Source organism: Streptomyces sp. NPDC111516 (assembly GCF_055635345.1).
In genome coordinates, this window is the sequence record NZ_JBVKBV010000001.1 from 458,132 (window position 1) to 515,802 (window position 57,671).

Sequence of the window (57,671 nt, forward strand, 5' to 3'; positions counted from 1 at the left end):
ACTCCGCGGGCACCACATCGCTCATCGACCGCCTGGAACGTCTGGGCCACCTCGACCGCGCCCGTGACCCGCGGGACCGGCGAAGGGTCCTGCTGAGCGTGACGCCCCGTGCCGTGGAGCTGGGCCGGTCCTTCTTCGGGCCGCTGATCGACGACACGGTGGCAGTGCTGCGCACATTCGACGAGAGCGAGACGGCCGCGGTCCGACGCTTCCTGCACACCGCTCACCGGGCCGTCGCACCACCTCCCCCGTCCGGGCGGGGTACTGACGGGGCGGCCGGAACGGATGGATCAGTCCCTCGTGCGTAGGGACACGCGCGCCGCCGCCCCATGCACCGCTCCCGCTACTCCGCCGCCTGCTTCTCCGCCTCGGCCAGCAGCTCCGTCATGCGCAGGCCGAACCGCACGTCGCAGTCGTGCGGCTCACCCGTGCGTACCGAGTCGATCAGTGCGTCCACCGCTGCCCGGAAGGAGCCGACCGCGTCGCTCCACCGCGGCAGTGCGGCGGTTCCTTCTTCGCCCCTGAGCTCGATCTCCGTACCGACCGCCCCGACCGGGGCGCCCAGTGCGAGCGTCACCGTGCTGGAGGCGCCGGAGGTGTGGCGGAGGATCAGGTGGACGGTGTCGGACGGGCCGTGGGCCGCGGTCAGTTGTGTGACGTCGCCCAGTACCGGGATCAGGACCGACAGGACGTGCGGGCCGACGTCCCACAGGCCGCCCTTCTCCCGGCGCCAGGGCGAGGCGGCGTACTCGCTGGTCGCGCCGGGGGCGAACAGCGCCCCGATCCACTCCGCGCGAGCGGTGAACCAGCCGTCCACGGCGGCCTGTTCGGCGATCCAGGCGGATGTCTCGGCCGCGAAGCGCAGGGTGCAGAAGACGATGGACGCGGCCCCCGTCTGCTCCGCGGCCCGGGCGACCTCACAGGCTGCCGCCACGGTGGTCGCGACCGGCTTGTCCAGCAGCAGATGACGGCCGGTGGCGGCGGCGCGGGCGGCGAGCGGCGCCTGGACGTCCGGCGGCACCGCGAACGCGATCGCGTCGCTGGCCGCGAAGAGCTCGTCAATGCCTGCCTCGCCGGTGTACGCCGTGGTGCCGTGAGCGGCGGCCAGCGCGTTCGCGGCCTCGGGACGGCGGCCCCACACGCCGCTCAGTGCGACGCCGGGGTGAGCGGCGAGGGCCGGGGCCTGGGTGTTCCGGGCCCAGGGGCCCGCACCGACGAGGCCGATACGCAGGGAGGTCGGGGGAAGTGTCGTCATGGCCCAAGTCTGCCGGGTTCACCGGGCCGCTCCCGTATTGAGCCGACGCCCAGTGAGCCTCCTGGCTGCGTTCCGGTGCCGGCCGCGGGACTCCGGCACGACTTCCGGGACCTGCCTGTGAAGACCTTCCGGCTGCCCGAGGCCCGGATCAGGCGCGGACATCTGCTGCACCGGCTCTTTGACGCCGGCTGGCGGCTCGCGCGGGCGGCCGAGGCGCTGGGCACCAGCAAGGAGGAATTGGTGCGCCGGATCCGCGCCGCCGGTTTCGAGAGCCTGCTCAGAACCCACGTACAGCGTAGGAATCCTCGGTAACACGGGGTTCACATTCGGGCAACGGAAGGGAAATCGCGTCTTGCGAAGCTGCGCTGCAGAGACCGGACCGCAGCACCCGCAAAGGATGGCTTCCGTGACGTTCAAGGCTGAGTACATCTGGATCGACGGCACCGAGCCGACCGCCAAGCTCCGTTCGAAGACGAAGATCATGGCCGGGAGCCCGTCGCAGGATGTGACGGAGCTGCCGAGCTGGGGCTTCGACGGTTCGAGCACCAACCAGGCCGCGGGCCGTGCCTCCGACCGGGTGCTGAAGCCGGTCTTCACGTGTCCGGACCCGATCCGCGGCGGCGACGACATCCTCGTCCTGTGCGAGGTCTTCGACATCGACATGACCCCGCACGAGTCCAACACCCGTGCCGAACTGCGTCCGCTGGCCGAGCGGTTCGCCGGCCAGGAGCCGATCTTCGGCATCGAGCAGGAATACACCTTCTTCGACGGCCACCGCCCGCTCGGCTTCCCCGCGGGCGGCTTCCCGGCCGCGCAGGGCGGCTACTACTGCGGTGTCGGCGCCGACGAGATCTTCGGCCGCGACATCGTCGAGAAGCACCTCGACAACTGCCTGAAGGCTGGCCTCGGCATCTCCGGCATCAACGCCGAAGTCATGCCCGGCCAGTGGGAGTTCCAGGTCGGCCCGCTGTCCCCGCTGGAGGTCTCCGACCAGCTGTGGATCGCCCGCTGGCTGCTGTACCGCACCGCCGAGGACTTCAACGTCTCCGCGACCCTCGACCCGAAGCCGGTCAAGGGCGACTGGAACGGTGCGGGCGCGCACACCAACTTCTCCACCAAGGCGATGCGCGAAGGACCTGAGGGCTATGCCGCGATCATCACCGCGTGCGAGTCGCTGGGCGAGGGCTCGAAGCCGATGGAACACGTCAAGAACTACGGCGCGGGCATCGACGACCGTCTGACCGGGCTGCACGAGACCGCCCCGTGGAACGAGTACAGCTACGGCGTCTCCGACCGCGGCGCCTCGGTCCGCATCCCGTGGCAGGTCGAGCGGGACCGGAAGGGCTACATCGAGGACCGTCGCCCGAACGCCAACGTCGACCCGTACGTCGTCACCCGGCTGATCGTCGACACCTGCTGCACCGCGCTGGAGAAGGCCGACCAGGTCTGATCCTCGACCGCTGTCAGCACGAGGGGGCGTCCACCCGGCCGGGTGGGCGCCCCCTCGGCGCCTGCGCCGCCGCCCCCGCGGGCCACCTCCCGGGCAGGTGAGGAACGTAACGCCGAGGGTCCGTATCGACGGGTGAGAGAGGCCTGCTGCACCGTCACGTTCTCTGGTTCAATGGGGGCATGGTCGGCATCCAGTACACCTCGACAGGTCGCAGCGACCTCGAACCGTTCTGGCCGTCCCGTCAGCATCACGACTTCGACCGGGTGTGTTGCCGCGCGTTGAACGCGCAGGCCCTCTAAAGCCGCTCACCCCGGCCTTCGGCCCGCGCGCCGGCAAGTCCGTCCCTCGACGACTCCTTCGCGCGAAAGAGCTGACCCTCATGGCGAACACTCGTACCTTCTCCGCCGCAGCCGCTGCCACCGCGGCGCCTCCGGCGACCGCTGCGGCCACCACCTCCGCCCGCCCGCTCTCCCCCAACCGCCACCGGCTGCGCGCCGTCGCCCCCGACGAGGTCGTCCAGTTGGCCGATGTGGCCGATTTCCTGCCGCCGGGTGCCACCTGGCTGCCCGCACCCCAGCACACCCTTCCGGCACTGCCCGGCCGACCGCCCATGATCGGCTACCTGGTGCTCGTACCGGCCGACCAGCAGTCGGCCGTCACCGCGGCCACCGCCGCGGCCGCGCAGTACGTGGTGCCGTCGCCGGTGGAGGACCCGGCCGCGGGTCCGGTGCGCATCGACCCCGTACAGCGCATCGCCGCGGTCGACGGGAACACGCTCGAGCTCACCTTCCTGGAGTTCGAACTGCTCGCCCACCTCGTCGCGCACCCGCACCGGGTGCACACCCGCGATCAGTTGGTGACCACGGTCTGGGGCTACGGGCATGTGGGCGACGGACGCACCGTGGACGTCCATGTCGCCCGGCTGCGCCGCAAGCTGGGCGCCGAGCACCGCCGGACGATCCAGACGGTGCGGCGCGTCGGCTACAAGTACGCCCCCTGAGGCCTGTTGCCGTACGCGGGCGAGCGGCCCCGGTCCGGTACGTACCGGACCGGGGCCGCTGCCACGTGCCCGGCCGGTCAGCCCCGCACCCCGGACCCCACCGGGGCCCCGGCCGCCCCCGTGCCCGGCTCCGGCTCCGGTTCGCCGTGCTCCAGGCTCGGCAGTCGGCTCAGTCCGCGCGGTGTCCGCCAGTTCCGCTCGCCCAGCAGCGCCATCACGGAGGGCAGCAGGACCATCCGTACGACCGTGGCGTCCAGCAGCACCGCGACGGCGAGGCCGACGCCCATCTGCTGCATGTCCTGCATCGACAGCGTCCCGAAGACCGCGAACACCGCGACCATGATCACGGCCGCTCCGGTCACCGCGCCCGCCGTCCGCCGGATGCCCTCGTCGATCGCGGCCCGGGTGGACAGACCGCGGTCGTGGGCCTCACGGATCCGGGAGACCACGAACACGTGGTAGTCCATGGAGAGTCCGAACAGGACGACCAGGACGAACAGCGGAATCCACGCCTCGATGGCACCGACGCCCTCCGAGCCGATCAGCGAGGCCCCCCAGCCGTGCTGGAAGACGGCGACCATCACCCCGTACGCGGCGGCCACGGAGAGCAGGTTGAGCAGGATCGACGTCACCGCGATGACGTACGAGCGGAAGCAGGACAGCATCAGCAGGAACGTCACCGCCGTGATGAAGGCGAAGACGGGGACGATGCCGCGCTTCAGCTGGTCGTTGAAGTCGACGGACCCGGCGATCTCCCCGGTCACGTACACCTGGGCTCCCGTTCCGTCGAACGCGGCGGGCAGCCGCTTCTCGCGCAGCTCGGCAAGGCCGGCCCGGCCACCGGGGAGCGGCACCTCGATCTCCGCGACGTTCTGCGTCCGGTGGACGGTCACCTTGTCGAAGCCGGCGAACGCCTTGCGCAGTGCGGGTGCCTCGATGTTGTCGGCCTTGACCACGACCCGTGCCGGAGCGGGGCCGCCGGGGAAACTCTCGTCGATCTGCCGGTAGGCGACCGAGAGCTGCGAGTCGGCGCCGAACTGCTTCTCCAGGCCGAGCTGTTCGGTCTTCATGCCGAGGGCGGGCGCGGCCAGCGCGAGCAGTACGGCGACCGAGGCGACCGCGAAGATCTTCGGCCTGGCCAGGACCGGCTCGAGCACCGTCCCGGCGGCCGGGCCACCGGTGCGTGCGCGTCGGCCTCCTCGACGGTTGAGGAAGGGGACACGTCCCGCGTCGATCCGGTCGCCCAGCCAGGACAGCAGCGCGGGCAGCACCGTCACCGAGCCCAGCATCGCGATGAAGACCACGGTGATCGTGGCGAGCGCGAAGCCCTTGAACAGCATCAGTCCGGACAGGAACATGCCGGCCATCGCGACCATCACCGTGAGCCCGGAGACGAGCACGGCCCGGCCGCTGGTCGCCGCCGCGATCCGCAGCGCCGTCTCGGCGTCGCGTCCCGCCGCCCGCTCGTCGCGTTCGCGCCGCAGATAGAAGAGGCAGTAGTCGACGCCGACGGCGAAGCCCATCAGGAACATCACGGAGTACGTCGTCTGGAACAGATGCAGCTGGTGGCTGGCGAGCGAGAGCAGTCCGAAGGCGGCCATGCACGCGGTCAGTGCGAGACCGACCGGGAGCAGCGCCGCGACGACGGCCCCGAAAGCGACCAGCAGAATGCCGAGGGCCAGGGGCACGGCGGTGAACTCGGCCTTCTTGAAGTCCTCGGAGAGCAGGTCGCCGAGCCACTTTCCGGCGCTGGCCTCGCCGAACTGATGGATGGTGACGTCGGGGTGGTCCGCCCGTGCGGCGGCCACGGCGTCGAGGACGGGCTGCACCCGGTCCGGAGCCGTCGCCGCGTCACCCTTCAGGTCAAAGGTGATCAGCGCGTCCTTGCCGTCCTCGGAGGGGACCGGTGCCGCGAGGTTCGTCACCTCGCCGGTCCGCCCGATGGCCGCGGCGACGTCGCGGGCAGGACCCCGCCAGTCCCCCGCCTTCGTGGCGGAGACCATGACCAGTTCGCCGGCGGGCTGCCCGAGTCCGGCGTCGTCGAGGATCTGCTCGGCCCGCGCCGAATCACCCGCGGCGTTCTCCGAGTCGGTCATCTCGACCAGACCGGATGCGCCGCCGATGCCCGTGGCGAGCACGACGAAGAGCAGCCAGCCGAGAATGGCGGTTTTGCGGTGGTGTGCGCTCCATACACCGATGCGTGCCGCGAGGTTGCGCCTCATGGCGTGTTCGCCCCCAGAAGATTCAGACGGAAGTGGAAGAAGTGCGTCGCCGATGAATCTAGGAACGGGGCACCGGCCGTCCCAGCCGTCGAAACCCCCACTCGCGGAGCCGTAGGGCGAGGTCGGCGGGGTGGTGCTGGATACACCCCGCCCGGGTGGCGAAACGGCTGACATCGGGGGCGCCCGGCGGGTGAGACTGTCCCGGACGGGCCTGCCATGGGGCCCGGCAAGGGGAGGACGGGACCGGGATGAACGCGATACGGACACGGATACGGGGCGCGCTGAAGGCCGCCGGGCGCGGATTCGTGCTGTCGCTCGCCGCTCTGGCCGGGTCGCTCACCCTCTTCGTGTGGGCCGTGCTCTCGATCGCCTTCATCCCGCTGGGCGTCGGCCTGTTCACCACTCCCTACGTGCTGGAGCTGGTGCGCAAGCACGCCAACCGGCGCAGGCTGCTCGCGGTCACCTGGTCCGGCGTCCGCATCCCGGTCCCGTACCGACCCTTCCCGCGGGATCTGCGCACCGGCTTCACGGGTCAGGTGGAGCGGACCACGCTGATGCTGAAGGATCCGGCGACCTGGCGGGACCTACGCTGGCTGCTGGTCGACATGACCGCGGGCTATGTCGTGGCGACCCTGGCGACGGGGCTGATGATCTACCCGCTGGAGGGTTTCGTCCTGGCGGCGGGCCTGTGGCGGGTCTTCACCGACGACCGGTACTGGTACGGGTTCGTGCCGGTCGACAGCCAGGCGTCGGGTCTTGCCGCCGCGGCGCTCGGCATGGCGCTCCTCGCGACCGGTGTGCTGGTCGGTGACCGGCTGGTGCGGCTGCACTTCGTGATCACCAGGGCGATGCTGGCCCCCACCCAGGCGCAGGAGCTGGCCCGGCGCGTCGACCGGCTGACCGAGACCCGGCACGAGGCCGTGGACACCGCCGCCTCCGAACTGCGGCGCATCGAGCGCGATCTGCACGACGGTGCGCAGGCCAGGCTGGTCGCCATGGGCATGAACCTGGGCGCCGTGGAGGCGCTCATCGAGAAGGATCCGGCGCAGGCGAAAAAGCTCCTCGCCATGGCCCGCGAGTCCTCTGCGGAGGCCCTCACGGAGCTGCGCGATCTGGTCCGGGGCATCCACCCGCCGGTCCTCGCCGAACGCGGACTCGGGGACGCGGTCCGGGCGTTGGCGTTGCGGCTGCCCATCGAGTCGGAGGTCCGGGTGGAGCTGGACGGCCGGGCGGACGCGGCGGTCGAGTCGGCCGCGTACTTCGCGGTGAGCGAGACGCTGACGAACGCCGCCAAGCACTCGGGCGCCGACCGCGTCTGGGTGGACGTCCACCACGCGGATGCGATGCTGCGGGTCTCCGTCACGGACAACGGCAGGGGCGGTGCCGCGGTCGGATCCGGCTCGGGACTGAGCGGAATCGAACGCCGACTCGGTACATTCGACGGCATCATGGCCGTCAGCAGCCCCGCGGGCGGTCCCACCATGGTGACCATGGAGATCCCTTGCGAGTTGTCCTAGCCGAAGATCTCTTTCTGCTGCGTGACGGCCTGGTCAGGCTGCTGGAGGCGTACGACTTCGAGATCGCGGCGGCCGTCGAGACCGGACCCGAACTGACCCGTGCGCTGGCCGAGTTGGCGCCGGATGTCGCGGTGGTCGACGTCCGGCTGCCGCCGTCCCACACGGACGAGGGCCTGCAGTGCGCGCTGGCGGCCCGGCAGGCCAGGCCGGGGCTTCCGGTGCTGGTGCTCTCGCAGCATGTGGAGCAGTTGTACGCACGCGAGTTGCTGGCGGACGGCAACGGCGGCATCGGCTATCTGCTGAAGGACCGGGTCTTCGACGCCGAGCAGTTCATCGACGCGGTGCGCAGGGTCGCCGCGGGCGGCACGGCGATGGACCCGCAGGTGATCTCGCAGTTGCTGTCGCGGCGCTCGCAGGACCAGCCGATGGGCGGGCTGACGCCGCGGGAGCGGGAGGTCATGGAGCTGATGGCACAGGGCCGTTCGAACGCGGCGATCGCCTCGCAGATGGTGATCACGGAGCGGGCGGTGGCCAAGCACACCTCGAACATCTTCGGGAAGCTCGGCCTGCCGCCGTCCGACGACGACAACCGCCGCGTTCTCGCGGTCCTCGCCTACCTGGACCGCGGCTGAGCCGGGGCTTCGCCGCGGCCGCGCGACCCCGGCGGGTTGCGCGGCCACGGGGCCTCGCATGCCCTGCACGCGAGGCCGGCTCAGTCGTTGAACCACCCCGCCGCATCGAGCCGGAAGGCACTCGCGGGCACCATCACGCGCAGGTCCTCCTCCATGGCGCGCACCCGATCCGCGCCGAGGACCCGGACCCACTCGGCGCGCAGCCGGTCGAACCCCTCGGCCGACCTGGCCAGGAGGTCGAAGCCCCGCACGGTCAGCCGCACGAGCTTGCGCCGGCCGTCCTCGGGGTCGTCGACGCGCTCCACGTATCCGAGGCCCTCCAGCTTCTCGACGGTCTTCCCGGCTGCCTGCTTGGAGACCCCGAGCCGACGGCCGATCTCGCTGGCGGTCGCGCCGTCACGGCCGACGGCCTGGAGCGCGTAGCCGTACGCGGGACGCGTGTCGGGGAAGCCGCGCTCGGCCAGCTCACGGTGCAACTCGTCGATGATCGAACGGAATCCGGCGAACAGCAGCATGGGCAGCTCAAAGCCCGCCGCGGCACTCCCGGACGACTCCGCTCCCGGCTCAGCCATTGCGGAACTCGACAACCTTGTTTACCTTTTCGTCAATCACATTGTCGAGTTTAGCGTGAGCATCCTTCACGAGAGGTCACCCATGTCCGCGTCCGCGTTCCCCGGCCACACCCTCGAAACCGCCCCTCCTGCCGCCCGCCGCACCATGGAGGCGGTGACGAAGAAGCAGGGACATCTGCCCGCGGCCGTCGCCCGGCTCGCCTCGTCGCCGGAGCTGCTCGACGGCTTCCTGAAGATCAGCGCGATTTTCGAGTCGACCACCCTGGCCCCGCTCTCCCGCGAGGTCCTGATCATGACGATGGCGACCCGCAACGAGTGCCACATCTGCGTCGCGATGCACACCGCCAGGCTCACCGCACTCGGCGCAGACCCCGAGCTGATCGCCGCCCTGCGCGAGCAAAGGACCGTTCCGGACGAACGGCTGGAGGCGGTACGGCAGTTCACCCTGTCCGCGATCGCGACGTCGGGAGCCGTGGACGACGCGACACTCCAGGCGTTCCTGGCCCACGGGTACACCCCGCGCAACGCGCTCGAAGTGGTCCTGGGCATCGGTGCGTACACGATGTCGACGCTGGGCAACCGGATGACCGGGGCGCCGATGGACCCCCAAATGGCCGCCTTCGCCTGACACTTGACCCCCCTCCCCCGACATGAACGTGCGCACCGCACGCACCTGTTGTCATATGGCGCATCGCACGACACGGACACGCCGGAGTGACCATCGCACCATTCGTTCGTTCTGCTGAACGTGCGACCACTGCCAGAGGTACCTTCCGCATCCACCCCGGCCGATGGGGAGCAGGCCGGGGCCGCGCTCGTCGAGCACTATCCGCGCCTGGTCCGGCTCGGCTATCTCGTCCTGCCGCCGTCCCTCGGCAGCCACCGCCGCGTTGTGGCGGCGCACGCCCTGGCCCAGCGGTCCCTGCTGCCGGGGCGCCGGGCAGGGTATGCGTACGTCCGCGAGCGGTTGCTGCGTGCGGCGCTGGAGACGGGCCGTCCACGGCTTCGCCGGCTGCCGCCGCTCCTCCCGCTGGTGTGGGGAATGCGGCTGTTCCCGCACTCCGGCGGAGCGGAGGAACTCGCCCTGGAGCAAGCCCTGTCGGCACTCTCCGGTCCCGGACGCGCCGCATACGTCCTGCGCGGTCTGGAGCGGCTGGCCGATGCGGAGGTACGGCGGGTGCTCGCCGCCGCCGGTGTGGCGGATCCGCATGCGGCGCTCGCGTCGGCGGACGGCGTGTCGGCACCGTACGAGCTGCTCGGATCCCCGGAGTTCGATCCCTGTTCGCTCCAGGCCCGGCCGCCGGATCTGCTGCGCCGCCGTCAGTACGCGAAGGCGGCGGTGGCGGCCGTCGCGGCGCTGCTGGTGTGCGGGGCGCTGCTGGGGCTGCCGGGCCACGGCCGGGGGCGCGGCGCTCCGGCCGTGGCGCCGTACGCCCGGCACACCGTCGCCGAACAGGCGCTGGATCCGGTCGGATTGACCCACGTTCCGGCGACGTTCTGGCGGCGCTCGCCCCGTACCGACTTCACCTCCTGGCCCACCCGTGGCGACCGCGCCGGGGACCTCCGGCTGCTGCACCGCGCGCTCACCGTGTGGGCACACCCGGACGGTGCGGTGAGCTTGTCGGCGACGCCCGGGACGCCGGCCGGGCCGCCGATGGGGGCGCCGCAGCTGCTGTATGCGGGCGGGGTGGACCGGGCGACGGTGGTGCTGTTCTACGACGGGCTGCGCGTCGTGCGGTACGCGGAGCCCCGGGACGCCGCGCAGGACCGGGGCGTGGCGCTCGACTTCGCCCGGGTCGACAGTGCCGACAGGGCCTCGTCCGGCGCCCTGATCGTGGGCCGCACGGGCGGCCGGGTCCGCTATCTCACCGCGCCCTGGGTGCGTGCCGTGTCCGCACGGGATCTGCTCGCCCCGGGCGACGCCCCGCGGCCGTTGCACCGCACCGACGACGGGGTGACCGCCGCACTGAACAGCCCGGCGACGGCCCGGAGTTGTCGTTCCTGGAACGCGATCGAGCTGCGCGACGGCCCGGCGGCCCGGCTGATGACGGACCTCGGCGAGCTGACCCCCGCCCGGCTGACGTCGGGCCCGCCGGCCGCGCCGCACGACGTCCGGGGGCGGGCGGAGCGGGACAGTTGGGCGCGGACCGCCTGCCTGCTGCCCGCGGTCCGTTCGCACGGCGTGCGGTCGGTGAACTCCTGGCAGTACGCCGAGCAGTCGCTGCCCGAGGACAACGGCTCGGCGCGCTGGCTCTGCACCCGGGCGGAGACCTGGCGGGGCACCGGAAGCCGGGTCCTCGCCCAGTTCCAGGCCCCGTCGGCTCCGTCCGTGACGACCGGCGGCCCGCCGGGGGCGGTCGCGGCCCGGGCCGAGGACTCACCGGCCTGCGGGATGCGCGATCCGCGAGTGCTGGCCGGGGTGCTGTGGAAGTCGCAGGGCGGGCGCTGGTACGTACTGGCCGCGGGCAGCGAGCAGTTCGCCTCGCTGGCCACGTCGGGCGGGGTGGAGGGCCGGTCCGACAGTCGTCTCCTCGCTGTACCGGCCAGGGCGGGCGACCGGGCACGGCTGAACGGGACGCTGACGGACGGCAGTCGGATGGGCGCCCTGCGCTGACCTTGCGATCCATGTTCCGCCCGGGTACGAGGAGCGTCCGGGCGTCCGGGCAGCAGCGACCGCTCGGTCGTCATCAGGTACCTCGGTGGAGGACTGGCAGGTGGGGCGGGGCGCCGGGGGGTGGGCGGCGGCAGTCGCGGGATGGCACGGAAGGCTGGGCAAGGTCCACGGTCTGCCTACACGGGTTGGTTCCACGATCAACGGCATTCCAGCAGATCGGGTGTCCTGGCGAGCGCGGCGCAGTCATCGGCGGCGGTCGAGGGGCGACGGTTGCCATGACCAATCCGAGCAGGCGCTTCGGCGCCTGCTGCGACAGGAGATCGTTATGCATGTTTCCCGCTTGGCTGCCGCAGTCTGTGTGGCCGCCGTCGTCGGGCTGGGCGGAGCCGGCGCGGCCCAGGCCGCCGCCCCCGTCGCCGCTGTCGGTACCCACTCCGTGCAGGTCCAAGACGACCGGCACGGGGATCGCGACCACCGCGACCACGGACGCCGGGACCACGACGAAGACCACTACCGCGACCACGGACGCCGGCACCACGACAAGGACCGCTACCGCGACCACAGGCGCTGGGACCACGACGAAGACCGCTACCGCGACCACAGGCGCTGGGACCACGACGAAGACCGCTACCGCGACCACGGACGCCGGCACCACGACGAAGACCGCTACCGGGAGCACCGTTCCCACTGATCCGGCCCGAACCGCTGTATGACGCGGGCCCGTGGCGCCCTCACCGAGAGGGACCGCCACGGGCCCGACGCCGCTCCACCACCAACCCACTCGGTACCCTGTCCACCATGACGACCGGGGTGCGGCGCAGGATGGGCGTCGAGGAGCGCAGACAGCAGTTGATCGGTGTCGCGCTGGAATTGTTCAGTCACCGTGCCCCGGACGAGGTGTCGATCGACGAGATCGCGGCTGCGGCCGGGATCTCCCGGCCGTTGGTCTATCACTACTTCCCGGGGAAGCAGAGCCTGTACGAGGCGGCGCTCCGGCGGGCGGCCGACGAGCTGGCGGCGCGGTTCGTGGAGCCGCGTGAAGGGCCGCTCGGAGCACGCTTGTCGAGGGTGATGGGGCGGTTCTTCGACTTCGTCGACGAGCACGGTTTGGGGTTCTCGGCGCTGATGCGGGGCGGGCCGGCGGTCGGCTCGTCGACGACGAACGCGTTGATCGACGGGGTCCGGCAGGCGGCGTACGAGCAGATCCTGGCCCATCTGGGCGTCGAAGACCCCCCGGCGCGGCTGGAGTTGGTCGTGCGTTCGTGGGTCTCGCTGGCCGAGTCGACGGCGCTGATCTGGCTGGACGGGCGGCGGATTCCGCGCGAGGAGCTGGAGACGCAGCTGGTGCACGACTTCGCGGCGCTGGCCGCGGTGAGTGCCGCGTACAGCACGGAAATGGCGGGCATCGTGCTGCGGGTCCTCTCGCAGGAGCCGGCGGACGGGCCGTTCGGGGAGCTGTTGAACCGGCTCTCCGCTCTGGCGCCCGCCGTTCCGGCCGTTCCCGCTCAGCGGCTGCCGTGAGCGGCGGTACGGGTCAGCTGAGCAGTTCGCCCTGGAGCGCGGCCGCCAGGCCCACTTCCGCGCTGTCGGCCCGGCCCCGTTCGAAGGCACGCTGGTAGGCGGCGTCGCCGACGGCTGCGCGGGCCCGGCGTTCGCAGGCCTCGCGCAGCGGGCCCAGTTCCGGGAAGGTGCCACGTTGCGGGTGGCCGACCATGCGCCAGTAGACCTGCCCCGTGCCGTAGACCCGGGCGGCTTGGGCCCCGGCGCCCTGGGCGGCGATCGCCGCGGCCAGGATGTCCAGGCCGAGCGCGATGCCGAAACTGTCGCGCATGCGGTGCTTGCCCGCGAGCATCGAGCGGGCGTGGGCGGCGGAGGATTCGGCGTCGTCCCGGAGCAGTGCGATCAGGGCGAGTTGGTAGTCGACGTAGCTACGGGTCCAGCACTCGTCCTGGGCTTCGCAGACCGCGCGCAGGGCTTCGGCGGCCTCCGCCGCCTCGTCCAGCCGCCCCAGGCCGGTCAGGGCGAAGAGCGTGATGAGGTGGCAGCGCAGCCGGTAGGCCGACTCCAGCGGGGTGGCGGCGCCGGTGGAGCGCAGCACCCGGTCGACCAGGCGGAGGCTCGCGTCCGGGCGGCCGGTCATCAGATGGGTGAGGCCGCACAGATAGGCGGCGGCGAGGATGCCTTCGTCGGCGCCGTCGCGGGCCGCGGCCCTGGTGCACTCCCTGCCCAGGCGCCGGGCGGCCGGGTAGTCGCCCTGGAGCATGACGGTGATGCCCAGCACCCACAGGGCGCGGGTGCGGTGGGGGCCCTCGGCCGGTCCGGCGTCCAGGGCGCGCTGCGCGTACTGGCGGGTCTGCGGCAGATGACCGCAGCAGCACCAGAAGAAGCCGATCCGGCCCGCCATCTCCTGGGCGGCCGCGGTGTCATGGGCCAGCAGGTGGTCGAGGGCGGCGCACAGGTCGGCGTGCGACTCGGCGATGCGGTGGTACCAGAGGATCTGGTCGTCCCCGGTCCAGCCCGCGTGGGCGTGGCGGGCCAGGCCGAGAAAGCAGGCGGCGTGCCGGTCGGCAGCGGACCGTTCCTCGCCGAGTTCGGCGAGCCACATCCGTCCGTACTCGCGGATGGTGTCGAGCATGCGGTGCCGTACGCCGTCCCGTCCGACGACGGACTTGGCGACCAGGCCGTGCAGCGCCTCGGTCACACCCGCCTCGGTGAGCGGCCCCTCGGCGCAGACCTGGCGGGCCGCGGCCTCGTCGAAGTTGCCGCGCAGGACGGTCAGCCGCGCCCAGAGCAGCCGTTCCAGCGGGGTGCACAGCTCGTGGCTCCAGCCGATGGCAGTGCGCAGGGTGCGGTGGCGCCGCGGCGAGAGCGAGCCGTCGGCCGGTACGTCGAAGCGGGAGCCGATCCGCAGGGCGACCTGCTCGACGGTGTCCCGGCCGAGGGCTCCCGCCGCCAGTTCGATGGCGAGCGGAATGCCTTCGAGGCGGCGGCAGATGTCGGCGGCGGACTCGGCGTTGCCCGGCGCGTCGAGGGCGAGTTCCGGTGCCGCCGCGGCTGCCCGGTCCCGGAACAGGGTCAGTGCGTCCCCCGCGCCCGCGACGGGCAGCGGAGGTACTACGACGAGATGCTCGCCCCTGATACCCAGCGGCTGCCGGCTGGTGGCGAGCACGGTGAGGCCGGGTGAGGTGGTGAGGATCTCGCCGAGCAGGTGCGCGCACGCGGAGCGCAGATGCTCGCACGAGTCGAGGACGAGCAGCATCTCCTTGTCGACGAGCCATTCGCACAGTGCGTCGATGGGCATGCGCAGGGTGCGGTCACAGAGCCCGACCGCGTCGGAGACGGTCGCGGTGAGCAGTCCGTCGTCGTGGAGCGGTGACAGGTCCGCCCACCAGGTTCCGTCGCGGTGCCCGGGCGCCGCCTGCCGGGCCGCGCGGACGGCGAGCCGGGTCTTGCCGACACCGCCGCTACCGGTGAGGGTGGTCAGCCGGTGCGTGGCGAGGGTGTGTTCGAGCCGGGCAAGTTCCGCTTTCCGTCCGACAAAACTCGTTGTCTCCTCGGGAATGTTGCTCGCCATCGTCACCGTCGCCGAAACAGGTGGACCGGCTGGTCCCGGCCCGTGGAAGGGCACGCCGGGGGTGCCGTGCTGCGGCGCCCCCGGCGGCTTGCTGCCTCTCAACGTAGTCCTGTCGGCTCTCAGTTCAGGGAAAACACCGCCACCGTGCGTCCCGGGACGGTGAAGCTTCCCGAACTCCTCTCGTACGTCGCCTTCTTGACGGTAGGATCCGCGCCCGCGGCCTGGACGGGATGCAGGGCGTACCGTTGCCCCGCCAGTCCGGCGATCTGCTGGGTCGTGGCGGCGGGGGTAGCGTTGAGGACGACCACCAGCTTTCCGAGCCGCATGGTGATCACCCCCGGTGTCTCGTCCTTCCCGGAGAGCGGGAAGGACAGGGCGGACTGCACCTGCCCGGTGGTGGCGAGGTCGAAATCCTTCTCGGTGGACCGGATGGTGAGCAGGTCCCGGTACGCGGCCCGGGCGCCGTCGATCTCGGCGCAGCCGGGGCTGAGCGCGGCGTCGGCCAGCAACGGCTTCGCGTAGGACCACTTGGACCGGTTGTCGGCGGCCGGGGGCAGTCCGCGGCCGAAGCCGTTGCCGTCGCGGCAGTCCCAGTGCAGCGCGTTGAACCAGTCGCCGCTGTCGTACGAGTTGCGGTCCAGGGACTTGGAGCGCAGCAGGTCGCTGCCGGCCTGGGACAACGAGGGGCCCTGCGAGAGGGTGGCCGTCGCCATCGCCAGCACCTGCATGCGGGCCCGGTCCGCCGCCGATGTGCGCGCCGGGAGTTTGAAGGCGAGCGCGTCGTACAGCGACTCGTTGTCGTGGGCGTCCGCGTAGGCGAGGGCGTCGCCGGGGACCGCGGCGTATCCGGCCGGGGCGCCGTTGTAGTCGACGGCGGAGCCCTTGACCGTGGTGCCGGAGGAGTCGGTGAAGGTGTAGTCGGCGAGGTTGCCGGTGAGGCCGACCTTGATCAGGTCCTGGTAGTGGAGCAGCCGGGCCTTCTGTTCGGCCTTCGTACCGTTGGCGGTCGAGGTGTTGGGGTCGGTGTAGAGGCCGGTGGCGAAGCCCTGCACGCCCGGGTCCTCGTCGAAGGGGCTGCCGCCGCGGACGGCGTCGCGGGACCGGTCGGAGAAGGTGGCGATGCCGGTGCCGGCCATGTTCTTCTGGGTGGCCTGGACGAAGCGGGCGTCGTCGGCGATCTCGCCGAAGTCCCAGCCCTCCCCGTACAGGATGATCTTCTTCCCGTCGACGCCGTCCTTGGCCGGGGTCAGCGCGTCGAGCGCCTTGCGGACGGCCAGGATGTTGGCCTTCGGGTGGTGGCCCATCAGGTCGAAGCGGAAGCCGTCGACCTTGTACTCCTTGGCCCAGGTGACGACCGAGTCCACGACGAGCTTGCCCATCATGGTGTTCTCGGGCGCGGTGTTGGCGCAGCAGGTGGAGGTGGCGACAGTGCCGTCGTCCAGCAGCCGCTGGTAGTAGCCGGGCACGATCCGGTCGAGGACGGACTTGTCGTCCTGGCCGGAGGCGACGGTGTGGTTGTAGACGACGTCCATGACGGTCCGCAGTCCGGCGCCGTTCAGCCCCTGGACCATCTGACGGAACTCGACGGTGCGCTTGGTGCCGTTCGGGTCGGAGGCGTAGCTGCCTTCCGGGACGGTGTAGTGCAGCGGGTCGTAGCCCCAGTTGAAGCCGTCCTTGGCGGCGGCCTTCGCAACGCAGGCCTGCTGCTCCTCGGAGTCGGGGGCGTACACGGACAGATCACAGGCCGGCTTCTGCTGTGCGGACTTCTTCTCGGGGATGGTGCCGATGTCGAAGGCGGGCAGCAGATGGACGTAGTTGGTACCGGAGTCGGCGAGCTGCTTGAGGTGTTTCATCCCGTCGGAGCGGGTGTCGGTGAAGGCAAGGTATTCGCCGGGGTGCTTCGAGGTGCGGTCCGCGATCGAGAAGTCGCGGATGTGCAGCTCCTGGATCTGCGCGTCACGCAGCGGGACGGCGGCGGGCTTGCGCAGGCCGGACCAGCCGCCCGGCGCCAGCTTCGGGTCCTCGAGGTCGACGACGAGGCTGCGGGCGGAGTCGGTGGTCAGTGCGGTCGAGTACGGGTCCGTGACCTTGTTGGTGACCATCTTCCGGACGGTGGGCGCCCAGACGTTCACGGCGTACCGGTAGGGCTTGCCGTTCCAGCTCTTCTGTCCCGTGACCGACCAGACGCCCGTACGGTCGTCGCGGCGCATGGAGACGGTCCTGCCGTCGAGTTCGAGGGCGACGGTACGGGCGGTGGGCGCCCAGACGGACAGCGTGGGGCGGCCGTGGTCGAAGACCGGGCCGAGCGAGGCGGTGGCCGCGTTCTTCCCGTAGAGGTCGTCGAGCACCCCCGCGCTCTGTACGCCGGTGGCGGCGAGCAGCGCACCGTTGACGGCGCGCTGGGTGGCGATCAGCTGGCCGCGCAGCGCCTCGCGCACCCTGTCCCGGTCCCGGACGTCGACGGTGAACGCCGGGTAGTCCTTGAGGTGCGGGTACTTCGCCTTCTGTGCGTCGCTCAGCGCGGACGGTGCGAGCCGCAGCCACTGCCCCTCGTCGGAGAGCGCCCCGTCGACGACGGAGATGCCGCCGCCCGATGCGTAGACGAGTTGCTGGCTGGTGGCCGCGGTGGCCTTCACCTTCCATACGACGGTGTCGGCGTCGATCCACTGCGCCTCGGCCTCCGTGAGGTCGGGAGTGGGGACACCGCCGGTCTGCGGCAGCAGGTAGCCGGGCGTGGAGCCGAGCATCCAGACCTCGTGCCCGTAGGTGGCGAGGTCGAGCGACTGGTCGCTGGGCAGGTCCTTCTCGTCGCCGCGGTGCAGGATGTAGCCGAGTGCGGTCGCGCCGTCGGTGAGCGGGACCTCGAAGGTGAGACCGGAGGCGTCCTTCTTCACCGGCTGGAGCGGCTTGGCCCAGTCGGTGGGGTTCTTGGCGCCGGTCCAGGTGTGCAGCCCCCAGCCGTCGTAGTCGCCGTCGGCCCGGTAGTAGTGCAGGACGGCCTTGGTGGTGTCCTGCGGCGGGTAGGCGCCGTCGGGGGCCGCTTCGGCCTGGCCGTCCTTGCCCTGCTCGATCCAGACCTGCCCGGTCCTCCCGAGCTCGACGGTGCGCCGCGGGCCGTCGGCGGCGCCGTCCTTCTCGACGGTGTACGGGACGGCGGCGGTGCCTGCGGCGGGCTTGATCCAGGCGAAGGCGCCGTAGGCGTCCCGTCCGGTGAAGCCGGCTGTCGTGTCTCCGGATGTGAGCTGCCAGCCGTCGTATTCGCCGTCGGCACGCTTGTAGTGGACGACGGCGTAGTCGCGCTCGACGGCTACGGGTTTCTCGGCGGCGGGTGGCTGTCCCGCGGTCGTCGAGGCGAGGGCACTCGCGGTGCGTCCGGTGCGGTCGACGACAACCGCCTTGTACTGCAAGGGCGTTCCGGCTGGCACCGTATCGCCCACGGTCTGGGTCACCCGGTACGGTGCGTGGTCGGCGGAACCGAGCGTGACCCACTTCCCGTTGCCGGTCCGGGCGGCGAACACGACGCGGTTGAGCTGTCCGCCGTCGACGTCCGCGGAGATCTCGACGGTGCCGGTGGCTCCGGCGGCGGGCGCCTTCAGGGTGATCGAGGGCTTGGCGGCGGGGGCGCCCAGGGGCCTTTCGGCGCGCAGCACGACGGTGGAGAGGGCGGGCACGGTGACGGTGATCTTCTTGTCGGTGCCGCTACGGACGTCGGTCGAACCGCCGTACAGCGTACGGAAGTTCATGTCGGCGGTCGCGGTGGGCAGCGCGACGGTCCTCGGCCCGGTGCCGTTGTTGGTGGCGACGACGTACTCGGTCGGCTGCTCGGGGTCCGTACGGGAGAAGGCGTACACGGACCCTTGCGCGTACCGCTCGGTCTGGATGCCGTCGCGCAGGGCCGGGTTCTTCCGGGTGAGCTCGGAGAGCGCGGCGATGTCCCGGTACAGGGGGTGGCTCGTGTCGTACGCATCCGAGGCGTGGGTGCGGTCGGTGCCCAGTTCGTCGTCGTCGAGGTAGTCGGCGGTCTTGGACGCGAACATGGTCTGGCGGGCGTCCTTGTCGCCGCCCGCGCCGGTGAAGCCCTGTTCGTCGCCGTAGTAGACGACGGGATTGCCCCGGCTGAGGAACATCACCTCGTTGGCGAGCCGGGCGCGTTGGACGAGTTCCGGGTCATCGGCCTTCGGGTTGTCCTGCTTGATGAACGACCCGATGCGTCCCATGTCGTGATTGCCGAGGAAGGTGACCTGCTCGTAGGCGTTGGCCTTGTCGGTGGTGTAGCGGTAGTCGTCGGCGAACACCGCCGCGAGTTTCGCGGCCGGGGCGCCCTGCGAGGCGTACTGGCGTGCCGCTTCCTGGAAGGGGAAGTCGAGTGTCGCGTCGAGCCGGCCCCGGGTGACGTAGGGCGAGGTGATGGCGGTGTCGGCGGAATAGACCTCGCCGAACATGAAGAAGTCCTTGCGCCCGTGCCTGGCCGCGTAGGTGTCCAGCGCTGTCGCCCATTGGGTCCAGAAGTCCAGGTCGACGTGTTTGACGGTGTCGATCCGGAAGCCGTCGATGTCGAAGTCGCGGACCCACTTCTCGTAGATGGCCGCCATGCCGGAGACGACCTCGGGCCGCTCGGTCCACAGGTCGTCGAGCCCGGAGAAGTCGCCGTACGTGGTGGACTCGCCGGAGTAGGTCGAGTCGCCGCGGTTGTGGTACATCGTCGGATCGTTGAGCCAGGCGGGGACCTTGTTGCCGGTGTTCTTCGGGGTGTACGGGAACGAGTCCGCGTCGACCTTCGCCAGACCCTTGCTGTCGTCGAACGGGCGGCCGTCCCTGTCGAGGTACGGGTAGGCGCCCTTGGGGCGGTAGCCGTACTGCTTCTCGGCGTAGTCGACGGTGTCCGCGGTGTGGTTGGTGATGACGTCGAAGAAGACCTTCATGCCCTTGTCGTGGGCCTTGTCGATCAGCTTCGACAGGTCGGCGTTGCTGCCGAAGTGCGGGTCGACCTGGGTGAAGTCGGTGATCCAGTAGCCGTGGTAGCCGGCCGATGCGTCTTTGCCGGTGCCCTGGACGGGGCGGTTCTTGAAGATCGGGGCGAGCCAGATGGCGGTGGTGCCGAGGCCCTTGATGTAGTCGAGCCGCCGGGTCAGGCCCTTGAGGTCACCGCCCTGGTAGAAGCCCTTGTCCGTGGGGTCGTAGCCGGTCTCCAGGCGTGAACCGGTGAGTCCGCCACGGTCGTTGGAGGTGTCGCCGTTGGCGAACCGGTCGGGCATGACGAAGTAGAACTGTTCACGCGTCAGGTCGTGGCGTGCGGGTTCGGCGGCCAGCCGGGCGTCCGAGGGCGGGCCCGGCGGTCTCGGCGCGGCGGACGCGGATGCAGCCGGGACGACGGGGAGGAGCGCCGTGCAGAGTGCTGCTACGGCTCCCCGTCTGAGGGTGGGACGGGACACGGGCGGGGTCTCCTTGTGTGCGGGGTGTGGTTCTCGGGGCGGGCGGACTTGTCGGGTGGCGGGGTGGGGCGGGCAGCGAGGCCCACGGCGCGCCGGGAGGGGGCGTTTCGGGGTACGTCCCCGGCCCCCGGGTCACCTGCCGGTCCGGGGCGCCGCGGTCGGCCCCGGACCGGTCATCGGGGTTCAGCCGCGCCCGACCGAGCAGGTACGGGCGCCCACCTGGAGCGCCAGGGCCGTGTTCGCGCCCAGTGTCGCGGTGAACCGGCCGGAGCCGTCGACGGTGACGCCGTTGCCGGACTGGACGTCGCAGTAGTCACCGGCGGGCAGCGACGTCCGGAACGTTCGGGTGAGCGGGGAGCCCTCGTGGTTGATCGCGACATACGCCTTCGACCCGCGGCCGAACGCGATCTGGTCGCCTCCGTTGTCCCACCAGTCGGTGACCGACTCACCGCGTGCCGTGTTGCGGAAGCCGACCATGGAGGAGATCTCGCGCCAGGCGTGCTGGCACTTCCAGCCGTCGCTGTAACAGGCGTTCACCGTACCGCCGTTGGGTGGGCCCGCATCCTTGTCGGTCCACTCGTAGCCGGAGTGGACGTCGGGCGAGCCGTACGGCCAGGCCAGCATGAAGACACTGGCAAGGGTGTAGTCGGCGCCGTCCTTGTAGTTGAGTGTGTCGCCGCCGCGCTCGGTGTCGTGGTTGTCGACGAAGACCGCGGCCTTCGACGACGGCATGAAGCCCCAGCCCTCGCCGAAGTTCTTCAGGTGGGCGAGGTTCTCGTTGTTGAAGACCTGCTTGAGGCTGCGGGCGTAGCGGAATTCCTGGACGTCCCCGGTCCCGGTGTACTCGTCGGGCTGGACCGCCTCGCCCGCGCCGTAGATCGCCTCCTGCTTCCAGTGGACGCCGGGGTTGCTCAGCCGCGACTTGATGTCGGCGAGGTCGGCCGCGGGCATGTGCTTGGCGGCGTCGATGCGGAAGCCGTCGACACCGAGGGAGAGCAGGTCGTCGAGGTAGGCGGCGATCCTGCCGCGGACGTAGTCCCCACCGGTGTCCAGGTCGGCGAGGCCGACCAGTTCGCAGTTCTGGACGTTGGCGCGATCCTGGTAGTTGGTGATCGGCGCGGTGCAGTCGTCCATGTCGGACGCGGAGTACACGCCGGGGTAGTCGTACTTGGTGTACGAGGAGCCGCCGGTGCCGGTGCCCGATCCCGCCGACATGTGGTTGATGACGGAGTCGGCGACGACCTTGACTCCCGCTCCGTGACAGGTGCTGACCATGGCGGCGAAGGAGGCGCGGTCGCCGAGTCGTCCGGCGATCCGGTAGCTGACCGGCTGGTACGAGGTCCACCACTGGCTGCCCTGGATGTGTTCCTGGGGCGGCGAGACCTGTACGTAGCCGTAGCCGGCCGGGCCGAGGGAGTCCGTGCAGGCCTTGGCCACGGAGTCGAACTTCCACTCGAAGAGGACGGCGGTGACGTCCTTGTCGCCCGGCGTGGAGGCCTGGGCGGTCGTGGTGGGGGCGACGAGAGCGGCGGCGCCTGCTATCAGGGCGAGCGCTGCAGACAGTGGTCTGCGTGCCATGTTTCCTCCTGCTGTGGGGGGAAATGCGGGTGACGGTGCAGCCTCACGTGGCAACGCGCCCTGCCCTCAAGGCTCCTGAAGGTTCTTGCTGCAAGAATGCAAACCTTGCCGCGGTGGAGACCGTACGATTCTGTCCGGCCTCGGTCAACCCTTTGGACATGGCCCGCTCGCATCCACGAAATCCAGCAGATTTCCTTCCGCAAGCCCTTACGCAAAACATTGCAGCGCTGTTACGTTTCTCCCGACTCCGGTCCGGTCCGGTCGGGGGTTCCGGTGATCCCGGGCCCCACGCGCCCGGCCGGCCGGGCCGGTCACGGACACGAGAGGCACCTGGAGCCGTTCACTCCCCGCGGGCAGATCAGGGCCGGCTCCCGGGTGCCTCTCCTGTGCGCCCGGCCGGCCCGGCCTCAGCTCAGAGACCGCGGACCGCGGCCGTGGAGCCCCGTACCACCAGCTCCGGCTGGAAGACGTACTCCGTACGCTGCACCGGGCTGCCGCCGATCTCCTCCAGCAGGGCGCTCACCGCGGCGGCCGCCATCGCCTGCACGGGCTGACGCACCGTCGTCAGCGGCGGGTCGGTGAACGCGATCAGCTGTGAGTCGTCGAAGCCCACCACCGACACGTCGCGCGGCACGTCGAGTCCGCGGCCCCGGGCCGCGCGCACGACGCCGAGCGCCATCTGGTCGCTGCCGCAGACGATGCCCGTGCACCTCTGGTCGAGCAGCGCACCAGCAGCGACCTGGCCGCCCTCGACGCCGAACAGTGCGGAGCAGACCAGGAGTTCGGCCTCGGTCCGGTCCATACCGAGGAGCTTCACGGCGGCGTCGAGAAAACTCTCGCGTTTGCGGCGGGACGGCACGTAGCGCTGCGGTCCGATGGCCAGGCCGACCCTGCGGTGGCCGAGTTCGGCGAGGTGGCCGACGGCCATCCGTACGGCGGCGGAGTCGTCGGGCGAGACGAACGGGGCGTTGATCCGTTCGTTGTAGCCGTTGATCAGGACGAAGGGCACACCGCGCTCGGTGAGTGCGGCGTACCGGGCCGGGTCGGCCGACAGGTCGGCGTGCAGCCCGGAGAGGAAGACGATCCCGCCGACGCCCCGTTCGACGAGCTGCTCGACGAGTTCGTCCTCGGTGGCGCCGCCGGGTGTCTGGGTGCAGAGCACCGGGGTGTAGCCGTGCCCGGCCAGCGCCTGTTCGACGGACTGCGCGAACGCCGGGAAGATCGGGTTGGTGAGCTCGGGCGTCACCAGTCCGATCAGCCCGGCGCTGCGCTGCCGCAGCCGTACGGGGCGTTCGTAGCCCAGGATGTCCAGCGCCGCGAGCACCCGCTGACGCGTGGTGTCCGCGACGCCCGGTTTCCCGTTGAGCACCCGGCTGACGGTCGCCTCGCTGACCGCTGCCTGGCCGGCGATGTCCGAGAGCCTCGGCGCACCACCGGTCCCGGGGCCCTTCTTCCGGATGTTGCCGGGCTCGGCCTGATCCGGAAGAGAGGCCCTGGGCGGGGGAACCGTCACACCGTCCACCACACCGTGGTGTCCGCGGGGAGCTCGATCTCGGCGCCGTCGGTGACGACCGGCGTGCTGGACAGCAGGACGGTGCCGCGCACAGGGACGCGCACCGGACGGCCCGTCGTGTTGACGGTGCAGATGAAGCCGGGGCGGGCGAAGACCAGCAGACCCTCGGGGGCCCGGAGCCACTCCACCGCGGTCCCGGCGCCGAGCCCCGGGTGCACCCGCCGGGCGGCGATCGCGGCCCGGTACAGCTCCAGCGTGGAGTCGGCGTCGCCGGTCTGCGCCTCGACGCTCAGAGCACCCCAGCTGTCGGGCTGCGGCAGCCAGCTGCCACCGCTGCCGAAGCCGTACGAGCTGCCCTCGCGGGTCCACGGAATCGGTACCCGGCAGCCGTCGCGGAATCCGTCCTGGCCCTCCGCGCGGAAGAATGACGGGTCCTGGCGGGCCTCGTCGGGCAGGTCGGTGACGTCGGGCAGGCCGAGCTCCTCGCCCTGGTAGACATACGCGGAACCGGGCAGCGCCAGCATCAACAGGGTGGCGGCGCGGGCCCGGCGCAGGCCCAGCGCGGGGTCTCCGGCCGTGCGGATCTGGGTGCCGAGGCCGGGCGGATTGGCGAACCGGGTGGTGTGCCTGGTCACGTCGTGGTTGGAGAGCACCCAGGTCGCGGGGGCGCCGACCGGGCGCATCGCGTCGAGCGAGGTGTCGATGACCTTGCGCAGCTCGGCGGCGTCCCAGGCGGTGGACAGGTACTGGAAGTTGAACGCCTGGTGCATCTCGTCGGGGCGCACGTAGTTGGCGGTGCGCTCGACGGTCGGGGTCCAGGCCTCGGCGACGGCGATGCGGTCGCCGGGGTATTCGTCGAGGATGGTGCGCCAGGAGCGGTAGATCGCGTGGACCCCGTCCTGGTCGAAGAACGGCATGACGTCGTTGCCGAGCAGCTTGAGCTGGTCGTGGGTGCCGAGGTCGGGCAGGCCGGCGGCCTTGACGAGGCCGTGGGCGACGTCGACGCGGAAGCCGTCGACGCCCATGTCGAGCCAGAAGCGCAGGATCGAGCGGAACTCGTCGGCGACGGCCGGGTGTTCCCAGTTGAAGTCGGGCTGCTCGGGTGCGAAGAGGTGGAGGTACCAGTCGCCGGGGGTGCCGTCCGGGTCGGTGGTCCGGGTCCAGGCGGGGCCGCCGAAGATGGACTCCCAGTCGTTGGGCGGGAGTTCGCCGTCCGTGCCCTTGCCGGGACGGAAGTGGTAGCGCTCGCGCAGCGCGGAGCCGGGGCCGTCCGCGATGGCACGCTTGAACCACTCGTGCTGGTCGGAGGAGTGGTTGGGCACCAGGTCCACAATGATCCGCAGGCCCAGCTCGTGGGCGTCCCGGATCAGCGCGTCGGCGTCCAGCAGGGTGCCGAACATGGGGTCGATGGCGCGGTAGTCGGCGACGTCGTAGCCCGCGTCGGCCTGCGGAGACGCGTAGAACGGACTGAGCCAGACCGCGTCGACACCGAGGCCCTTGAGGTACGGGAGTCTGCCGCGTACGCCTGCGAGATCGCCCATGCCGTCGCCGTTGCCGTCGGCGAAGCTCCGTGGATAGACCTGGTAGATCACCGCGTCCTGCCACCAGCCGGTCTGGTGGGCCGGAGCGTCGGCGGACGTGCCGGTGGAGGGGGCAGCGAGGTGCTGGGTCATGTCGTCCCTGGGGTGTCTGGGGTGGGGAGCGTCGCCGGACCGGGTCGGGATACCGGCGACGCCGTGACTTGGTGCGTGCGGGTCGTACGGGGCGGGCCGCGTCAGAGCCTGTCGGGTGAGCCCGGTCAGAGGTCGCCCGGCAGGCTCTCAGCCCTTGACGGCTCCGGCGGACATGCCGGTGACCAGGTGGCGCTGGGCGAAGAGGAAGACCAGGGCCGCGGGTATCGCGATCAGCACGGACGCGGCGGTCATCGCTCCCCACTGGGCTCCGTACTGGTTGACGAAGAGCTGCAGTCCGCCCGCGAGGGTGAGGTTGTCCTCGCCGACCATGAAAGCGGAGGCGTACGCCACTTCGCCCCACGCGGTGATGAAGGAGTAGAACGCGGTGACGGCGAGGCCGGGCTTGGCGAGCGGCAGGATGAGCCGCCAGAACGTGCCGAACGGGGTGAGGCCGTCGACCTGGCCCGACTCGTCGATCTCGCGCGGGATGGTGTCGAAGAAGCCCTTCATCATCCAGGCGCAGAACGGCACCGAGATGGTGAGGTAGGTGATGACGAGGCCGGCGGGCTGATTCAGCAGCCCCATGCCGGCCATGATGTTGTAGATCGGCACGATGAGGACGGCGACCGGGAACATCTGAGTGATCAGCAGCGTCCACATCAGCCCACGCTTGCCGGGGAAGCGGAAGCGGCTGACGGCGTAGCCGGTGGAGGCGGAGACGATGACGCCGAGAAGTGTGGTGAGCCCCGCGATGAGCAGGGAGTTGCCGAACCAGGTCAGGAACTTCGTGTTCTGGATCAGGTTCGTGTAGTTCTCGAACGTCGTCTCTTTGAAGAAGTCCGTGGTGGTCGCGTACGCGGCGGGCTTCAGCGAGGTGAGCAGGACCCACAGCACGGGGAAGACGGCGATCACGGACGCGACGACGAGCGTGAGGTGCAGCCCGACGGAGGCGATCGGCGAACGCTCGCCGCGCAGCCGGACCTTGCGCGCGGAGTGCCGCGCGGGGGTTGCGGGGGCGGCGGTTGCGGGGGCGGTGGTCACCAGTCGTCTCCCTGGGTGCGCAGGACTCGCCGGTAGACGGCGGCGAAGATCAGCAGGAGTACGAGGATCAGTACGCCCCAGGTGGAGGACTGCGCGAAGTCGCGCGGGCTGATCTCGAAGGAGAACTTGTACGCCTGGGTGACCAGGATCTGGGTGGCCTCACCGGGTCCGCCGCGGGTCAGCAGGAAGATCACCGGGAACATGTTGAAGGTCCAGATGGTGGAGAGCAGGATCACCGTGGTGGAGACCGGCCGCAGTCCGGGCAACGTGATGTGGCGGAACCGCTGCCAGGCGGTGGCGCCGTCCATCTCCGCGGCCTCGTACTGCTCACTGGGGATCGACTGCAGTCCGCCGAGCAGCGCGACCATCATGAACGGCACACCGAGCCAGACGTTGACGGTGATGACGGAGAACTTCGCCCAGGTGGGGTCGTTCAGCCAGGGTATGGCGTCGATTCCGCCGCCGGAGAGGATCTTGTTGAGCAGCCCGCGGTCCTTGTTGTAGAGGAACCGCCAGGCGAAGACGGAGACGAAGCCGGGGATGGCCCAGGGCAGGATGAGTGCCATCCGGTACACGGAGCGGCCGGCGATCCGGCGGTTGAGGATGTTGGCGAGGGCCATGCCGAGGGAGAAGGTGATGGCCACACAGGAGACCGTCCACACCAGGGTCCAGCCGAGCGTGCCGAGGAACTGGTCGCCGGTGATCGCCTCGGTGTAGTTGTCCAGGCCCACGAACTTGTACGTGGCGGGCATGTGGTTGACACCGATGGACCGGGCGACGTTGCGCTCGTTGGCGTCGGTCATCGACAGGTAGATGCCGCGGACCAGCGGATAGCCGATGATCACGCCGATCACGACGACGACCGGGGCGACCATGGTCCACGCGTACCAGTGGGTCGACAGGGCCCGCCGGAGCCTGCTCGGCGGCGGGGGGTTGCCAGTACCGCGGCTCCGGCCGCGGGCGACGTCGTCGCCCGCGGCCTTCGCCACCGACTGGCTGGTGTGGACAGCCATCAGCCGGCCTGCCTTCCTGTTACTTCCAGCCCTCGAGGAGCTTGCGGTAGGAGTCGCCGGTCGTCTTGACGGCCTTCTCCGGCGTCGTCTGGCCGGTGAGGACCTTGGTGTACTCGGTGACGAGCGGCGCGAAGAGGCTGCCGGTCTCCGGGATCCAGGGGCGCTCGACGGCGGTCTCGACGACGGGCTTGAAGAAGCCGACGATCTCGTTGTCGATGACGTCCTGCTTGGCGTAGGCGGAGGTACGGGTCGGCAGGAGGCTCAGCTCCTTGGTGACCTTGGCCTGGGTGTCCGCGGACGTCATGTAGTCGACGAACGCGTAGGAGGCGTCGAGGTTCTTGGAGCCCGCGTAGACGGCCAGGTTGTGACCGCCCTGCGGGGCGCCCTGCGCGGCGGAGCCGGCCGGGACCGGGGCGATGCCCAGGTTGGCCTTGTCCTTGAACTCCTTGCCGGCGTAGGTGTCGGCGACGGCCCACGGGCCGTTGATGATCATGGCGACCTTGCCGTCCTTGAAGGACGACTGCATGTTCTCCCAGCCGTCCGTGGCATCGGTCTTGGCCGCACCGGAGTCGACGAGGTCCTTGACGACCTTCATCGCCTTGACGCCCTCGGGGTTGTCGATGGTGACGGACTTGGTGGAGGCGTCGACCATGTCGCCGCCCTCGCCGTAGAGGAAGGAGAGGAACCAGTACGCGTCGTCGCCGCGCAGGTACATGCCGGTCTTGCCGGTCTTGTCCTTGATCTTCTTGGAGACGGTCTTCAGCTCGTCGACGGTCTTGGGGACCTCGACGCCGGCCTCCTTGAAGATCTTCTTGTTGTAGAAGATGCCCATGGAGTCGATGACCTGCGGCACCGCGTACGTCTTGCCGTTGTACTTGGTGGACGCGGCGGCCTGCTTCAGGAAGTCGTCCTGGTTCTTCAGCGCGGGGGTGCCGTCGAGCGGGGCCAGGTAGCCGAGATTCGCGAAATCGGGGGTCCAGGCGACCTCGGAGCGGATGACGTCGGGCGCGTCGGAGCCGGACTGCGCGGCGTTCTTGAACTTGTTCTGCGCGTCGCCGAAGGGCACGTTGACGTACTTGATGTGGACCTTCGGGTGCTGCTTGGTGAAGTCCTCGGCGATCTTCTTGAAGACCTTGTCCTCGCTGCCCACGGTAGAGGTGTCCCACCACGTCACCGTGCCGGAGAGCTCGCCCGAGCCCTTGCTGGTGCCGTCGGACTTGTCGTCACTGCCGCAGGCGGTCGCCGCGAGCGCCAGGGCCGCGACCAGGGCGGTGGCCGTTATGCCACGTCGCATCTGAACTCCTTCAACTGCCGTACCGCTCCGTCGCGGCGCCGGGTCGACGTGAACGTAACAAGGATGAAAGAACGCCGAAAGAGTTTGCGGAAGATTTCTGCAAGCCCCGACGATCGTTACATTCGCGTGTCCTCACGGTTGCCGTCAAGCCTCTTGACGGGAGGTGTCGATCCCTGGCAGTGGCAGGCCACAGCCCGTAATCCCGTAGTGCGACGATCTGACCGCGGTCCGCGAACCGGGCTCGCAAGTCTTTGCAAGATGTTGCCGCGACGGAGCCCCGGACCACTCCACAGGCGTGGTCGCCCGATTCCTGCGGATGGTGGGCAATCCGACATACGCCCGGTACAGTCCACTTCCATGACCGCACGGCTTGCCGATATCGCAACTCAGGCGGGGGTCAGCGAAGCGACGGTCAGCCGTGTACTGAACGGCAAGCCCGGTGTTGCAGCGGCCACCCGTGAATCAGTCCTCGCCGCGCTCGACGTTCTGGGCTACGAACGTCCCGTACGGCTGCGCAGGCGCAGCGCGGGACTGGTCGGGCTGATCACGCCCGAGCTGGAGAACCCCATCTTCCCGGCGCTGGCGCAGGTGATCGGCCAGGCGCTGACCCGGCAGGGCTACACCCCGGTGCTGGCGACCCAGACCCCCGGCGGCTCCACCGAGGACGAACTGACCGAGATGCTGGTCGACCGCGGCGTCTCGGGCATCATCTTCGTCTCCGGGCTGCACGCCGACACCTCTGCCGATATGCAGCGCTACGAGCAACTGCGCGCCCAGGGCGTCCCGTTCGTCCTGGTCAACGGCTTCTCGCCCAAGGTCCAGGCGCCGTTCATCTCGCCGGACGACCGGGCCGCGATGCGGCTCGCCGTGACGCACCTGGTGTCACTGGGCCATCAGCGGATCGGCCTGGCGGTCGGGCCGAAGCGGTTCGTGCCGGTCCTGCGCAAGATCGAGGGCTTCCGGTCCACCGTGCAGGAGCAGTTGAACCTCACCGCGGACGAGGTGGAGGAGCTGATCCAGCACTCACTGTTCACGCTGGAGGGCGGGCAGGCCGCGGCGTCGGCACTGATGGAGCGGGGTTGCACGGCGGTGGTGTGCGCGAGCGACATGATGGCGCTCGGTGCGATCAGGGCCGCCCGCCGGCTGTCGCTGGAGGTGCCGCGCGATCTGTCGGTGGTGGGCTTCGACGACTCGCCGCTCATAGCGTTCACCGATCCGCCGCTGACGACGATCCGTCAGCCGGTCACGGCGATGGGCCAGGCCGCCGTGCGCACCCTCCTTGAGGAGATCGGCGGCACACCCGCCCCGCACAGCGAGTTCGTCTTCATGCCCGAGCTGGTCGTTCGCGGTTCAACGGCCGCGGGCCCCGGCCCCGCTCCCGCCGCCCCCGGACCTCCTCCAGGTTCGCACGCCCGCCCCTAGGCCCTGTCCTGCACACAGATGTACGGCCCGGATCCGACCGGAGAATGATCGGGCGGGAAGGACATTTCTGGCAGACTCTGTCCCTATGGGTGAATTGAGCGTGACGTCACAGGAAGCCCGGTTGGAGGCCACCCCGTCACGCATCGTGGACGAGGCGGCCCCGGCGGCGGACGCGGAGCAGAACGCCGGACGGCGCGACAGCGGCCTGGTGAGACTTCGTTCCCCGCGTTCCCTGCGCTCCTTGCGGTCGCCGCGCCGGCCACGCGTCTGGTTCGAAATCCTGCTGATCGCGGCCAGTTACTGGGTGTACTCCCTGGTGCGCAACGCCGTCCCGGAACAGCGGGCCGACGCGCTGCGCAACGCCGACCGGATCTGGTCGGTCGAGACCTACCTGGGCATCGCCGTCGAGCAGACGGTCAACCACGCGGTGGATTCCGTGACATGGCTGATCGTGTCGATGAACTACTACTACGCGACGCTGCACTTCGTCGTCACCGGCTGCGTGCTGGTGTGGCTGTTCCACCGTCACCCCGGCCGTTACGCGGCGGCCCGTCTGGCCCTGTTCGCCACCACGGCCGTGGCGCTGCTCGGCTACTACCTGTATCCGCTCGCACCGCCCCGGCTGATGAGCGGCGGCCACTTCATCGACACCGTACTGGTCCATCAGACCTGGGGTTCGATGGCCTCGGGCAACTTCAAGAACATGTCGAACCAGTACGCGGCCATGCCCTCGATGCACATCGGCTGGTCGCTCTGGTGCGGCCTGACCCTCTTCGCACTGGCCTCCGCGCCCTGGGCCCGCGTCCTGGGCCTTCTCTACCCGGCGGTCACCCTGCTCGTGATCGTGTCGACCGCCAACCACTTCTGGCTGGACGCGCTGGGCGGCCTGCTGTGTCTGGCCACCGGTTACGCGGTCTCCTACGGCTGGTACGGCTCGCTGCCGCACCACCTCGCGAAGCGGGTGCCGCTGCCGCTGGAGAGGCCGCGGCCGGCCGCCCTGCCCGCGGGCGCGGCGGGACACAACTGAGCGGACCGGGGTCCGGGGCGGCGCCCCGGAAGGCCCGCGCGGCGCAGCCCCTCACGCCCCGTAGAACCGCTCCTCCACCACCGCCCGCGCCCGCCGTGTAATCCGCCGGTAGTCGTCCAGCATGTCCCCGACATGCCCCGGCTCGTACCCCAGGTACCGCCCCACCGCGGTGAGTTCACGCGGCCCCGACGGGAATGTGTCGCCCGGTCGCCCCCGTACCAGCATCACCGCGTTGCGGACCCGTGTCGCCAGCACCCACGCCTCGTCCAGGGTCTGCGCGTCCTCGCCCGGGATCAGCTCGGCGGCACATGCCGCGGCCAGCGCCTCGCGGGTACGGGTCGTCCGCAGCCCCGGCTCCGCCCAGCCGTGCTGCATCTGCATCAGCTGGACCGTCCACTCGACATCGCTCAGCCCGCCGCGCCCCAGCTTGGTGTGGAGGGTCGGATCCGCGCCGCGCGGCAGCCGTTCGGACTCCATCCGGGCCTTCAGACGGCGGATCTCACGGACCGCGTCCTCCCCGAGCCCCTCCATCGGGTACCGCAGCGGATCGATCAACTCGATGAATTCACGGCCGAGTTCCCCGTCGCCCGCCATCGGCTCGGCGCGCAGCAGCGCCTGGCTCTCCCAGACCAGCGACCAGCGCCGGTAGTAGGCCTTGTACGACATCAGCGTACGCACCAGCGGCCCGCTCTTGCCCTCCGGCCGCAGATCCGCGTCGATCATCAACGGCGGGTCGGCGGAGGGTAGTTGCAGCAGTTTCCGCATCTCGGAGACCACTTGGTTCGCGGCCTGCGCCGCCTCGTGGTCGTCGACGCCCTCGCGTGGTGAGTGGACGAACAGCACATCGGCGTCGGAGCCGTATCCGAGCTCGTGTCCGCCGAACCGGCCCATGCCGATGACCGCGAACCGGGTGGGCAGGGTGTCCCCCCATTGTTCGCGTACGACGGCGCGCAGGGCGCCCGCGATCGTGACGGCGTTCAGATCGGTGACCGCGTTGCCGACCCGGTCGACGAGGGCCCCTGGGTCCTGCTCGGCTGGGCGCTCCTCCGTACCGTACGAGCCGATGAGGTCCGCGGCCGTGGTCCGGAACAGCTCGCGCCGCCGCACCCCGCGCACCGCGGCGACGGCGGATTCGGCGCCCTTCGCCCGCCCCACCGCGGCCAGCACCTCCTGCTCCAGGTGCTCCCTGCCGCGCGGCTTCAGGCCCTGCGGGTCGCCGAGTATCGCCACCGCCTCGGGCGCTCGGAGCAGCAGGTCGGGGGCGAGCCGGCCGGCCGAGAGCACCCGGGCGAGGTTCTCCGCGGCGGCGCCCTCGTCCCGCAGCAGCCGCAGGTACCAGGGGGTCTTGCCGAGTGCGTCGGACACCTTGCGGAAGCCGAGCAGCCCGGCGTCGGGGTCGGCGGAGTCCGCGAACCAGCCGAGCAGCACCGGCAGCAGGGTGCGCTGGATGGCGGCCTTGCGGGTCACCCCGGACGACAGCGCCTCCAGGTGCCGCAGCGCGGCGGCCGGGTCGGCGTAACCGAGGGCTTCGAGCCGGTGCTCGGCCGCCTTCGCGCTGAGCCGGGACTCACCGGGCGCGAGCTGGGCGACGGCGCCCAGCAGCGGCCGGTAGAACAGCTTCTCGTGCAGTCGTCGCACCACGGAGGCGTGCCGCTTCCACGCCTGGTTGAGTTCGGTGATCGGGTCCATGCGCATCCCGAGGGAGCGTCCGATCCGCCGCAGATCCGCCTCACCCTCGGGGACCAGATGGGTGCGGCGCAGCCGGTAGAGCTGGATGCGGTGCTCCATGGCACGCAGGAAGCGGTACGCGTCGTCCAGCTGGGCGGCGTCCACCCGTCCCACGTAGCCGCCCGCGGCGAGCGCCCGCAGGGCGTCCAGCGTGGAGCCGCTGTGCAGGGTCGTGTCGTTGCGGCCGTGCACCAGCTGGAGCAGTTGTACGGCGAATTCCACGTCCCGCAGCCCGCCGGGGCCGAGCTTGATCTCACGGTCGACGCGGTCGGCGGGGATGTTGTCGACGACGCGGCGGCGCATCTTCTGCACGTCGGCGACGAAGTTCTCGCGGTCCGCGGCCTGCCACACGAGCGGCGAGACGGCCTCGACGTACTCCGCACCCAGCTCGGGATCGCCGGCCACCGGCCGGGCCTTGAGGAGCGCCTGGAACTCCCAGGTCTTGGCCCAGCGCTGGTAGTACGCGAGATGCGAGGACAGCGTCCGTACGAGGGGTCCGTTGCGGCCCTCGGGACGGAGGTTGGCGTCGACGGGCCAGATGGTGCCCTCGACGGTCGTGTCGGAGCAGATCCGCATCATGTGCGCGGCCAGCCGGGTGGCGGCCTGTACGCCCGCGCTCTCCTCGACGCCGTCGGCCGGTTCGGCGACGAAGATGACGTCGACGTCGGAGACGTAGTTCAGCTCGTGGCCGCCGCACTTGCCCATCGCGATGACGGCGAGCCGGCACTGCGCGGCGTCGGCGGGTGCGGCCGTACGGGCGATGGCGAGCGCCGCGCGCAGGGTCGCCGTGGCCAGGTCGGCCAGTTCCGCAGCGGTCTCGGCGACGTTCGTCGTACCGCACACGTCGCGGGCCGCTATGGCCAGCAGGCACCGGCGGTAGGCGACGCGCAGCGAGTCGGGGTCGTCGGCCCCGGCGAGCCCCTGCTCGAATTCGGGCACCCCGGGGTGCAGATCCGCGGCCTCGTAGGTGACGAGCGCCTGCCAGTCGCGGGGGTGGCGGCCCAGATGGTCGCCGAGTGCCTCGGACGCCCCGAGCACGCCGAGCAGCCGGTCCCGCAGCGGTTTGGCGGTGACGAGGGTGTCCAGCAGGATCTGCCGCTCGTCCGGCTCCTCGGCCTCCACGAGGCGAACGACCCCGCGCAGTGCCAGATCGGGGTCGGCGGTGGCCCCGAGGGCGTCGAGCAGCACCGGATCGGAGCGTACGGAGGACAGCTCGGGCAGGTCGAGGAGCCGCTCCGCGGCGGACGGGTCGGTGAAACCGTGCCGCAGCAGTCGGGTGAACGTGCTGCTCCTGCGCCCCGGCACCGTCGTCATTCCGTGCTCTCCTGCTCGCCGCCCACACACCATCCAGCGTTCCGAGCCTAGCCCCGCACCGATGAATTCGGCGCAGGTGCGCGGTCCACACTTCGCAGGCAGGATCGCTTCGAGGACCCGACCGGGAGGCCCGCATGTCAGGATTCGAACCCGTCGCCGAGCTGGATGCCCGTTACAGCGCCGAGGGCGCGACAGCGAGCCCGTGGCCCGCGGCCGAGGAACTGCTGACCAGGGCGGAGATCTACTGGCTGAGCACGGTTCGGCCGGACGGCCGCCCGCATGTCACCCCGCTGATCGGGGTGTGGTCGCAGGGCGCGCTGCACTTCAGCACGGGGGCGTCGGAGCGCAAGGGCCTGAATCTGGCCGCCAACCCGGAGGTGGTGCTGACGACCGGCCACAACACCCTTTCGGAGGGGCTCGACGTGGTGGTCGAGGGCCGGGCGGAAAGGGTGACGGACGAGGACCGGCTGCACCGGCTGGCCGCGGCCTGGGAGTCGAAGTACGGCCCGCAGTGGCACTTCGACGTCCAGGACGGCACGTTCCGGCACGCGGGCCATGTGGCGCTGGTGTTCGAGGTGCCGCCGCGTACGGCCTTCGGCTTCGGCAAGGGCACCCGGTTCAGCCAGACGCGGTGGCGGTTCGGCTGAGCGGCGGGGCCGCGCGTGCCCGGCTCGCCGTACGCCGGTGCTCTCCCGCGGGCATCGAACAGACGTCGAGCGGGCGACACGGTCCCCGGCCGCCGCGCGACCGAGGACGGTCCGGTCCGGTCGATCCGGTCGAACGTTTCCGCTCGATCCGGTCGATCCGGTCGATCCGGTCCGGTTGATCCGATCCGGTCGGTCAGCGGGAAGAGGGACGCGAGCGCACCGACAGCAGCCAACCCCGTCCGGGTGCGACCGGGACCGGCTCGCCCGCCGCGAAGACGCGCTCCGGCTGGAACGCCTCGATTGCGGGCGCATACGCAGCCACCGGACCGTCGGCGTCCGTCAGCACGCACTCCACCGGCTCCGCCGCCCACGACGCGACCGCGGTCACGGTCCCGCCGGGCCCCTCCCAGGTGGAGGCGAGCACATCGTCCCGGCCGGTGGCCACAGGCGTCTCATCGGCCCACCAACCCGTCAGCTCCGCCTCGGTCATCCGTAGTTCGTCGAAGGCCCGCCACAGAGGACGTACATCGGTCATCGGGGCGCGTGCCGTCATCCCGAAGACCAGGCCCCGCCACGGATTGCCGCCGCCCTCCAGCATCTCGCCCATCAGCCCGAAGGGGATCCCGGACAGCTCGACCAACCAGTACGCCGGGTCGGTGCCCTTGTAGTCGAACAGCTCTCCCAGCCAGAGCCGATCGGTGTACGGCATCAGCTCCGCGTACAGATTGGCGCTGGACGCGAAGCCGTCCGGCTCCCGGTACTGGTTGCAGGAATGCAGATCTACCAGGGGCGCCGTGTCACCCGCGCGGGCGAGCGTCTTGCGTACCCGCTTCATGGTGGTCCTGTCGTACGCCACGTCGTCGAGATAGAGGCCGTCGACCCCGATCCGACGGCGGAGCCGGTCGATGCCGCACACATAGGAGTTGTGCCAGCGCGAGTCGCCCGAGGTCACCACGGCCACGTCGGCGACATCGGGGGCCACCCAGCCGGGGACGTAGTCCGTGCCCAGATGCTCGTGCAGCCAGGCGTGTCCGCCGCCGGGCCCCGGCGCCAGGACTTCGCTGCCGAGGGAGGCCAGGACGGGCAACTCCGGATTGTGCCTGGTCAGCTCGCGGACCGTGTCGTACACCTTGACACGGATTCCGAGCCGGTGTGCCTCGGTGGTGTAGTCCCGCAGTACGTCGGCGGCGAGCAGCGGGTCGTTGATGTACGGGTTGGGAGGCGTGGCGTGATGGATGTTGACGACATTCGCACCGTACGCGGCGACCTCGGCAGGTGTGGCGTACCCGTGGAAGTAGCGCTCGGCGAGCTGGAGCCCGGGCCGGATCGGCTTGAACGGGGTGAGCAGCAGCCGCAGTTCGAAGCAGCGGCGCTCCCCGACCGCCATCCGGAACGGGCCGCTGTACGCGGTCACCGTCCGCACCCCGTCCTCGGTGCGCAGCCGGACCCCGCCGCTGCCGTCGCCGGCCCAGGAGCGCGGCGTGACCAGAGGCTTCTCGCGGTAGTAGTTGGTGTTCAGGGGCCGCGCGTATCGCTCGTCGCGCAGCGACACCTGCACACCGGCCGAGGGGGCGCCGATCCAGAGGGCGTCCTGGTTGCGGGTGGCGGTGTCCCACTGCCAGTCGTACGTCTCGGGGCAGACCTGTCCCGGCAGTCCCAGGCCCATCGCATACCGCGCGATCCCGCCCCGGACCGGCACGTCGAGCCGTACATCGAGGGACAGGTCGTCGACCGCCTCGACGGTGGTACGTACGACGAGGAAGCCGTCTGCCTCCAGCGCGCCCTCGGTGCACAGCCGGAGCCCGGGACCGGTGGCCCCGGTGGACCAGCTCACGCGCGCCGGCCCGGTCCGGTCGAGCTCCAGCGGACCGTGGTCGAGCGGGTGGCCGACCGTGAGGGCGACCGGCCCGGCCAGCAGATCGCGCTCCGGCCCGTCGGCGCCCGTCACCCGTGAGGTGAACGACGAGGTGAGCCGCTGCGGCAGCCCGGCGGGGCCGATCTCCACCGCCCGGCCGAGGATCTCCAGCCGGTGCCCGGCCACCTTCACCGGGGTGAACGGCGGGACGACCTCGTCGTCCTGGCCGAGCGTCGAGTCCAGCCAGCGCAGCCGGGCCAACCGTGCGGGCTCCCCGGCGCCGTGGTCGGTGACGGCCTCCGGCCCGACGGTGATCCGCAGCGGCAGCATCCGCTCCGCGGTGCCGTGGGCGCGTACGGCGATCTCACCCTCGTACGTGCCGGGTTCGGCATCCCGCGGGATGTCCAGGCCGAACCAGAGCGCGTGGACGTGCCCCACGGGGACATCGATCCGGTTCTCGAACGGCTCCCCGCGTGCGTCGGTGCCGCCCGCGCTGAGAGACCGGACGGGGAACGGCAGCCCGCGGACCTCGGTGCGGACCTCCGTCAGTGTCCGCACCGCGTACACCCCGGCCTGCAGCACATAGAACTCGCCGAGCGCCGCCGCACCCGCGAACGGGGCGAACGGCACGGCACCGGCCCAGCGGGCGGGCAGCCGGTCGTAGCGGCCCAGTGGACGGCCGCGGTCCTCGCCGAACAGCAGGAAGGGCTCGTCCGGGCGGTCCGCGGTCAGCGCCGCGCACTCATCAGCGGTGGCCGCGAAGCCCAGCGGGGCGAAGGAGTCGACGGCGCTCGCGGCCTCGTATCGGAACGCTTCCGCACGCGGCAGCCTCGCCCAGACGTCGTCGTCCGGCCGGTGCAGACCGCAGCGGTGCACCCAGCCGGGGTCGGCGGTCGCTGCCGGATTCCGGTAGGCGGCCTGCGGATAGTGCGGTCGGCCCGTGTGTGCGTACGGCAGATAGTGCACGGCATAGTCGCCCGGACCTTCCACCGGCTCGAAGGCGATCCGGCCGCGCTCGGCGGTCACCTCGATCCGCACCGTGTTCCGGACCCGTCGGCCGGACGGCGCGAGGACCACGACGTCCACCGCCTCGGGGTCCGGGTCCCTGCGCCGCCACGGCAGTTCGGCCCCGAACACGGGGCCGCCCGAGGGTGCACGTACCAGGATCCGGTGGTTGCCGTACACGTCGCTGTCCCATGAACCGAGCCCGCACTCCAGCTCGGGATGACCCTGCTCACCCATGCCGCACTCCCTCAAGGGCGCTATTTATTAGATAAGTTGCTCAATCGCCATGGGCCACCATGGAGAGCCGTCGATCATGCTGTCAAGGGAGACGTCATGGACCGGGGTGGGGACGCCTCGCTGCTGCGTCGGCTGAACACGGCCGCCGCACTGCGGGTGATGCGGGAACGTGACGACGTCACCGTGCCGGAACTCGCCGGGCTGATCGGGGTGTCCCGGCCGACCGCCCAGGACCTCACGGCGCAACTGCTGCGTGAGGGCAGGCTGGTGGAGCTCGGGGCCAACAGCGGCGCAGTGGGGCGCCCGGCCCGCCGGTTCCGGTTCCGGGCCGAGGCCGGACATGTCATCGGCGTGGACATCGGGGCGCACAAGGTGCTGGTCCACGCCGTTGACCTGCTCGGCCGCACGGTCGCCGCGGAACGGGTCGCCGTCACCCCCGCCATGACCGCCCGAAGACGGCTGAAGGCCGTCCGAGAGGCGATCGAGGCGTGTCTGTCCAGGCCGGAGACCGCCGAGGTGCGGCCGCTGGCCACCGGAATCGGCACCAGCGGCATGGTGGATCTCGCCGGCCGGGTGGTGCGGAGCACCGCGCTGCCCGGCTGGACCGGACTCGACCTGGGGCGCGAGCTCGCCGAATGCGCCCCGGAGCCGGTGCTGGTGGGCAACGACATCCAGCTGGCGACGCTCGCCGAATGCGCCGGCGGGGTGGCCGTCGGCGTACGGGACGCCATCTACCTGTACGTGGGCAACCGCCCCGGCATCGGCCTCTGGCTGCACGGCCGGCTCCACCGGGGTCACGGCGGCGCCGCGGGCGAACTGCTGCCCCCCGACGGCTGGTCGGCCGCCTACCGACGGCTTCTGGACTGGGCCGCCGGGCACCAGGGCGCCGAGCTGCCCACCCGGGACAGCGCCGCCCGCGCCGTGGTCGAGGCCGCGGCGGCCGGGGACGGCGGCGCACGGTATGCCCTGCGCGCCTTCGCCGAGTCGCTCGCCGCGTGCCTGGCGCCCCACGTCGCCGCGCTCGATCCGGAACTGGTGGTGCTCGGCGGCGGCATCTCCCGGGCCGGCGCGCTGCTCAGCGAGCCGTTCGCCGCGGCACTCGCCGCCCACTGCCCGAACGCACCATCCGTGCGGAACTCTGCACTCGGTGAGGAATCAACAGCAATCGGGGCAGCCCGGCTGGCATTGGAGCACGCCGATCACGCCGTGCAGAAAAGTCCAACTTCACAGGACTGATTGGCTGTTGACGTACCGGCTCGACGCTTCGATGATGTGGCCACTCTTTTCAGAAAGTTGGTTTCTAAACTCGTCGTGCCGTCAGGCCAGGGAGTACGTGTGACATCCCCTGCAACAACGCGCAGCCCCCGGGCCGCGTCCCCACCCGAGCCCAGCTCCGAGACGGGCCGGCCACCGCTGCGGCGGACACCCCTGCGGGTCCGGCTGCGCAACAACTGGGTGATGCTCGCCCTGATGGCCCCGGGCCTGCTCTACTTCTCCGTCTTCTTCTACGTGCCGATGCTCGGCAACATCGTCGCCTTCCAGGACTACCAGCCGTTCCTCGGCTTCAAGGACAGCCCTCTGGTGGGCCTCGCCAACTTCCAGGAGCTCTTCGCGGACCCGGCGTTCTGGGAGTCCGTACGCAACACCCTGGCATTCGCCGCACTGCAACTGATCTTCTTCTTCCCCGCCCCGCTGGCCCTCGCGCTCCTCATCAACAGCCTGGTCAGCAGCCGCGTCAAGAGGTTCGTGCAGAGCGTCGTCTATCTCCCGCACTTCATCTCCTGGGTACTGGTCGTCGCCCTCTTCCAGCAGGTGCTCGGCGGCGCGGGACTCATCAGCAACTTCCTGACCGACCACGGACTTTCGCCCCTCGATGTGATGACCGACCCGGGCACCTTCCCGATCCTGATCACCGCACAGGTGATCTGGAAGGACATCGGCTGGGGCATGATCATCTATCTGGCGGCGCTCGCCGGTGTCGACCAGAGCCTTTACGAATCGGCGGCCGTGGACGGCGCCGGACCCTGGCGGCGCATGTGGCATGTCACACTGCCGGCCGTCCGCGGGGTCACGATCATGCTGCTCGTGCTGCGCCTCGGCGACGTACTGTCCGTCGGTTTCGAACAGTTCCTGCTGCTGCGCGACGCGGTGGGCGCCCGGGCCGCCGAGGTCCTCGACACCTACGTCTACTACCACGGCGTGGTCTACGGCGACTGGGGCATCGGCGCCGCCGCCGGCCTGGTCAAGGGCGTGGTCGGCGCACTCATGATCTGGGGTGCCAACCGGCTCGCCCACGCATTCGGAGAGCAAGGGGTGTACAGCAAATGAGCATCGGACTGCCCCTGTTGAAGCCCCGGCCCGCCGACCGCCGGGCCGCCTGGGAAGAGCCGCCCACCCGGCTGGGCTCGGCCGCCAAGGCCGTCGTCATCACCGTCATCGTGGCCGTGATGACGCTGCCGTTCCTCGTCGTGCTCTCCACCAGCCTCGCCTCCCGCAAGGAGGTCACGGCCGCCGGCGGATACGTTCTCTTCCCGACCGAGCCAACCCTGCAGGCCTACCGCACGATCCTCTCGGGCGGCCTGGTCACCCGTGCCGTCACCGTCAGCGTCTTGGTCACCGGGGTCGGCACAGCGCTCTCCCTGCTGACGACCATCGCGCTGGCCTACGCGCTGAGCAAGCGCGGTGTACCCGGCAGTAAACCCGTCCTGCTGCTCGTCCTGTTCACTCTGCTCTTCGCCCCCGGCATGATCCCGATGTACGTGCTGGTCAAGGAACTCGGGCTGCTCGACTCGTACTGGGCGCTGATCCTGCCGGGCCTGGTCAACGCCTTCAACCTGGTGGTGATGCGGGCCTTCTTCATGAACATCCCCGACGAGCTGTACCAGGCCGCCCGGATCGACGGTGCGGGCGACTGGCGGATCCTCACCCGGATCGTGCTGCCCCTCTCGAAGGGCGTCATCGCCGTCGTCGGGCTCTTCTACGCCGTGACGTACTGGAACGCGTTCTTCAACGCGATGCTCTACCTCAACGACTCCGGGAAGTGGCCGATTCAGCTACTGCTGCGGACCTATGTGGTGCAGAACAAGCAGATGGCGGCCGACCAGCTCGGCGTGAGCCATCTGCCGCCCCAGCAGTCGATCTCCATGGCGGTCGTCATGCTCGCGCTGATCCCGATCCTGCTGGTCTACCCGTTCCTCCAGAAGTACTTCACCAAGGGCGTGCTCACCGGCGCCATCAAGGGCTGAGAGGAGCTCACAAAATGGGAGTCCGATCAGCTCGCGGCGTCTGGTACGTGCGATCGCAAGGCGCCGGCAGGTCCTTGGATGGGGTCTCCCCTGCTCTTCAAGAGCTTGGGGAAGGAGCTACTAGGGCATTTCGGCAACGCAGCGAGCGTGCACGCCAGGCGTCGCGAGCCGGGCGCCCATTTTATGAGCTCCTCTGAGCCACACCGCTCATCCGTCCCCCTCTCACCCCGTTGCGGAGATTTCCCATGACCGGCATGTCCCGACGCACCTTCTTGAGCCTGAGCACCGCCGTCGCGGCGGGCTCGGCCACCACCTTCCTCACCGGCTGCGGCTCGTCCACGGCAGGCAAGGGCGAGGCCGCATCGGCCAAGGTGAAGCTTCCGTCGTACATCCCCTTCACCAAGATCAAGCCCGACCTGGCGCCCAGCAGCAAGGGTCTGTCCGCGGGCTTCCTCTCCTACCCCGAGGAGCTCGTCCGGAGCGTCGCGAAGACCCCCGGCGACGGCTCCAAGGTCACGCTGCTCACCGAGATCTGGGTGCAGCCGCCGCTGCCCAAGGGCAGCAACGACCACTGGCAGAAGGTCAACAAGGAGCTCGGCATCGACCTCACCGCCATCCTGGGAACCGACCCCGGCTACGAGGAGAAGTTCCCCGCCATCATCGCGGGCGGCGATCTGCCCGACCTGATGTGGATACCGCCGAACCAGGGCCTTCAGCACATCGCCCAATTGCTGGAGGGCGAATGCGCGGACATCACGGAGTACGTCTCCGGGGACGCGGTCAAGGACTATCCGAACCTCGCCGCGATGACGCCCGCGCACTGGAAGACCGCGGTCGTCAACGGAAAGGTCTGGGGCGCACCGAGCCCGTATCCGACCCTGGGACAGGTGTACGGCGGCAACCCGCGGATCTGGGACAAGGCGGACGGGTTCTCCGCGAGCAGCACCGATGAGTTCCTCGCCAAGTGCAAGGAGGTCACCGGCGGAAAGGTGTGGGCGCTCGAGCCGATCTACTCGAACGCCGTCAGCGTACTGAGCCAGTGTTACGGAGCCCCCAACAAGTGGGCCCGGGAGAAGGACGGGTCGGTCACCTTCTGGATGGAGTCGGACGAGTACGCGGAGGCCCTGAACTTCGTCCAGAAGCTGAAGAAGGCCGGCGTCTTCTATCCCGGCGACCCGAAGATGGCCGACGCCTATCTGAAGATGGCCCAGGGGTCCATCGGCGCGGTCGTCTACGCCAACCCGTCGGGCGCCCGCAAGGACACGCGCACCAACGACCCCTCCCTGGCCGCCGAGATCCTCATCTCCTTCGACGCGGACGGCCACAAGGCCAACGCCCACTACCACGCGTTCGGCACCATCGGGTACACCGCGATCAAGAAGGGCAGCGAGAAGCGTGTACGCATGCTGCTCGACGTGCTCAACTACCTCGCGGCGCCGTTCGGCTCGAAGGAGCGCGAGTTCCTTGAATTCGGCGAGGAGGGCGCCGACTTCACCTACGACAAGCAGGGCTTCCCACAGCGCACCAAGAAGGGCAAGCAGCAGGTCGAGGGGTTGTTCAGCGGCTTGACCACGGCGACGACATCGCCCTTCGTGCTCGCCCCCTCGCTCTTCCCCGGCACACATGGCGCCGACGACGTCCGCGACATCTACGCAGTCGAGCAGAAACTGATCGAGACCGCCATTCCGAACGCCGCCGTCGGCCACTACTCCGACGCCTACACCCAGTACTACGGCCGTATGTCGATCGAGGCCAACGACCTCATCAACGACATCGTGGCCGGGCGCAAGAGGATGAGCGAGTGGAAGCCCTTCTGGTCGGCATGGGGCCCCAGGGGCCTGGACCAGATGAAGAAGCAGTACCAGAAGTCCCTCGACCAGAACTCCTGACGGTCCGGAAGGCCGGACCCGGCGCAACGCAGCCGACGGTCCGCGGAACGACGGTGCCGGGCCGCCGCCCCGCCTGGGAATCGACCTGGACGCCGGGACGGCGGTGGCCCGGCGGCAGCCGGAATCCCGAGCCGGGACCGGACCGGGCCGCCCCTGCGCCCGTCCGCGCTCAGTTCGCGGACGGCTCCGGCCGGGTCGCGATGACGACGGTCGCGTACAGCTCGTCGGAGGTGACCACGCGCGGGATCAGGCCGCTGCGGGCGACGGTCTCCTCGGCCCGGGCCGCCTGCCGTTCGCTCGTCTCGACCAGCAGATGCCCGCCCGGTGCCAGCCACCGCGCGGCCTCGGCGGTGACCCGCCGCAGGACGTCGAGGCCGTCCCTTCCCCCGTCGAGTGCCACGCGCGGTTCGTGGATACGGGCTTCCGGGGGCAGCAGTTCGACGTCCTCCGTCGGTACGTACGGCACATTGGCGAGCAGTATCTCCACCCGGCCGCGCAACGATCCGGGGAGCGGCTCGAAGAGGTCGCCCTCGTACACCCGGCCGGTGTCGGCGATGTTGCGGCGGGCGCACCGGACGGCTGCGGGTTCGACGTCGGTGGCGTGCAGTTCGATGTGGTCCAGGGTCGCGGCGAGCGCGGTGCCGAGTGCTCCCGAGCCGCAGCAGAGGTCGACGACGACCGCCCCGGATCCGGCGAGGGCGGCGGCCTGCCGGACCAGGAACTCGGTGCGGCGACGGGGGACGAAGACGCCGGGGTCCACGGCGATCCGGAGACCGCTGAACTCGGCCCAGCCGAGAACGTGTTCCAGGGGCAGACCGGCGGCCCGTCGTTCGACCATGGCGACGAGTTCGGCGGGTTCGGTGGCGGTGGCGACGATCAACTCCGCTTCGTCCTCGGCGAATACGCAGCCGGCGGCGCGGAGTGTGGTGACGATGGTGGCAACGGTGAGTGGTGAAGCGGGAACCGACATGAAGCGGAGCCTTTCGGGAAAGCCGATGGGCGCTCCGCGGTCGATTATGTCGGGTCGACCACGCGATCACGTGGGGTGAGCACCCAGCCTGATACAGCGGTAATGGGTCTCACCTCCTCGGTCGGTCCCCGGGTGGGGATGCGTCACATTACCTCAGTCGCGGCGTCGGACGGTGCCCTCCGGCCGGAAAGGCTCGCGACGTGCGCGGCGGCATGGCCCGGGAACGCGGCCGCGCGGGGCTGAGCGAATGTCAGCTCGCCGCGCGCCCGGGCCCGCCCCGCAGCCGCCGCACACGTACGAACGGCAGCTTCTCCAAGCTCCTCTAAAGGTCCACGCTGTCGCGCAGCTTCGTCGGCGTCAGGAACAGGGTGGCGATCACGCCGATCACCGCGATGCCCGCAGAGATCAGGAAGATGGTGCCGGTCGCGTCACCGTACGCGGCGCGCACCACCTCCTGGATCTGCGGCGGCATCGCGTCGACGTTCAGGGTGGCGCCGCCCGAGGACGAGGCCGCCGGGTCGATGCCGAGGCTCGCCAGGCCGTGGGTGATCTTCGTGGCGACCTGGTTGGCGAGCACCGCCCCCAGTACGGAGACCCCGATCGTGCCGCCGAGCGAGCGGAAGAAGGTGATCGCGCCGCTGGCCGCGCCGAGTTCGCCGAGCGGGACCGTGTTCTGAAGGACGAGGACCAGGTTCTGCATCGACATGCCGACACCGGCACCGACCGCGAGCATGCCGATGGAGACGAGAACCAGCGAGGTCTCGTGGTCGATGGTCGACAGGCCCAGGAAGCCCAGGGTGAGGACGACGACGCCGGTGATGATGTACGGCTTCACCTTGCCGGTCCTGGAGACCAGGCGTCCGGCGACGGTAGAGGAGACCAGCACGCCGAACATCAGCGGGATGGTGAGGAGTCCGGCCTCGGTCGGTGAGTAGCCGCGGCCGATCTGGAAGTACTGGCCGAGGAAGACCGCGCCGCCGAACATCGCCATGCCGACCGCGAGGCTCGCGACGATGGCGAGCGCGGGGTCGCGGCGGCGTACGACATGGAGCGGGACGACCGGCTCCTTGACGCGGCTCTCGACCACGACGGCGGCGATCAGGATCAGGGCACTGGCGCCGACCATGACGAGGGTCTGCCAGGACAGCCAGTCGAAGTCGTTGCCGACGAAGGTGACCCAGAGCAGCAGCAGGCTGACGCCCGCGGCGATCAGTGAGGCACCCAGGTAGTCGACCTTCGTCTCCGGACGGCGGACCTCGGTGAGGTGCAGGGTGCGGGTGAGCATCACGAGGGCGAGCAGCGTGAACGGTACGGCGATGAAGAAGCACCAGCGCCAGCCGAGCCACGACGTGTCGGTGATGAAGCCGCCCAGCAGCGGTCCGCCGACGGTGGCGACGGCCATGACGCCGCCCAGGTAACCGTTGTAGCGGCCGCGCTCCTTGGGGCTGATCATCGCGGCGATGATGACCTGGACGAGCACCTGCAGAGCGCCCATGCCGAGGCCCTGCACGGCGCGGAAGGTGATCAACTGCCCGGTGGACTGGGCGAATCCGCAGGCGATCGACGAGATGACGAAGATGCCGATGGATATCTGGAGCAGCAGCTTCTTGCTGAACAGGTCGGCGAGCTTGCCCCAGATCGGGGTGGAGGCCGTGGAGGCCAGCAGGGACGCGGTGACGACCCAGGTGTACTGCGACTGGGTGCCGTCCAGCGAGCCGATGATCTTCGGCAGCGCGACCGAGACCACGGTGCTGCTGATCATCGCCACGAACAGCACGATCAGCAGACCGCTCAGCGCCCGCAGCACATGACGGTGATCCATCGGCGCGACTTCGGTCGGCGCGGCCGTTTGTGCGCTCACGCGCAACCTCCGGAGGGTTCGAACAGGAGCAGGAAAGGTTCCACCATACATGCCCACTGAGCAATTTTGCCCACTGTGCAATTATGCCCAGCAGGGCGATACTGAACCCATGGAGAGCTCTGTGGGACTGCGGGAACGCAAGAAGGAAGCCACGAGGCAGGCCGTGCACGAGGCGACGCTGCGGCTGACTGTCGAGCACGGCTTCGACCACGTCACGGTGGAGGCCGTCGCGGACGCGGCCGGGATCTCCCGCAGAACGTTCTCCAACTACTTCACAGGCAAGGAGGACGCCCTCCTGCACGGCGAGGAGCAGCAGATAAGGGCGCTCGTCCAGGCGGTGCGCGATCGCCCCGCCGAGGAGAGCGCCTGGACGGCGCTGCGCGCGGCCATGACGCAGTTCGCCGAACGAGTCGCACCCCCGGAGCGCGAGTGGGCCCTACGGACCCGGCTGGCGATGCGGCACCCCTCGTTGCTCGCCCGGCAACTCGCCAACCATGCCACCCTGGAGCGGGACTTGGCCGATGCCGTGGCGGTTCGCCGGGGCCCGACGGAGAAGCCGGTCCGCCCGCCGGTCCTGGCCGCGGCGTTCCTCTCCTCGTTGCGGATCGCCATGCGCATGTGGATCGAGGAGGACCTGGCCCGCGAGCCCTCCGAAGTGATCGACGAGATCCTGGACGAGATGGCCTGCCGGTTCGACTGAGGCGGGGACTGCGTACAGAAGGCAGAGCACGGAAGACCCCCCTGGCTGAGGCCGGTCGGCTCCACAGCGCGGCACCGAAACGCCCCGGCCTGGAGCCGGCCATTCGGTGGAGCCCGAGCCCAGCTCAAACGCCAGACCTGGATGACACGCCATCAGGTTGGACCCTTCGTCCCCACACTCCTCATTTCATCACTTATTGTGCAAATTAGATTGCAATGAGTGATCGACGAACTGCGCCCGCCGCGCTGCCGCACCGCGGAAAGAGACCTTGGGGTGAGGTCTCTTTCCGCGCTGCCGCACCGCGGAAAGAGACCTCACCCCAAGCCGGGAAGTCGGGAGATATCTGTGATCAGGATCAGGCATTACGCCCCAAAACCACCCCCCTCTGGAGTGGGGATGAGACGAGGCCAAGCCCGCACAGGCGTCGGCACTCGTCAGCAGTGGCGGCGGGCAGGAGCGGTAGCAGGACTGTGCGTGGCGCTGTCCGGCACCGCACTGACGCCCGCGACCGCCGCACCGACGGGGGCGGCGCCGGCCACCGCCCCGGTGCGGCCACGAGGGACTGACCCATCCGTCACCTTCAGCTTCACCGGAGCCCCGCAGAGCCTCACCGTCCCGGCGAACGCGGTCGTCACCATCACCGCCGACGGCGCCGGCGGCGCCGACAACACCGGCACCCCCTGTTCCGTCACGGGGACGGGCGGGACGGGGGCGCGGGTGGTGACCACCCTCCCGCAAACCACCGCCCCGACGACCTTCACCGTCAACGTCGGTGGTACCGGCGGCAAAGGCTGCAACGGCACCGGGACGGGGGGTGCCGGCGGGTTCAACGGCGGCGCCCCGGGCGGGGCCTTCCCGGCCAGTGGTTTTCAGTTCGAAGGTCCGGGCGGGGGTGGCGCGTCCAGCGTCAGCGCGGGCGGCTCCTTGCTGGCGGTCGCCGGGGGCGGCGGTGCCGCCGGCGGCACCGGAGCAGGCTCTCCAGGGGGGAACGGGGGCAACGGAAGCAACGGCACGACGGCGGATGCCACCGCCGGTACCACGGGAAGTGCCACCGGCCCTGGGGCTTCACCAGGGCAGGGCGGGGGCGGCGGCAGCACCAGCACCAGTACCGGGGGTACCCCCGGTACCGCCGGCACCGGCACGCATTGTGGCGCCACGAACGGCGGGGTGGGAGGCGGGTTCTCCGGTACCACGGTCGGTACCGGCGGCACCGGAGGCAGCATCGGCGCTGGCTGCGCCCTCACCATCACCGGGGCCGGTGGGGGCGGTGGGGGCGGGTACTTCGCCGGCGGGGGCGGCGGCAGCGCCACCGTCGACAACCGCGGCACCTCGGGGAGTGGAGGCGGAGGTGGTGGGGGCAGCAGCTTCGCCACCCCGACGGGCACCGGCACCAGCTACGCGCTGTCCACGATCGGGACGGCGAACAACAACGGTCAGGTGACCATCTCCTACACCCTGCCCGCACCCACCCTGGCCATCACCAAGACCCATACCGGAAACTTCACCCAGGGCAGACTCGGCACCTACACGATCACCGTCGGCAACAAAGGACCCGGCCTCACCGACGGCAGCACCGTCACCGTGCACGACACCCTCCCGCGAGGACTCACCGCCCGCAGCATCACCGGCACCGGATGGAAGTGCACCCGGACCACCCTCACCTGCACCCGCAGCGACGTCCTGGCACCGATCAGCAGCTACCCGCCCATCACCCTGAAGGTCAAGGTCTCCTGCGACTGCGACACACGCCACCGGATCAAGAACACCTCCACCGTCACCGGAGGCGGCGACAAAACCACCCACACCGCCACCGACCGCACCACCATCAAACGCAACAAACACTGTCACCACCACAAGCACGACCGCAGGTAAGCGATCGGTCGCGGCTGGCACAGCAGCGAAGTGCAGCGACCAACCCCGCCCAGCAGTATCCCTTCGGGACTTCGACGCGGCCGCAATGACCGTCGCTGACCGATCCGGACAGAGCTACGGAAGCGAACCGGGCCCGACGGTCGATGACCGTCGGGCCCGGTTGTCGTTCTACGACACACAAGGCGCTCACCTGCACCTACAGCACCGGCAGCAGTGCCTTCAGCTCGAAGGCCGTGACCTCGCTGCGGTACTCCTCCCACTCCTGCTTCTTGTTGCGCAGGAAGAAGTCGAAGACGTGCTCTCCGAGCGTCTCGGCGACCAGTTCGCTCTTCTCCATCAGGGCGATCGCCTCGCCCAGGTTCTGCGGCAGGGGCTCGATGCCCATCGCGCGGCGTTCGGCGTCGGACAGGGCCCAGACGTCGTCGTCGGCGCCGGCCGGGAGTTCGTAGCCCTCCTCTATGCCCTTGAGGCCCGCGGCGAGCAGCACCGCGTACGTCAGGTAGGGGTTGGCGCCGGAGTCGATGGAGCGGACCTCCACGCGGGCGGAGCCGGTCTTGCCGGGCTTGTACATGGGTACGCGGATGAGCGCGGAGCGGTTGTTGTGGCCCCAGCAGATGTACGAGGGGGCCTCGCCGCCGGCGCCCGCGGCGCGGGAGGAGCCGCCCCAGATGCGCTTGTAGGAGTTGACCCACTGGTTGGTCACGGCGGAGATCTCCGCGGCGTGGGTGAGCAGGCCGGCGATGAAGGAGCGGCCGACCTTGGACAGCTGGTACTCGGCGCCCGATTCGTAGAAGGCGTTGCGGTCGCCCTCGAAGAGGGAGAGGTGGGTGTGCATGCCGGAGCCGGGGTACTCGGAGAACGGCTTCGGCATGAACGTCGCCTGCACGCCCTGCTCCAGCGCGACCTGCTTCATCACCAGGCGGAAGGTCATGATGTTGTCGGCCGTGGAGAGCGCGTCCGCGTACCGCAGGTCGATCTCCTGCTGGCCGGGGGCGCCCTCGTGGTGGCTGAACTCGACCGAGATGCCCATGGATTCGAGCATGGTGATCGCCTGACGGCGGAAGTCCATGCCGACGTTCTGCGGGGTGTGGTCGAAGTAGCCGGAGCTGTCGGCGGGGGTGGGGCGGCTGCCGTCGACCGGCTTGTCCTTCAGCAGGAAGAACTCGATCTCCGGGTGGGTGTAGAAGGTGAAACCCAGGTCGGAGGTCTTGGCGAGGATGCGCTTGAGGACATAGCGCGGGTCGGCGAAGGACGGCGATCCGTCGGGCATCAGGATGTCGCAGAACATCCGGGCCGTGCCGGGGGCCTCCGCGCGCCACGGCAGGATCTGGAACGTGCCCGGGTCGGGCTTGGCAATCATGTCGGACTCGTACACCCGGGCGAAGCCCTCGATGGCGGAGCCGTCGAAGCCGATGCCCTCGTCAAACGCCTGTTCCAGCTCGGCGGGGGCCACGGCAACGGATTTGAGGTAGCCGAGGACATCGGTGAACCACAGCCGTACGAAGCGGATGTCGCGCTCCTCAAGCGTTCTGAGGACGAATTCCTGCTGCTTGTCCATAGCCACATCCTTGCAGTTCAGACGGTCCGTGCACCACCGCCCGGGGTAAGGGAGGAGCTCCAGTGTCACGACCCGGGATTTCACCCAGATTACGCACACGACGTGAGCTGGAGCACGGCCACCCACTACGATCGGCGCCCATGGTGCGCAAGGGGCGGAGCGGTTTCGCGACGGCCCGTTGCGTGCCTGTTCTCCCGACCGCTTCTTGTCCATTCCCTCTTCTTCGCAGAAGGACCTGACGACATGAGCTTCGACCGCAGGACCCGCATAGAGCACATGCGCAACGCCGACCGCGCGCGTGAGCGCCGCAACCGTGTCCTGGCCATAAGCCTGAGCGTCCTCGTCGTCGCGGGTCTGGTCGGTTTCGGCTCGTACCTGGTACTGGACAAGTCCGAGGCTTCGGAGAAGAAGCGGGACGTTCAGGCGCAGGACGCCAAGGCGCCCGGGACGGACCCGAAGAAGTCTGCCGACGGTCCGATCGCCGGGCTGAAGACGTGGGACGCGAAGAAGCTGACCCGCCACCACGTCACCACGCCGGTCACGTACCCGATGAAGCCCCCGGTAGGCGGTGACCACAACCCCGTATGGATGAACTGCGACGGCGAGGTGTACAAGAAGGCGATCCCCGACGTGAACGCCGTGCACTCGCTGGAGCACGGATCGGTGTGGGTGACTTACACGGACGAGGCATCGGACGCCGATGTGGCGAAGCTCGCCGAGCGGGTCGGCAGGACGCCGTACACACTGATGAGCCCGTACGAGGGCCAAACCGGGACGATCATGCTGAGCGCCTGGGGCAATCAGGTGACGGTGGACGGCGCCGACGACCCGCGGGTCGACCGGTTCTTCGCCAAGTTCGTGCAGGGGCCGCAGACGCCCGAGCCGGGTGCGGCGTGCACGGGCGGACTGGGGGCCCGGTGACGGCGGTGACACGCGACCGGCGCATCCGGTGGGTGACGGGCTCCGCCGTCGCGCTCGCGCTGCTGTTCGCGGGGGTGGCGACGGTCGCCTCCGCGCGGGGCGACGGCGGGGGCGAGGGCACGGACCGTGTGGCGACGCCCGCCCCGCGCACGCCCGCGGTGGATTCCGCGGACGCCGGTTTCGCCCGCGACATGGCGATCCACCATCAGCAGGCCGTGGAGATGTCGTTCCTCGTGCGTGACCGTACGCGGGACGAGGAGGTACGCCGCCTCGCGTACGACATCGCCAATACGCAGGCCAACCAGCGGGGCATGATGCTCGGCTGGCTGGACCTGTGGGAGCTGCCGAAGGCCACCGCTCAGGAGCCGATGGCCTGGATGGCGGGCGGGCACGAGGACCACGACATGGCGGGCATGGACGGCATGGCGGGCAAGGACGGGACGGCGGGGCCGGGGACCCGGTACCGGGCCCATGACGGCTCCCTGATGCCCGGCATGGCCACCAGGGCCGAGCTGGACCGGCTCCGCGCGACGAGCGGCAGGAAGGCCGAGGTCCTGTACCTCCAGTTGATGACCGACCACCACAAGGGCGGCATCGGCATGGCCCGCGGCTGCGCCCGGCTGTGCACGGTGAAGGTGGAGAAGCGCCTCGCCCAGGGGATGGTCGAGGCCCAGCAGTCCGAGCTGGACGTGATGGCCGACATGCTGGCGGCACGAGGGGCGAAGCCCCGGTCCTGAAAGATTCCCGCCGAGCCGCACATGCACCCGAACGGGTGATAGCGGTCGCGTACGCCGAACGGGCCCATGACGATGGGTTCGCTCGGGGTCGTACAGCATGCCCACCGGCACGCAGGAGGAATCCCTCATGACCACCGCCAAGGACATCATGCACACCGGGGCCACCTGGATCCCCGCACACGAGACACTCGACCGCGCCGCGCAGCTGATGCGCGACCACAATGTGGGCGCGCTGCCCATCTCCGCCGAAGGCGAGCAGGACCGGATGATCGGCATCCTCACGGACCGCGACATCGTGGTCGGCTGCGTGGCGAGGGGGCACGACCCGTCGAAGATGACCGCGGGCGACCTCGCCCACGGCACCCCTCGCTGGATCGACTCGGGCGCGGACGTGGAGATGGTTCTGGAGGAGATGCAGACCCATCGGATCCGCCGGCTTCCGGTGGTCGAGAACAAGAAGCTGATCGGCATGATCAGCGAAGCCGATCTGGCGCAGCACCTCACCGACGAGCAGATCGCCGGCTGGGTGGAGAAGGTCTACGCCCCCAGCAGCTGACCGGCCCGCGAACTCCCGGCTCAATGGTCCGGTACCCCTTGCACGAGGGGTACCGGACCGCTGCCCCGTGCGCCCCGGAGACTCCCCGTAGAGCTGCGGAGATACGTTTCCGCGCGCGCTCCATACCCAGCGGGGGTAAGGTGCTCGACATGACTCTGAGTAGATGTGCGACGTACGGACAGTTGTCCCTGTTCGTCGCGCTGCTCATCGGGATCGTCCACCTCCTCGGGGGTGGCGCGGCGCGGGTGTCGCCGGTGCCGGTGCCGGATCCCCGGCCGGGCCGGCGAGACCGTGCCCTGTTGTCGGTGCTGTGCATATAGGAGGGGCACCTCCCCCCTCCCCCAGCAGACCGAAATACCGACAACACCCCGAGGTGCTCTCCGTCATGCGCACTCCACCCACCCGACGCGCCGTGCTCGGCGCCGCTGTCGCCACTGCCGGTACGGCGGTTCTGGCATCCTGCTCCGGCGATTCCGACACGGGTCGCAGCGGTACGCACTCCGGCACCCCGAACGCCGGCGGTGCGAACCACGGGACAGCTCCCCGCGGGAATTCCGGGGGCGAGTACGTCTCCCCCAACGGGGAGGAGGTCGCGGCGGCCGAGGCGAGGCGGGCCTCCGGCCCCGTACGGAAGATCGACCTCACGGCCACCCCGTCCCGCCTCGATCTGGGCGGCGGGCTCGTCGTCGGCTCCTGGGCCTACGAAGCCCGGCTGCCCGGCCCGGAAATGCGGCTCACGGTGGGCGACGTCGTCGCGCTCAAGCTCGCCAATCACCTTCCGGCGACGACCACCCTGCACTGGCACGGGCTGAATGTGCGCAACGACATGGACGGAGTACCCGTCCTGACCCAGCAGCCCATCAAGCCGGGCGCGGAATTCGCATACCACTTCAAGGTGCCGCACCCGGGGACGTACTGGTTCCATCCGCACACGGGCGTCCAGCAGGATCGCGGGCTGTACGCGCCACTGATCGTCGAGGACCCGAAGGAGCCGCTCAAGTACGACAAGGAGTGGGTCGTCGTCCTCGACGACTGGGTCGACGGGGTGGCCGGCTCCACGCCCGACGAGGTGCTCGACGAGCTCAGCGGGGGCAGGGGCGGCATGGACCACGGCGGTTCGGGCCACGACGGGATGGACAACAAGAGCGACCCGGGGGGCAGCGGGCACGGTGGGTCCCCCAGAGACCCCAAGGGCCCCGGGACGCCCAAGTCCGCCAAGCGGCGCTCCGGCCCCTCGCGGATCATGAGGGATTCCTACAGCGAACTGCTCGAAAGTCACGGGGGCAACGTCGACTACCCCTACTACCTGATCAACGGTCGCGTACCGAAGTCCCCCACGTCCTTCATTGCCAAGCCCGGCGACCGTATCCGGCTGCGCATCATCAACGCGGGCGGGGACACCGCCTTCCGTGTCGCGCTCGGCGGTCACCGGATGACGATCACGCACACCGACGGCTACCCCGTCCGGCACACCACGACGGACGCCCTGCTGCTGGGCATGGGCGAGCGGTACGACGTGGTGGTGACCGCCGGGGACGGGGTGTTCCCGCTGACCGCGCTCGCCGAGGGCAAGCGGGCATCGGCGCTGGCCCTGCTCCGTACCGGAAAGGGCACGGCGCCCACCGCCTCCGTACGGCCGAAGGAGCTGGACGGAAAGCTGGTGGAGGCGTTCGACCTGTCGCCGGACGAATCCGTGGCGCTGTCCGTCCGCAAGGCCGACCGGACCTTGCGGTTCAAGCTGACCGGCAGCATGAGGGCGTACGACTGGGCCTTCGACCGCAAGCCGTACAACCCCGGACAGCGCCATCCGGTCAGGGCGGGCGAGCGGGTCAGGCTGGAGTTCTACAACGTCACGTCGATGTGGCACCCCGTCCATCTGCACGGGCACTCGTTCGGCCTGGTGGGACCGGCCGGGCCGGAGCACCGGGCCTCCCGGCGGGGCCAGGCCGCGTGGGCGCGCAAGGACACCGTGATCGTCCGGCCGCACAGTTCAATGGCCGTCGAGTTCGACGCGGACAACCCGGGTCTGTGGATGCTCCACTGCCACAACATCTACCACTCGGACGTGGGCATGATGACGGTCCTCGGCTACCGCCGCTGACCCGTTCCCGGCGGGCGGCCGGACGATCGCGCGGCCCGCCAGGACATCGCGTCAGTCAGACGATTACACTGTCGGCGTGCCTCAACTACGCCTCGCACTGAATCAGATCGACTCGACCGTCGGTGATCTCCCCGGCAACGCCGAGGCGATCGTCCACTGGACCCGGCACTCCGCCGAACAGGGCGCCCATCTGGTGGCGTTCCCCGAGATGATGCTGACCGGCTACCCCGTCGAGGACCTGGCCCTGCGGTCGTCCTTCGTCGAGGCCTCGCGTCAGGCGCTGCGCGCGCTCGCCGCCCGCCTCGACGCGGAGGGCTTCGGGGAGCTGCCGGTCGTCGTGGGCTTCCTCGACCGTTCCGAGACGGCCCAACCGCGCTACGGGCAGCCCGCCGGCGCCCCGCAGAACGCCGCCGCGGTGCTGCACCGCGGGCAGGTCGCACTGACCTTCGCCAAGCACCACCTCCCCAATTACGGCGTGTTCGACGAGTTCCGGTACTTCGTACCGGGCGACTCGATGCCGGTCATCCGGGTCCACGGCATCGACGTGGCGCTCGCGATCTGCGAGGACCTCTGGCAGGACGGCGGCCGGGTGCCGGCCGCGCGGGCGGCCGGTGCCGGGCTGCTGCTGTCGATCAACGCCTCGCCGTACGAGCGGGACAAGGACGACACCCGACTGGAACTGGTCCGCAAGCGCGCCCAGGAGGCCGGCTGCACCACCGCCTACCTGGCGATGATCGGCGGTCAGGACGAGCTGGTCTTCGACGGCGACTCGATCGTCGTCGACCGGGACGGCGAAGTGATCGCCCGCGCCCCGCAATTCGCCGAGGGCTGCGTCGTACTCGACCTGGACCTCCCGGCCGCCGCGGCCGTGGCCCCGTCCGGTGTCGTGAACGACGGACTGCGGATCGACCGCGTGGTGCTCTCCGAGGAGCCCCTGGCGGCATACGAGGCGGAGCTGGCCGGCGGTTACGCGGAGCGGCTCGACGACGACGAGGAGCTGTACTCGGCGCTGGTCGTGGGCCTGCGCGCGTACGCCGCCAAGAACGGCTTCAGCAGCGTGCTGATCGGGCTCTCCGGCGGGATCGACTCGGCGCTGGTCGCGGCCATCGCCTGCGACGCGCTGGGGGCACAGAACGTGTACGGCATCTCGATGCCGTCGAAGTACTCCTCGGACCACTCCAAGGGCGACGCGGCCGAGCTGGCCCGCCGTACCGGGCTGAACTTCCGCACCGTACCGATCGAGCCGATGTTCGACGCGTACATGGGCTCGCTGGGGCTCACCGGCCTCGCCGAGGAGAACCTCCAGTCGCGGCTGCGCGGCACGATGCTGATGGCCGTCTCCAACCAGGAGGGCCAGATCGTCCTCGCCCCGGGCAACAAGTCCGAGCTGGCGGTCGGCTACTCGACGCTCTACGGCGACTCGGTCGGGGCGTACGGGCCGATCAAGGACGTCTACAAGACGTCGATCTTCCGCCTCGCGCAGTGGCGCAACCGCGCCGCCGAGGAGCGCGGGCAGACCCCGCCGATCCCGGAGGCGTCCATCACCAAGCCGCCCAGCGCCGAGCTGCGCCCGGGACAGGTCGACACGGACTCGCTGCCCGACTACGACGTACTGGACCGGATCCTGGAGCTGTACGTCGACCGGGACCAGGGGCTGGACGAGATCGTCGCGGCCGGGTTCGACGCCGCGCTGGTGGCGAAGACGCTGCGGATGGTGGACACGGCGGAGTACAAGCGGCGGCAGTACCCGCCGGGCACGAAGATCTCCCCGAAGGGTTTCGGCAAGGACCGCCGGCTGCCGATCACCAACCGGTGGCGCGAATCGGGTTGAGCGGGGGCGCGGTGACCGGAGCCGTCCGGTGGCGGTCGGTGGGGCCCGCGGGCGGTCGGCCCCTGATCCGTCGGCCGCCCGCCGGACGGTCCCGGCGGGCACCACGGTACGTATCCCCGGGACGGCGGGGACCGGCTGAATGGTGGAGCGGGCTCCACCCCATGACGGGAACGGGCTCCACCGCAGGACGGGAGCGGGCTTCCTTCTGACCCGTCACGGACGCTCCTAGCGTCGTCGGTATGACCGTCACCACACCGAGGGCCCCCTCTCCGCGGGCCCGGATCCGCGGCCTGCTCATCTATCTGACCCTTGCCTATTCAGGCATGTGGCTGGCCATGTCACCCCTGCTGATCAAGGGGTTCCGCCGCACCGACGGCCGGGTGCAACCCGGTGACCTGGAAAACCTGTGCATATCGGCGGCCATGATGGCCCCGGCTGCCGCCGCGGTCGTGGTGGTGCGGTGGGTGGAGGGCGACAGCCGGGTGCGCGACGCGCTCGCGCTGCGTCTTCCGAAGCCGTGGCCCCGTGCGGTGGGGTGGCTGCTGACGGCCGTCGCGGTCCCGGCCGGTCTCACCGTCGCGACGCTCGCCATCGGCACAGCGGCGGATGTCTACCCCTTCGGAGGTGTGAGCTGGAGCGGGGCGACCGCCTGGGCCGGAACAGCGCTCGTACAGATGCTGTTGTCCCTGCCGCTGTTCTTCGGTGAGGAACTGGGCTGGCAGGGCTATCTGCTCCCCCGGCTCGCTCAGGGGAAGGGAACCACGCGCGCGTTGCGCGCCTATCTCGGCACGGGTGCCGCCTTCGCGCTCTGGCACCTGCCGACCCTTCTGATGGGCGGGCAGTACCCGGGTGAGCCGTGGTACGTCGCCGTGCCCGCGATGCTGGTGAGCTGCGGCCTCGCGCTGCCGGTCTTCACCTGGCTGCGGCTGGCCTCCGGATCGGTGATACCGGCGGTGGTCGGCCATGCCTTCGTCAGTTCGGCCAGCGTGAGCATGGTCAGGGAGTTCGCCGAACCGGACGCCCCGCTGGAGCCGCTGCACATGAGCCTCGCAGGCTGGCCCGGCTGGCTGGCCATGGCCCCCTTGGTTGTCATCCTCGCCCGTACGGGCAGGCTCGCGCTTCCCGGCGCCCGGACCGACAGGAGGTGAGGCACTGAACGGTCCCCGAGAGTCCATGCCCCGGCACCTTCTACCGTTTCTTCAGAGACGACCTGTGCGGGCGCCTTCCCAGCCCGCCCGGTCCGTGCGGCGTGCTGAACGCACCCCTGGTACGTACCCGTTCACTCCGATTCCGAGATCGCCCCGAGCCCGCCGGAACCGGGCCGGCCGCCGGTCAAAGCTCCACGCGTGCCGCGATCGGAAGGTGGTCGCTGTCCGTCGCCGGGAGTGTCCACGACGACATCGGTTCGACGCCCTTCACCATGATCTGGTCGATCCGTGCCATCGGGAACGCGGCCGGCCAGCTGAAGCCGAAGCCGTCGCCGGCCGCGCCCTGGGTGGACCGCAGCTGCGAGGTGACCGCGTTGAGCGAGCGGTCGTTCATCGTGCCGTTGAGGTCACCGAGCAGGATCACCTTGTCGAGCCGTTCGTCGGCGATGGCCTCGCCCAGGGCGTCGGCACTGTCGTCGCGCTGGTTGGCGGTGAATCCGGCGTGCAGCTTGACGCGTACGGACGGCAGGTGGGCCACGTAGACGGCGACCTCGCCCTTGGGCGTCCTCACCGTGGAGCGCATCGCCCGGGTCCAGCCCATCTTGATGTCGACCGGCCGGGTGCCGCTCATCGGGTACTTGCTCCACAGGCCGACGGTCCCCTGCAC

At 70.2% G+C, this 57,671-nt stretch carries 42 protein-coding genes and 1 pseudogene (2 of these 43 running past the window's edge); 26 read left to right on the plus strand and 17 right to left on the minus strand.

What is annotated here, in order from left to right:
• On the plus strand, window positions 1-308 hold the 3' portion of the coding sequence (locus ACZ7L9_RS02130) for a MarR family winged helix-turn-helix transcriptional regulator (protein WP_471411685.1). 199 nt of this gene lie to the left of the window's left edge; 308 of the gene's 507 nt are visible here — the last part of the coding sequence; its start codon lies beyond the left edge, outside the window; it ends in the stop codon at window positions 306-308.
• Between the two features lie 35 nt (window positions 309-343).
• Here the strand turns inward: ACZ7L9_RS02130 and ACZ7L9_RS02135 are convergent, their stop codons facing one another.
• Entirely contained in the window at window positions 344-1,255 is a 912-nt protein-coding gene (locus ACZ7L9_RS02135; protein WP_471411687.1) for a Gfo/Idh/MocA family protein, read from the minus strand.
• 117 nt (window positions 1,256-1,372) lie between these two features.
• On the opposite strand from ACZ7L9_RS02135, the gene ACZ7L9_RS02140 reads away from it, so the two are divergent.
• The 3 genes from ACZ7L9_RS02140 (at window position 1,373) to ACZ7L9_RS02150 (ending at window position 3,705) form a co-directional block, all read left to right on the plus strand.
• A complete protein-coding gene (locus tag ACZ7L9_RS02140) occupies window positions 1,373-1,567 on the plus strand; it encodes a hypothetical protein (RefSeq protein ID WP_471411689.1) in 195 nt (64 codons plus the stop codon).
• 94 nt (window positions 1,568-1,661) lie between these two features.
• Entirely contained in the window at window positions 1,662-2,705 is a 1,044-nt protein-coding gene (glnII, locus tag ACZ7L9_RS02145; RefSeq protein WP_471411691.1) for a glutamine synthetase, read from the plus strand.
• Between the two features lie 379 nt (window positions 2,706-3,084).
• The gene (locus tag ACZ7L9_RS02150) at window positions 3,085-3,705 is read left to right on the plus strand and encodes a winged helix-turn-helix domain-containing protein (RefSeq protein WP_471411693.1); all 621 of its coding nucleotides are present in this window, start codon (window positions 3,085-3,087) and stop codon (window positions 3,703-3,705) included.
• A gap of 77 nt (window positions 3,706-3,782) precedes the next feature.
• Here the strand turns inward: ACZ7L9_RS02150 and ACZ7L9_RS02155 are convergent, their stop codons facing one another.
• On the minus strand, window positions 3,783-5,927 hold the full coding sequence (locus ACZ7L9_RS02155) for an MMPL family transporter (RefSeq protein WP_471411695.1): 2,145 nt from the start codon (window positions 5,925-5,927) through the stop codon (window positions 3,783-3,785).
• Between the two features lie 248 nt (window positions 5,928-6,175).
• Here ACZ7L9_RS02155 and ACZ7L9_RS02160 point away from each other — a divergent pair, with 248 nt between their 5' ends.
• Window positions 6,176-7,444 (plus strand): sensor histidine kinase, encoded by a 1,269-nt coding sequence (locus tag ACZ7L9_RS02160; RefSeq protein WP_471411697.1) that lies wholly within the window; start codon window positions 6,176-6,178, stop codon window positions 7,442-7,444.
• Window positions 7,429-8,076, plus strand: coding sequence for a LuxR C-terminal-related transcriptional regulator (locus tag ACZ7L9_RS02165; RefSeq protein ID WP_471411699.1), 648 nt, complete (start codon window positions 7,429-7,431; stop codon window positions 8,074-8,076). Before ACZ7L9_RS02160 ends, ACZ7L9_RS02165 begins: the two co-directional genes overlap by 16 nt.
• A gap of 80 nt (window positions 8,077-8,156) precedes the next feature.
• Here ACZ7L9_RS02165 and ACZ7L9_RS02170 read toward each other — a convergent pair whose 3' ends face one another.
• The gene (locus ACZ7L9_RS02170; protein ID WP_471411701.1) at window positions 8,157-8,648 is read right to left on the minus strand and encodes a MarR family winged helix-turn-helix transcriptional regulator; all 492 of its coding nucleotides are present in this window, start codon (window positions 8,646-8,648) and stop codon (window positions 8,157-8,159) included.
• An 82-nt stretch (window positions 8,649-8,730) separates the two neighbouring features.
• Here ACZ7L9_RS02170 and ACZ7L9_RS02175 point away from each other — a divergent pair, with 82 nt between their 5' ends.
• From ACZ7L9_RS02175 to ACZ7L9_RS02190, 4 genes are all read left to right on the plus strand, one after another.
• Window positions 8,731-9,276 (plus strand): carboxymuconolactone decarboxylase family protein, encoded by a 546-nt coding sequence (locus ACZ7L9_RS02175; RefSeq protein WP_471411703.1) that lies wholly within the window; start codon window positions 8,731-8,733, stop codon window positions 9,274-9,276.
• Between the two features lie 120 nt (window positions 9,277-9,396).
• Window positions 9,397-11,262: a hypothetical protein gene (locus tag ACZ7L9_RS02180; RefSeq protein ID WP_471411705.1), complete on the plus strand. Its 1,866-nt coding sequence runs from the start codon at window positions 9,397-9,399 to the stop codon at window positions 11,260-11,262.
• A gap of 340 nt (window positions 11,263-11,602) precedes the next feature.
• Window positions 11,603-11,953, plus strand: coding sequence for a hypothetical protein (locus ACZ7L9_RS02185; protein WP_471411707.1), 351 nt, complete (start codon window positions 11,603-11,605; stop codon window positions 11,951-11,953).
• Between the two features lie 107 nt (window positions 11,954-12,060).
• Window positions 12,061-12,783 (plus strand): TetR/AcrR family transcriptional regulator, encoded by a 723-nt coding sequence (locus ACZ7L9_RS02190; protein ID WP_471411709.1) that lies wholly within the window; start codon window positions 12,061-12,063, stop codon window positions 12,781-12,783.
• 13 nt (window positions 12,784-12,796) lie between these two features.
• On the opposite strand, the gene ACZ7L9_RS02195 is transcribed toward ACZ7L9_RS02190, so the two are convergent.
• The 8 genes and pseudogenes from ACZ7L9_RS02195 to ACZ7L9_RS02230 form a co-directional block, all read right to left on the minus strand.
• On the minus strand, window positions 12,797-14,836 hold the full coding sequence (locus ACZ7L9_RS02195; RefSeq protein WP_471411711.1) for an ATP-binding protein: 2,040 nt from the start codon (window positions 14,834-14,836) through the stop codon (window positions 12,797-12,799).
• A 119-nt stretch (window positions 14,837-14,955) separates the two neighbouring features.
• A complete protein-coding gene (pulA, locus tag ACZ7L9_RS02200; RefSeq protein ID WP_471411713.1) occupies window positions 14,956-20,268 on the minus strand; it encodes a pullulanase-type alpha-1,6-glucosidase in 5,313 nt (1,770 codons plus the stop codon).
• A 186-nt stretch (window positions 20,269-20,454) separates the two neighbouring features.
• A pseudogene (locus tag ACZ7L9_RS02205) lies at window positions 20,455-21,846 on the minus strand (alpha-amylase); the annotation flags it as partial.
• Between the two features lie 412 nt (window positions 21,847-22,258).
• Complete coding sequence (locus ACZ7L9_RS02210) at window positions 22,259-23,371, minus strand: LacI family DNA-binding transcriptional regulator (protein ID WP_471411715.1); 1,113 nt, start codon at window positions 23,369-23,371, stop codon at window positions 22,259-22,261.
• Window positions 23,356-25,032, minus strand: a complete 1,677-nt coding sequence (locus ACZ7L9_RS02215) for a glycoside hydrolase family 13 protein (protein WP_471411717.1) — start codon at window positions 25,030-25,032, stop codon at window positions 23,356-23,358. The genes ACZ7L9_RS02210 and ACZ7L9_RS02215 overlap by 16 nt, the downstream gene beginning before the upstream one ends.
• A 147-nt stretch (window positions 25,033-25,179) precedes the next feature.
• Entirely contained in the window at window positions 25,180-26,073 is an 894-nt protein-coding gene (locus tag ACZ7L9_RS02220; protein ID WP_471411719.1) for a sugar ABC transporter permease, read from the minus strand.
• A complete protein-coding gene (locus tag ACZ7L9_RS02225) occupies window positions 26,070-27,086 on the minus strand; it encodes a carbohydrate ABC transporter permease (protein WP_471411721.1) in 1,017 nt (338 codons plus the stop codon). The genes ACZ7L9_RS02220 and ACZ7L9_RS02225 overlap by 4 nt, the downstream gene beginning before the upstream one ends.
• 19 nt (window positions 27,087-27,105) lie before the next feature.
• Window positions 27,106-28,380, minus strand: a complete 1,275-nt coding sequence (locus ACZ7L9_RS02230; RefSeq protein WP_471411723.1) for an extracellular solute-binding protein — start codon at window positions 28,378-28,380, stop codon at window positions 27,106-27,108.
• Between the two features lie 357 nt (window positions 28,381-28,737).
• On the opposite strand from ACZ7L9_RS02230, the gene ACZ7L9_RS02235 reads away from it, so the two are divergent.
• Entirely contained in the window at window positions 28,738-29,802 is a 1,065-nt protein-coding gene (locus tag ACZ7L9_RS02235; protein ID WP_471411725.1) for a LacI family DNA-binding transcriptional regulator, read from the plus strand.
• A gap of 100 nt (window positions 29,803-29,902) precedes the next feature.
• Window positions 29,903-30,829, plus strand: a complete 927-nt coding sequence (locus ACZ7L9_RS02240) for a phosphatase PAP2 family protein (RefSeq protein ID WP_471411727.1) — start codon at window positions 29,903-29,905, stop codon at window positions 30,827-30,829.
• 51 nt (window positions 30,830-30,880) lie between these two features.
• On the opposite strand, the gene ACZ7L9_RS02245 is transcribed toward ACZ7L9_RS02240, so the two are convergent.
• Window positions 30,881-33,871 carry a bifunctional [glutamine synthetase] adenylyltransferase/[glutamine synthetase]-adenylyl-L-tyrosine phosphorylase gene (locus tag ACZ7L9_RS02245; protein WP_471411729.1) on the minus strand — a complete coding sequence of 997 codons (2,991 nt, stop codon included), beginning with the start codon at window positions 33,869-33,871 and terminating at the stop codon, window positions 30,881-30,883.
• Window positions 33,872-34,005: 134 nt separating this feature from the next.
• Between ACZ7L9_RS02245 and ACZ7L9_RS02250 the strand changes: the two genes are divergently transcribed.
• Window positions 34,006-34,518 (plus strand): pyridoxamine 5'-phosphate oxidase family protein, encoded by a 513-nt coding sequence (locus ACZ7L9_RS02250; protein ID WP_471411731.1) that lies wholly within the window; start codon window positions 34,006-34,008, stop codon window positions 34,516-34,518.
• Window positions 34,519-34,711: 193 nt separating this feature from the next.
• On the opposite strand, the gene ACZ7L9_RS02255 is transcribed toward ACZ7L9_RS02250, so the two are convergent.
• Window positions 34,712-37,615, minus strand: a complete 2,904-nt coding sequence (locus ACZ7L9_RS02255) for a glycoside hydrolase domain-containing protein (RefSeq protein WP_471411734.1) — start codon at window positions 37,613-37,615, stop codon at window positions 34,712-34,714.
• Window positions 37,616-37,711: 96 nt separating this feature from the next.
• On the opposite strand from ACZ7L9_RS02255, the gene ACZ7L9_RS02260 reads away from it, so the two are divergent.
• The 4 genes from ACZ7L9_RS02260 to ACZ7L9_RS02275 all read left to right on the plus strand — a co-directional run bounded on the left by ACZ7L9_RS02260 (window position 37,712) and on the right by ACZ7L9_RS02275 (window position 42,749).
• Window positions 37,712-38,851 carry an ROK family protein gene (locus tag ACZ7L9_RS02260; RefSeq protein WP_471411735.1) on the plus strand — a complete coding sequence of 380 codons (1,140 nt, stop codon included), beginning with the start codon at window positions 37,712-37,714 and terminating at the stop codon, window positions 38,849-38,851.
• Window positions 38,852-38,950: 99 nt separating this feature from the next.
• Window positions 38,951-39,943: an ABC transporter permease gene (locus ACZ7L9_RS02265; RefSeq protein WP_471411737.1), complete on the plus strand. Its 993-nt coding sequence runs from the start codon at window positions 38,951-38,953 to the stop codon at window positions 39,941-39,943.
• Window positions 39,940-40,860: a carbohydrate ABC transporter permease gene (locus ACZ7L9_RS02270; protein WP_471411738.1), complete on the plus strand. Its 921-nt coding sequence runs from the start codon at window positions 39,940-39,942 to the stop codon at window positions 40,858-40,860. The genes ACZ7L9_RS02265 and ACZ7L9_RS02270 overlap by 4 nt, the downstream gene beginning before the upstream one ends.
• A 254-nt stretch (window positions 40,861-41,114) precedes the next feature.
• Window positions 41,115-42,749 carry an extracellular solute-binding protein gene (locus ACZ7L9_RS02275; protein WP_471411740.1) on the plus strand — a complete coding sequence of 545 codons (1,635 nt, stop codon included), beginning with the start codon at window positions 41,115-41,117 and terminating at the stop codon, window positions 42,747-42,749.
• A 169-nt stretch (window positions 42,750-42,918) separates the two neighbouring features.
• Here the strand turns inward: ACZ7L9_RS02275 and ACZ7L9_RS02280 are convergent, their stop codons facing one another.
• Both ACZ7L9_RS02280 and ACZ7L9_RS02285 read right to left on the minus strand, forming a co-directional pair.
• Window positions 42,919-43,719: a putative protein N(5)-glutamine methyltransferase gene (locus ACZ7L9_RS02280; protein ID WP_471411742.1), complete on the minus strand. Its 801-nt coding sequence runs from the start codon at window positions 43,717-43,719 to the stop codon at window positions 42,919-42,921.
• Window positions 43,720-44,041: 322 nt separating this feature from the next.
• Window positions 44,042-45,541 carry an MDR family MFS transporter gene (locus tag ACZ7L9_RS02285; RefSeq protein WP_471412744.1) on the minus strand — a complete coding sequence of 500 codons (1,500 nt, stop codon included), beginning with the start codon at window positions 45,539-45,541 and terminating at the stop codon, window positions 44,042-44,044.
• A 148-nt stretch (window positions 45,542-45,689) separates the two neighbouring features.
• Between ACZ7L9_RS02285 and ACZ7L9_RS02290 the strand changes: the two genes are divergently transcribed.
• The gene (locus ACZ7L9_RS02290; RefSeq protein ID WP_471411744.1) at window positions 45,690-46,280 is read left to right on the plus strand and encodes an acyl-CoA-like ligand-binding transcription factor; all 591 of its coding nucleotides are present in this window, start codon (window positions 45,690-45,692) and stop codon (window positions 46,278-46,280) included.
• A 474-nt stretch (window positions 46,281-46,754) separates the two neighbouring features.
• Window positions 46,755-48,152 carry a hypothetical protein gene (locus ACZ7L9_RS02295; protein ID WP_471411747.1) on the plus strand — a complete coding sequence of 466 codons (1,398 nt, stop codon included), beginning with the start codon at window positions 46,755-46,757 and terminating at the stop codon, window positions 48,150-48,152.
• Window positions 48,153-48,348: 196 nt separating this feature from the next.
• On the opposite strand, the gene glnA is transcribed toward ACZ7L9_RS02295, so the two are convergent.
• Window positions 48,349-49,710 (minus strand): type I glutamate--ammonia ligase, encoded by a 1,362-nt coding sequence (glnA, locus tag ACZ7L9_RS02300; RefSeq protein WP_072483343.1) that lies wholly within the window; start codon window positions 49,708-49,710, stop codon window positions 48,349-48,351.
• 243 nt (window positions 49,711-49,953) lie between these two features.
• On the opposite strand from glnA, the gene ACZ7L9_RS02305 reads away from it, so the two are divergent.
• The 7 genes from ACZ7L9_RS02305 to ACZ7L9_RS02335 all read left to right on the plus strand — a co-directional run bounded on the left by ACZ7L9_RS02305 (window position 49,954) and on the right by ACZ7L9_RS02335 (window position 57,004).
• Complete coding sequence (locus ACZ7L9_RS02305) at window positions 49,954-50,631, plus strand: DUF3105 domain-containing protein (protein ID WP_471411749.1); 678 nt, start codon at window positions 49,954-49,956, stop codon at window positions 50,629-50,631.
• A gap of 5 nt (window positions 50,632-50,636) precedes the next feature.
• Window positions 50,637-51,368: a DUF305 domain-containing protein gene (locus ACZ7L9_RS02310; protein WP_471411751.1), complete on the plus strand. Its 732-nt coding sequence runs from the start codon at window positions 50,637-50,639 to the stop codon at window positions 51,366-51,368.
• Between the two features lie 127 nt (window positions 51,369-51,495).
• Entirely contained in the window at window positions 51,496-51,924 is a 429-nt protein-coding gene (locus tag ACZ7L9_RS02315; RefSeq protein ID WP_471411753.1) for a CBS domain-containing protein, read from the plus strand.
• Between the two features lie 149 nt (window positions 51,925-52,073).
• Window positions 52,074-52,244: a hypothetical protein gene (locus ACZ7L9_RS02320; RefSeq protein ID WP_471411755.1), complete on the plus strand. Its 171-nt coding sequence runs from the start codon at window positions 52,074-52,076 to the stop codon at window positions 52,242-52,244.
• Window positions 52,245-52,309: 65 nt separating this feature from the next.
• The gene (locus tag ACZ7L9_RS02325; protein ID WP_471411756.1) at window positions 52,310-54,025 is read left to right on the plus strand and encodes a multicopper oxidase family protein; all 1,716 of its coding nucleotides are present in this window, start codon (window positions 52,310-52,312) and stop codon (window positions 54,023-54,025) included.
• A gap of 76 nt (window positions 54,026-54,101) precedes the next feature.
• Window positions 54,102-55,856, plus strand: a complete 1,755-nt coding sequence (locus ACZ7L9_RS02330; RefSeq protein ID WP_471411759.1) for an NAD+ synthase — start codon at window positions 54,102-54,104, stop codon at window positions 55,854-55,856.
• Window positions 55,857-56,095: 239 nt separating this feature from the next.
• Entirely contained in the window at window positions 56,096-57,004 is a 909-nt protein-coding gene (locus ACZ7L9_RS02335; protein ID WP_471411761.1) for a CPBP family glutamic-type intramembrane protease, read from the plus strand.
• Window positions 57,005-57,188: 184 nt separating this feature from the next.
• On the opposite strand, the gene ACZ7L9_RS02340 is transcribed toward ACZ7L9_RS02335, so the two are convergent.
• A protein-coding gene (locus ACZ7L9_RS02340) for an endonuclease/exonuclease/phosphatase family protein (RefSeq protein WP_471411763.1) crosses the window boundary here: on the minus strand, window positions 57,189-57,671 show its final stretch. 549 nt of this gene lie beyond the right edge of the window; the window shows 483 of its 1,032 coding nt (coding positions 550-1,032); the start codon falls outside the window, past its right edge; the stop codon is at window positions 57,189-57,191.

What these genes read in the sequence shown, in the direction of transcription:
- ACZ7L9_RS02150 (WP_471411693.1), top strand. Translation starts at nt 3,085, where the DNA reads ATGGCGAACACTCGTACCTTCTCCGCCGCAGCCGCTGCCACCGCGGCG.
- ACZ7L9_RS02255 (WP_471411734.1), bottom strand. Translation starts at nt 37,615, where the DNA reads ATGGGTGAGCAGGGTCATCCCGAGCTGGAGTGCGGGCTCGGTTCATGG.
- ACZ7L9_RS02160 (WP_471411697.1), top strand. Translation starts at nt 6,176, where the DNA reads ATGAACGCGATACGGACACGGATACGGGGCGCGCTGAAGGCCGCCGGG.
- ACZ7L9_RS02275 (WP_471411740.1), top strand. Translation starts at nt 41,115, where the DNA reads ATGTCCCGACGCACCTTCTTGAGCCTGAGCACCGCCGTCGCGGCGGGC.
- ACZ7L9_RS02190 (WP_471411709.1), top strand. Translation starts at nt 12,061, where the DNA reads ATGACGACCGGGGTGCGGCGCAGGATGGGCGTCGAGGAGCGCAGACAG.
- ACZ7L9_RS02155 (WP_471411695.1), bottom strand. Translation starts at nt 5,927, where the DNA reads ATGAGGCGCAACCTCGCGGCACGCATCGGTGTATGGAGCGCACACCAC.
- ACZ7L9_RS02315 (WP_471411753.1), top strand. Translation starts at nt 51,496, where the DNA reads ATGACCACCGCCAAGGACATCATGCACACCGGGGCCACCTGGATCCCC.
- ACZ7L9_RS02335 (WP_471411761.1), top strand. Translation starts at nt 56,096, where the DNA reads ATGACCGTCACCACACCGAGGGCCCCCTCTCCGCGGGCCCGGATCCGC.
- ACZ7L9_RS02215 (WP_471411717.1), bottom strand. Translation starts at nt 25,032, where the DNA reads ATGACCCAGCACCTCGCTGCCCCCTCCACCGGCACGTCCGCCGACGCT.
- glnA (WP_072483343.1), bottom strand. Translation starts at nt 49,710, where the DNA reads ATGGACAAGCAGCAGGAATTCGTCCTCAGAACGCTTGAGGAGCGCGAC.
- ACZ7L9_RS02170 (WP_471411701.1), bottom strand. Translation starts at nt 8,648, where the DNA reads ATGGCTGAGCCGGGAGCGGAGTCGTCCGGGAGTGCCGCGGCGGGCTTT.
- ACZ7L9_RS02270 (WP_471411738.1), top strand. Translation starts at nt 39,940, where the DNA reads ATGAGCATCGGACTGCCCCTGTTGAAGCCCCGGCCCGCCGACCGCCGG.
- ACZ7L9_RS02325 (WP_471411756.1), top strand. Translation starts at nt 52,310, where the DNA reads ATGCGCACTCCACCCACCCGACGCGCCGTGCTCGGCGCCGCTGTCGCC.
- ACZ7L9_RS02235 (WP_471411725.1), top strand. Translation starts at nt 28,738, where the DNA reads ATGACCGCACGGCTTGCCGATATCGCAACTCAGGCGGGGGTCAGCGAA.
- ACZ7L9_RS02280 (WP_471411742.1), bottom strand. Translation starts at nt 43,719, where the DNA reads ATGTCGGTTCCCGCTTCACCACTCACCGTTGCCACCATCGTCACCACA.
- ACZ7L9_RS02175 (WP_471411703.1), top strand. Translation starts at nt 8,731, where the DNA reads ATGTCCGCGTCCGCGTTCCCCGGCCACACCCTCGAAACCGCCCCTCCT.
- ACZ7L9_RS02260 (WP_471411735.1), top strand. Translation starts at nt 37,712, where the DNA reads ATGGACCGGGGTGGGGACGCCTCGCTGCTGCGTCGGCTGAACACGGCC.
- ACZ7L9_RS02245 (WP_471411729.1), bottom strand. Translation starts at nt 33,871, where the DNA reads ATGACGACGGTGCCGGGGCGCAGGAGCAGCACGTTCACCCGACTGCTG.
- ACZ7L9_RS02195 (WP_471411711.1), bottom strand. Translation starts at nt 14,836, where the DNA reads ATGGCGAGCAACATTCCCGAGGAGACAACGAGTTTTGTCGGACGGAAA.
- ACZ7L9_RS02320 (WP_471411755.1), top strand. Translation starts at nt 52,074, where the DNA reads ATGACTCTGAGTAGATGTGCGACGTACGGACAGTTGTCCCTGTTCGTC.
- ACZ7L9_RS02305 (WP_471411749.1), top strand. Translation starts at nt 49,954, where the DNA reads ATGAGCTTCGACCGCAGGACCCGCATAGAGCACATGCGCAACGCCGAC.
- ACZ7L9_RS02250 (WP_471411731.1), top strand. Translation starts at nt 34,006, where the DNA reads ATGTCAGGATTCGAACCCGTCGCCGAGCTGGATGCCCGTTACAGCGCC.
- ACZ7L9_RS02285 (WP_471412744.1), bottom strand. Translation starts at nt 45,541, where the DNA reads ATGGATCACCGTCATGTGCTGCGGGCGCTGAGCGGTCTGCTGATCGTG.
- ACZ7L9_RS02225 (WP_471411721.1), bottom strand. Translation starts at nt 27,086, where the DNA reads ATGGCTGTCCACACCAGCCAGTCGGTGGCGAAGGCCGCGGGCGACGAC.
- ACZ7L9_RS02290 (WP_471411744.1), top strand. Translation starts at nt 45,690, where the DNA reads ATGGAGAGCTCTGTGGGACTGCGGGAACGCAAGAAGGAAGCCACGAGG.
- ACZ7L9_RS02135 (WP_471411687.1), bottom strand. Translation starts at nt 1,255, where the DNA reads ATGACGACACTTCCCCCGACCTCCCTGCGTATCGGCCTCGTCGGTGCG.
- ACZ7L9_RS02230 (WP_471411723.1), bottom strand. Translation starts at nt 28,380, where the DNA reads ATGCGACGTGGCATAACGGCCACCGCCCTGGTCGCGGCCCTGGCGCTC.